Origin of the sequence: Streptomyces sp. NPDC056161, assembly GCF_042268025.1 — a bacterium.
Lineage (GTDB): Bacteria > Actinomycetota > Actinomycetes > Streptomycetales > Streptomycetaceae > Streptomyces.
Window position 1 is genome coordinate 56,623 of record NZ_JBHJUV010000016.1, and the last position, 57,671, is coordinate 114,293.

General features: G+C 71.4%; 34 protein-coding genes and 2 pseudogenes (2 of these 36 only partly in view). 22 read left to right on the plus strand and 14 right to left on the minus strand.

All coding sequences use genetic code 11. The annotated features are described in order from the left end of the window. The 3 genes from ACFC09_RS17035 to ACFC09_RS17045 all read left to right on the plus strand — a co-directional run. On the plus strand, positions 1-422 hold the 3' portion of the coding sequence (locus ACFC09_RS17035; protein ID WP_376528570.1) for an SDR family oxidoreductase. Its footprint begins 322 nt before the window's first position; the window shows 422 of its 744 coding nt (coding positions 323-744); its start codon lies off the left edge, out of view; the stop codon is at positions 420-422. A gap of 44 nt (positions 423-466) precedes the next feature. Further along, positions 467-1,450: an RNA polymerase subunit sigma-70 gene (locus ACFC09_RS17040; protein WP_376528572.1), complete on the plus strand. Its 984-nt coding sequence runs from the start codon at positions 467-469 to the stop codon at positions 1,448-1,450. A 1,076-nt stretch (positions 1,451-2,526) separates the two neighbouring features. Next, on the plus strand, positions 2,527-3,222 hold the full coding sequence (locus tag ACFC09_RS17045) for a class I SAM-dependent methyltransferase (RefSeq protein WP_376528574.1): 696 nt from the start codon (positions 2,527-2,529) through the stop codon (positions 3,220-3,222). Between the two features lie 328 nt (positions 3,223-3,550). On the opposite strand, the gene ACFC09_RS17050 is transcribed toward ACFC09_RS17045, so the two are convergent. The 3 genes and pseudogenes from ACFC09_RS17050 to ACFC09_RS17060 all read right to left on the minus strand — a co-directional run. Next, complete coding sequence (locus ACFC09_RS17050) at positions 3,551-5,812, minus strand: NEW3 domain-containing protein (RefSeq protein ID WP_376528576.1); 2,262 nt, start codon at positions 5,810-5,812, stop codon at positions 3,551-3,553. A gap of 929 nt (positions 5,813-6,741) precedes the next feature. After that, positions 6,742-9,003, minus strand: a complete 2,262-nt coding sequence (locus ACFC09_RS17055) for a SpoIIE family protein phosphatase (protein ID WP_376528578.1) — start codon at positions 9,001-9,003, stop codon at positions 6,742-6,744. Between the two features lie 467 nt (positions 9,004-9,470). Further along, positions 9,471-9,680, minus strand: a pseudogene (locus ACFC09_RS17060) (MarR family transcriptional regulator); the annotation flags it as partial. Between the two features lie 671 nt (positions 9,681-10,351). Here ACFC09_RS17060 and ACFC09_RS17065 point away from each other — a divergent pair. Together ACFC09_RS17065 and ACFC09_RS17070 are read left to right on the plus strand one after the other, a co-directional pair. Further along, the gene (locus ACFC09_RS17065; protein ID WP_376528580.1) at positions 10,352-12,523 is read left to right on the plus strand and encodes a hypothetical protein; all 2,172 of its coding nucleotides are present in this window, start codon (positions 10,352-10,354) and stop codon (positions 12,521-12,523) included. Between the two features lie 306 nt (positions 12,524-12,829). After that, positions 12,830-13,708 (plus strand): phosphotransferase, encoded by an 879-nt coding sequence (locus tag ACFC09_RS17070; RefSeq protein ID WP_376528582.1) that lies wholly within the window; start codon positions 12,830-12,832, stop codon positions 13,706-13,708. Here ACFC09_RS17070 and ACFC09_RS17075 read toward each other — a convergent pair. Then, positions 13,706-13,807, minus strand: a pseudogene (locus ACFC09_RS17075) (IS5/IS1182 family transposase); the annotation flags it as partial. The gene ACFC09_RS17070 and the pseudogene ACFC09_RS17075 overlap by 3 nt on opposite strands. 44 nt (positions 13,808-13,851) lie before the next feature. Next, on the minus strand, positions 13,852-14,100 hold the full coding sequence (locus tag ACFC09_RS17080) for a hypothetical protein (protein WP_376528584.1): 249 nt from the start codon (positions 14,098-14,100) through the stop codon (positions 13,852-13,854). 203 nt (positions 14,101-14,303) lie between these two features. Between ACFC09_RS17080 and ACFC09_RS17085 the strand changes: the two genes are divergently transcribed. After that, entirely contained in the window at positions 14,304-15,785 is a 1,482-nt protein-coding gene (locus ACFC09_RS17085) for an amidase (protein ID WP_376528586.1), read from the plus strand. Positions 15,786-15,871: 86 nt separating this feature from the next. Here the strand turns inward: ACFC09_RS17085 and ACFC09_RS17090 are convergent, their stop codons facing one another. Next, positions 15,872-17,101 carry an MFS transporter gene (locus tag ACFC09_RS17090; protein WP_376528589.1) on the minus strand — a complete coding sequence of 410 codons (1,230 nt, stop codon included), beginning with the start codon at positions 17,099-17,101 and terminating at the stop codon, positions 15,872-15,874. Then, positions 17,101-18,465: a peptide ligase PGM1-related protein gene (locus tag ACFC09_RS17095; RefSeq protein ID WP_376528591.1), complete on the minus strand. Its 1,365-nt coding sequence runs from the start codon at positions 18,463-18,465 to the stop codon at positions 17,101-17,103. The genes ACFC09_RS17090 and ACFC09_RS17095 overlap by 1 nt, the downstream gene beginning before the upstream one ends. A gap of 223 nt (positions 18,466-18,688) precedes the next feature. Here ACFC09_RS17095 and ACFC09_RS17100 point away from each other — a divergent pair, with 223 nt between their 5' ends. Both ACFC09_RS17100 and ACFC09_RS17105 read left to right on the plus strand, forming a co-directional pair. Then, positions 18,689-19,876 carry an NADP-dependent malic enzyme gene (locus ACFC09_RS17100; protein WP_376528593.1) on the plus strand — a complete coding sequence of 396 codons (1,188 nt, stop codon included), beginning with the start codon at positions 18,689-18,691 and terminating at the stop codon, positions 19,874-19,876. A gap of 226 nt (positions 19,877-20,102) precedes the next feature. After that, positions 20,103-22,652 (plus strand): LuxR C-terminal-related transcriptional regulator, encoded by a 2,550-nt coding sequence (locus ACFC09_RS17105; RefSeq protein ID WP_376528595.1) that lies wholly within the window; start codon positions 20,103-20,105, stop codon positions 22,650-22,652. A 56-nt stretch (positions 22,653-22,708) separates the two neighbouring features. On the opposite strand, the gene ACFC09_RS17110 is transcribed toward ACFC09_RS17105, so the two are convergent. The 4 genes from ACFC09_RS17110 to ACFC09_RS17125 are packed head-to-tail and all read right to left on the minus strand — an operon-like array spanning position 22,709 to position 26,462. Beyond that, positions 22,709-23,377 carry a response regulator gene (locus ACFC09_RS17110; protein WP_376528597.1) on the minus strand — a complete coding sequence of 223 codons (669 nt, stop codon included), beginning with the start codon at positions 23,375-23,377 and terminating at the stop codon, positions 22,709-22,711. Next, positions 23,374-24,669, minus strand: coding sequence for a sensor histidine kinase (locus ACFC09_RS17115; protein WP_376528599.1), 1,296 nt, complete (start codon positions 24,667-24,669; stop codon positions 23,374-23,376). The genes ACFC09_RS17110 and ACFC09_RS17115 overlap by 4 nt, the downstream gene beginning before the upstream one ends. 18 nt (positions 24,670-24,687) lie before the next feature. Continuing rightward, a complete protein-coding gene (locus tag ACFC09_RS17120) occupies positions 24,688-25,527 on the minus strand; it encodes an ABC transporter permease (RefSeq protein WP_376528601.1) in 840 nt (279 codons plus the stop codon). After that, positions 25,524-26,462, minus strand: a complete 939-nt coding sequence (locus tag ACFC09_RS17125; RefSeq protein ID WP_376528603.1) for an ATP-binding cassette domain-containing protein — start codon at positions 26,460-26,462, stop codon at positions 25,524-25,526. The genes ACFC09_RS17120 and ACFC09_RS17125 overlap by 4 nt, the downstream gene beginning before the upstream one ends. Positions 26,463-26,914: 452 nt before the next feature. Here ACFC09_RS17125 and ACFC09_RS17130 point away from each other — a divergent pair, with 452 nt between their 5' ends. The 3 genes from ACFC09_RS17130 to ACFC09_RS17140 are packed head-to-tail and all read left to right on the plus strand — an operon-like array spanning position 26,915 to position 29,790. Further along, positions 26,915-27,958, plus strand: a complete 1,044-nt coding sequence (locus ACFC09_RS17130; RefSeq protein WP_376528605.1) for an ABC transporter substrate-binding protein — start codon at positions 26,915-26,917, stop codon at positions 27,956-27,958. A 56-nt stretch (positions 27,959-28,014) separates the two neighbouring features. After that, positions 28,015-28,980 carry a FecCD family ABC transporter permease gene (locus tag ACFC09_RS17135; protein WP_376528607.1) on the plus strand — a complete coding sequence of 322 codons (966 nt, stop codon included), beginning with the start codon at positions 28,015-28,017 and terminating at the stop codon, positions 28,978-28,980. A 3-nt stretch (positions 28,981-28,983) separates the two neighbouring features. Continuing rightward, on the plus strand, positions 28,984-29,790 hold the full coding sequence (locus tag ACFC09_RS17140) for an ABC transporter ATP-binding protein (RefSeq protein ID WP_376528610.1): 807 nt from the start codon (positions 28,984-28,986) through the stop codon (positions 29,788-29,790). 268 nt (positions 29,791-30,058) lie between these two features. Here the strand turns inward: ACFC09_RS17140 and ACFC09_RS17145 are convergent, their stop codons facing one another. Together ACFC09_RS17145 and ACFC09_RS17150 are read right to left on the minus strand one after the other, a co-directional pair. Next, entirely contained in the window at positions 30,059-31,861 is a 1,803-nt protein-coding gene (locus tag ACFC09_RS17145) for a CocE/NonD family hydrolase C-terminal non-catalytic domain-containing protein (protein ID WP_376528612.1), read from the minus strand. Positions 31,862-32,283: 422 nt separating this feature from the next. Then, positions 32,284-32,952, minus strand: coding sequence for a hypothetical protein (locus tag ACFC09_RS17150; RefSeq protein WP_376528614.1), 669 nt, complete (start codon positions 32,950-32,952; stop codon positions 32,284-32,286). 178 nt (positions 32,953-33,130) lie between these two features. Between ACFC09_RS17150 and ACFC09_RS17155 the strand changes: the two genes are divergently transcribed. The 6 genes from ACFC09_RS17155 to ACFC09_RS17180 all read left to right on the plus strand — a co-directional run bounded on the left by ACFC09_RS17155 (position 33,131) and on the right by ACFC09_RS17180 (position 39,589). Continuing rightward, positions 33,131-34,090 (plus strand): alpha/beta hydrolase family protein, encoded by a 960-nt coding sequence (locus ACFC09_RS17155; protein WP_376528616.1) that lies wholly within the window; start codon positions 33,131-33,133, stop codon positions 34,088-34,090. 128 nt (positions 34,091-34,218) lie between these two features. Beyond that, positions 34,219-34,449, plus strand: a complete 231-nt coding sequence (locus ACFC09_RS17160; protein ID WP_376528618.1) for a ferredoxin — start codon at positions 34,219-34,221, stop codon at positions 34,447-34,449. A 172-nt stretch (positions 34,450-34,621) separates the two neighbouring features. Continuing rightward, positions 34,622-36,208: an ABC transporter substrate-binding protein gene (locus ACFC09_RS17165; RefSeq protein ID WP_376528620.1), complete on the plus strand. Its 1,587-nt coding sequence runs from the start codon at positions 34,622-34,624 to the stop codon at positions 36,206-36,208. Next, positions 36,205-37,155, plus strand: a complete 951-nt coding sequence (locus tag ACFC09_RS17170; protein ID WP_376528622.1) for an ABC transporter permease — start codon at positions 36,205-36,207, stop codon at positions 37,153-37,155. Before ACFC09_RS17165 ends, ACFC09_RS17170 begins: the two co-directional genes overlap by 4 nt. Beyond that, positions 37,152-38,012 carry an ABC transporter permease subunit gene (locus ACFC09_RS17175; protein ID WP_376528624.1) on the plus strand — a complete coding sequence of 287 codons (861 nt, stop codon included), beginning with the start codon at positions 37,152-37,154 and terminating at the stop codon, positions 38,010-38,012. The genes ACFC09_RS17170 and ACFC09_RS17175 overlap by 4 nt, the downstream gene beginning before the upstream one ends. Continuing rightward, positions 38,009-39,589, plus strand: coding sequence for an ABC transporter ATP-binding protein (locus ACFC09_RS17180; protein WP_376528626.1), 1,581 nt, complete (start codon positions 38,009-38,011; stop codon positions 39,587-39,589). Before ACFC09_RS17175 ends, ACFC09_RS17180 begins: the two co-directional genes overlap by 4 nt. 68 nt (positions 39,590-39,657) lie before the next feature. Here the strand turns inward: ACFC09_RS17180 and ACFC09_RS17185 are convergent, their stop codons facing one another. Continuing rightward, positions 39,658-41,322 carry a (2,3-dihydroxybenzoyl)adenylate synthase gene (locus tag ACFC09_RS17185; protein ID WP_376528628.1) on the minus strand — a complete coding sequence of 555 codons (1,665 nt, stop codon included), beginning with the start codon at positions 41,320-41,322 and terminating at the stop codon, positions 39,658-39,660. 188 nt (positions 41,323-41,510) lie between these two features. Here ACFC09_RS17185 and ACFC09_RS17190 point away from each other — a divergent pair, with 188 nt between their 5' ends. The 5 genes in view from ACFC09_RS17190 to ACFC09_RS17210 are tightly spaced (at most 9 nt apart) and all read left to right on the plus strand, a layout consistent with a single transcriptional unit that may run on beyond the window. After that, the gene (locus ACFC09_RS17190) at positions 41,511-48,329 is read left to right on the plus strand and encodes an amino acid adenylation domain-containing protein (RefSeq protein ID WP_376528630.1); all 6,819 of its coding nucleotides are present in this window, start codon (positions 41,511-41,513) and stop codon (positions 48,327-48,329) included. Further along, entirely contained in the window at positions 48,326-53,917 is a 5,592-nt protein-coding gene (locus ACFC09_RS17195) for an amino acid adenylation domain-containing protein (protein ID WP_376528632.1), read from the plus strand. Before ACFC09_RS17190 ends, ACFC09_RS17195 begins: the two co-directional genes overlap by 4 nt. Further along, positions 53,914-55,155 carry a saccharopine dehydrogenase NADP-binding domain-containing protein gene (locus tag ACFC09_RS17200; RefSeq protein WP_376528634.1) on the plus strand — a complete coding sequence of 414 codons (1,242 nt, stop codon included), beginning with the start codon at positions 53,914-53,916 and terminating at the stop codon, positions 55,153-55,155. Before ACFC09_RS17195 ends, ACFC09_RS17200 begins: the two co-directional genes overlap by 4 nt. After that, positions 55,152-57,344, plus strand: coding sequence for a Gfo/Idh/MocA family oxidoreductase (locus ACFC09_RS17205; protein WP_376528636.1), 2,193 nt, complete (start codon positions 55,152-55,154; stop codon positions 57,342-57,344). The genes ACFC09_RS17200 and ACFC09_RS17205 overlap by 4 nt, the downstream gene beginning before the upstream one ends. 9 nt (positions 57,345-57,353) lie before the next feature. Next, positions 57,354-57,671: the 5' end (the start) of a cytochrome P450 gene (locus ACFC09_RS17210; protein WP_376528638.1), read on the plus strand. It continues 942 nt past the right edge of the window; only the first 318 of its 1,260 coding nucleotides appear in the window; the start codon lies at positions 57,354-57,356; its stop codon lies off the right edge, out of view.

The window sequence follows — 57,671 nt, forward strand, 5'->3', positions numbered from 1 at the left end:
GGCACGTCTTCACCTGGACCCGCCAGGCCCTGCTGGCACCCTTGGCGCCGGGCAGCGTTGTGGTGTCGATGTCCAGCGGAGCGGTACTGGCAGGCTCCCCGCTCAGCGGCGGATACGCCAGTGCCAAGGCCGCCGTCCGCTATCTGAGCGGGTACGCGGCACAGGAGTCGGCGCGGGCCGGGCTCGGCATTCGGTTCCACACGCTGCTGCCCAACATGAGCCCGTCCGGCGGCGTCGGTTCGCTCGCGATCGACGGCTACGCCGCGAGGCAGGGCGTCGACCGGGACACCTTCGTCATGAGCCGCGAGCAGCCGGTCCTGACCGCCGAACGAGCCGCACAGGCGGTCCTTGACGTCGTCCGGGACGCCGAGAGCGCCCTGGAGTACAAGGTCACCGGCGACGGTCTGGCCCCGGTGGGCTGAGCCGCACCTACAGCAGACGGACCGCACCCCAAGGAGCCGGCACGATGTCACCGTACGCCCAGGACGCGGAGCGGGCGGAGTTCGCCGCCCGCACCGAGCAGTACCGTCCCGAACTGCTCGCCCACTGCTATCGGATCCTCGGTTCGATCCACGACGCCGAGGACCTGGTGCAGGAGACGTACCTGCGGGCCTGGCGCGCTTTCGGTTCGTTCGAGGGCCGCGCCTCGGTGCGGCGATGGCTGTACAAGATCGCCACCAGGGTTTGCCTGACGGCTCTGGAGACGCGAGCCCGGCGGCCCCTGCCCTCGGGCCTCGGCGCGCCCTCGGACGATCACCGAGTGGCCATGAGCGGGCGCGAACCGTCGGTGGCCTGGCTCCAGCCCGCACCCGACACGCTGTTCGGCACCGGAGACCCGGCCGTGGCCGTGGCGGGCAGGACGGGGGTGCGGCTCGCCTTCATCGCCGCGCTGCAGTACCTGCCCGCCCGGCAACGGGCCGTGCTCACGCTCCGCGACGTGCTGGCGTTCCGGACGGGCGAGGTCGCCGAGATCCTGGGCTCCACGCCCGCGGCCGTCGACAGCGCACTCCGTCGTGCGCGGGCCCGTCTGGCCGAAGCCGGACCGGTCCAGGACTCCCTGACCGAACCCGACGAGGAGTCCCGGCGCGCCCTCCTTGAGCGCTACGTCGATGCCTTCACCCGCGCCGACGCCGATGCCCTGGTGGAACTCCTGCGCGTCGACGTCGAGATGGAGATGCCGCCGACCCCGACATGGTTCACCGGCCGTCGCGCCGTCATCGGCTTCCTGACCCACCGGGTACTGCGCAAGGACCGGTGGAGCCTGGTGCCCACCCTTGCCAACGGGCAGCCCGCCGCCGTGGCCCACCAGCACATCGGAGACGGCCGCTACGAGCCGTACGGCGTCCATGTCCTGACGCTCGTCGGAGCCCATGTCTCCCGCATCACCGCGTTCAACGACCCGAGCCTGGTGCCGACGTTCACCCTCGCACCCGCACCCACGCCCCGCTGACAGGGCAGCCGTGTCTTCGGGTCCGGACCCGCGACGGCCGCGCGCTGAGCAGGCCGCTCGGCCGCTCCCGGCCCATGGCCAGGGAGTGTGCCGACCTAGCGTGAGCGCAGTCTGGATCGTATGCCGCTGCTTCGTGTGTCTTGCCGGCGCGCACTCTGGTGCGCGGTGGTCACAGCCGGCTGCCGAGCCCCCGGGACGGGGCCGGACCGCCTTCCTTCGGTTCCCGCCGGAAGGAAGGAAGAGGCCGAAGGAGTCGGTGACGACGGCTGCCCTGTGGGCTCCGCCACCTGATCCGAGAGCAGCGGGACCCTCTCCCCGTCCACCTCCCGGCCTCGGCCCGCCAGCCATGTCATCGCGCGGCTGATGCCTTCGCCGACCTGATGCGACAAGCGGTCGCCACGCGCGGACTGCCTCACCTGACCGGAATCGGGACGGATCCCCCGCGCCGCGTTGTTCTGCTCCTCCTGGAACTCGGCACGGGTCATGGGCTGCCAGTACGCGTCTATTCTGCGCTGAATTGCTTTATTTGTACCGTACTTCCTTGTCGCGCCGTCGCCCGGCGCTCCCTCCCGGATCATCAACGGGCGGTCCGCCCGGTCGGTTCATGTCACGCCACGACCGGCATCAGGCCATGAGGGCTCGGGCCGTGGCGGGGGTGAGCGCGGCGTCCGGTCGGGAACTGTGGCCGGGCCGGGTCACGTCCTGTTCCGGGACCGTGGAAGGGACGCCCATGAGCCTCGACGCACCCCGCCCGTCCCGGCGGTCGCCGTACGGCGGGCCGCGGCCCGCGAACGACCCAGCGCGGCACCCGCCGCGTCCCCGGCTTGGCCGCGGGAGAAGGGCCCGTCCCCGGTGCGAGCGGGCACCTGGACTGCCCTTCTGCCGTGTCCGGCGGATCGATACCGGCGGCAGGTGTTCCCCGAGCGGTGATCCGCAGCGCGCGGCCGGGAACGGGGCCACCGGCCCCGGCGCGAGCACCAGTACAAGACCCCAAGTCGACTCACCCGTTGACGGTGACGCCTCCTCGGTTGCACAAACCGGTCGTGGTCGGCAGCCATCTGCGCGATGCTGTCACGATGCCTGCAAAGACCGCTTACCACGACGAAGTCGGCGACTACTTCGCGAAGAACGCCGACACCAGCCCCTACAACGCACACACCGACCGGCCGGCGATGCTCGCGCTGGCCGGGGATGTCGCCGGGCTGAGGATCTTCGATGTCGGCTGCGGGGCCGGGCACTACGCGGCCGAACTCCTGGCGGGTGGTGCCGAGGTAGTCGGAATCGACGGCAGCGCAACTCTGCTGAGTCATGCGCGGGAGCGATTGGGTGACCGGGCCGAACTGCGGTTGCACGACGCGGAGAAGCCGCTGGACTTCGTCGACGACGCGTCGTTCGACGGGGTCGTGTGCGCATTGGTGCTCCACCACATCGCCGACCGGCCACGTCTCCTCGGCGAGCTACGACGCGTCCTGCGTCCTGGAGGATGGCTGCTGGTCTCGACGACCCACCCGACGGCTGACTGGCGGAAATTCGGTGGTTCGTACTACGCCGAGGACTGGGTCGACCGCCCGCTCGCCGGGGGGCCGTTGGCAGTCCACTACCAGCGCATGCCGTTGGAAACGTTCCTGAACGAGCTGCTGGCCGCCGGATTCGTGCTCGAAAGACTCATCGAGCCGCGCCCGGCGCCCAGCCTGCGAGAACTCGACGAGACGGCCTACGCCAAGCTCCACCAGGCTCCGTGTTTCCTTGCTGTCAGGCTGCTGCGGCCCTGACAGCACGCAATCCCTGCCTCCCGGCGAACGTGCACGGTCACTGCCCCGTCTCCCGAGCGCCAGAACTGGTGACACCTGAATGCGCGGGCCCACCAGTACCGAGGGCCGTGAGCATCGGGGCGTTCACGTTCGGGCTCCTTCCTCGACCAGCAGGCCGGCGACAGCCTCAGGCTTGCTGATCATGAGATCGTGTCCACTGTCGATCTCCCAGAACCTTGAGCCCGCTTCTGTGGTGGCGACCAGCAGGTTGGGCCCCGGCCCGCAGGACGGACGGGCCGGCGTCCGGCAACCTTTCGGGCTGCCGGACGCCGAGGGAGAGAAGCAAGGATCAGCTGGTGGTGAAAGAGTCGAAGTCCGTTTCACCCGTCGTGCCCGCAGCGTGCGACGTCGCGGTCAGGCCCACGTCCTGGGTGGGGGCAGCGGTGGGGAGGGTGGTGGTGCCGACGAGATTCCAGGTGGAGTTGTCGGTGGAGTAGTAGCCGCTGTACGTGGTGCCCTTGCGGACCAGCTTCAACCACGACGGGTAGGTCGCGGTGCCGGTGGAGTCCTGCGAATCCAGCTGCCCGTCACCATTGCTGTCCCAGTCGAGGAGGTAGCCGTTGCCGGGGGTTTCGACCAGAGCCACGTAGCCCGGCGAGGCGCCGGCCTTGGTGATGTCGTTGCGGACCATGATCCCGGCCTTCGCCCAGACGTTCGTGTCCGCCTGGGAGTCGATCTTCACCGTGGTCGTGGAGCCGTCGTGCTCGGCTCCCGGCAGGTAGATCGTGCCGTATTCGTCGACGGGGGTGTAGAGGTCGGCTCCCTGCGCCTGGATGCCGAGCCGCGTGCCGGACTGGCTGAAGCTCGCCGTGGTGGAGGCGAACGTCTTGTACGGCGCCCCGACCTGGTGGTTGACGGTGATCGTGTCACCGACCGACAGGGGCGTCCTGGCCGGGCCGAAGCGGTACGAGCCGGTCCCGTGGAAGTCACTGGTGGCGAACAGCTCATCTGACGGTTCGAGGGCGACGGTGTACGTGGCCCGCAGGGTGCCGCCCGGCTTGAGGGTGCGCGCACTCGTCGGTGACTTCGTGCTGATGGTCGCGCCTTCCGGGCCGGTCAGGGCCAGTGTGGCGTTCGTGACCGGACGCGAGCCGTTGTCGGAGAGCACCGCGGTGACCGTACGGGTCGTGCTGTCGCTCTCGGCGGGCGCCCAGTTCAGGGCCAGCGTCACAGACGGGGCGGCGTCGCGGACGACCTGGTGGGTCGGGTGGACGCGGAGGAGCGCCACGCCGTGCGCCGGGACGTCGGCCGCGATCCGGCCGCTCGACTCGGTGGTGCCGTGGGTCCACAGGTCGGTCAGCGCGTAGTCGCGAGAGTCGGGCAGACCCAGCGCTTTCGCGGTGGTCGCGACCTCACGCGCCGCCGAGCCGGTGTTGAACAGGCCGACGATCGCGTCGCCGTTCTTCTCGGTCTTGGCGAACACCTGGCTGTTGGCGTCGTCCGCGATCCGCCGCGCGTCGATGCCGTCCTGGTCGACGCCGAGGACGTCGGTGTTCTTCAGCAGGGCAAGGTCGGTCGGGTCCAGGTGGGTCAGGTCGGTTCCGAGCATCAGCGGGGAGGCGGCGAGCGACCAGAGGCTCATCTGGGTCTTGCGCTCGTCGAGGGTGAGCCCGTTGTCGGTGCCGTTGCCGATCTCCAGCGAGTCGTAGTCGTTGTAGCCGGCGGGCCCGCCGTACGGGGCCCAGGCCGCGACCTGGTCGAAGCGGGAGGTGATGGAGGACCAGGTGGTCAGTGGGTAGCTGCTGCCGTTGGGGCCGCAGTAGCACTCGATGTCGCCGCCGGTCCGCCAGCCGTCGGAGAGCTGCTGCCAGGCAGCCGCGTTCTTGATGTCCAGGTTGTTGGACAGCTGGAAGTGGATCGGGCGCCCGGTCTGCTTCAGCGCCTGCGACCAGGCGCGGACGTCGCCGATGTCGGGGGTGCCGACACCGTCGATCTTCAGGTAGTCGATGCCCCAGCCGGCGAACTGGTCCGCCCAGGAGTTGACGAAGTCCTGCGCGCCGGGCTTGCCGTAGTCGATGCCGACCATGCCACCGCAGTTGTAGTTCGCCTCGTCGGTGGTCGTGGCGATGTCGTCGGCGTGGTACGGAGTGCCCTTGATCGCGGTGTTCTGGGCGACGGCCTGCTTGGAGATGCCGGGCGTGACGTACAGGCCGAACTTCAGGCCGAGGGAGTGCACGTAATCCGCGACGGCCTGGATGCCGTTCTCGCTGCCGTGCGGCGGGAAGGCGGTCTCGTCGGTGACCCAGCGGCCGTACTCGTCGACATCCGGGCCCTGGGAGCCAGGGCAGTGGTACCAGAAGTCATCGACGTTGGCGTAGACGAAGCCCTCCTTCGCCAGGCCGCTGTCTTTCAGGGCCTTCGCCTGTGCCTCGATGTTCTGCGCCGTCGGGGTACGCCGGATGAAGCTCCAACTGCTCCAGCCCAGCAGGGGTTTGGCGGACGGGGTGCTGCTCTCGGCCTGTGCGGCCGGTCCGTCGGCCACGGTGAGGCCGGTGGCGAGCAGTAGCGCTCCGGTGAATGCGGCGAGCGCGCCCCGGATCGGTTTCCTCATGGGTGGTGTCCTTCATCGCAGCGCCCTGACGGCGCGAGAGGGTCGAGAGGGTGGGGTGGCGGCGCCAGGGGTGCGGAGCGCGGAGAGGCAAGGGGCGTCGGCTCGGCGCACCACGCTCCCCGCGCCCGCCGTCCCGGCGGAGGGGACGCGGCGTACGGGTCTGCGGAACGGCCCGGAGCCCGCCCGGCTCACTGTCGTCCAGTTGCGCCCGACCGCACCAAGTGCACTCAACATCCACCGTGAGAGAGGGTGTAAGCGCACGCGATCAAACGCAGAGCAACAGATAGCACCAGGTGCTGTGTGCCTGTCAAGAGGTGCGGCACCTCGCCGTGGTGATGCGCCCGCAACTTCCGTCCGCAGGCCGGACGGTGGCCGGTCGCTGAAGAACGTGGCGCTCGACACGCGTCGCATCGGCTCACGCGCCGTGGAACGGGTCGGGCGGCTGCTGACCGGCGCCGATCCACTGCCCCGGAGGACCTGGAGGCCCGCGCCGAACTTCGGCCGACTGGTTCGGCGTTACCGGTCGGACGCTGGATCGACTCGTATGTCTTGACATTCATCTGGGGCGAAGCCAGACTTCCGAGCAATTCACGAGCCATCCGTGAACGTTCCCGTGAACGCTCCCGGAACGGGGTCCCCCAGCCCCTCCCCGTGCTCGGCGTCAGGTGCGGCGCCGCCCGTGTCCGCACCACCCAACGCCGAGGACGTACGAATTCCAACCAGCAGGTATGGCCGCGCCTTGAGGTGTCAACGTCGACTGTCCAGCACGGGAGTGGACGCCCTGGAAGGAACCCATGGGAAACCGAGAGAAGCACCGTCTCGCGCGTACGCCCTGCCGCCGCGCTCACTGCGGCGGCGAGCGTCCCGTGCTCACCGGCTGCTCGGCGGCCGGAGACCACCATCCGAGTTCTTTGCCGTGTCGCAGCAGATCACAGGCTCTCTGACGGAGTGAGGTCCTGCTCGGTCCAGATGGTCTTGCCCTCCTCGCTGTGGCGGGTGCCCCACCGGTGGGCCAGGGCTGCGGCGATGAGCAGTCCCCTGCCGCTCTCGTCCTGGGCACGGGCGTGCCGGAGGTGCGGGGAGGTGCTGGAGTCGTCGGAGACCTCCACGGTCAGGCGGTCGTCCCGGATCATGCGGATCCGTGGGTTGCCCCTGGCGTGGGTGAGGACGTTCGTCACCAGTTCGCTGACGACGACCTCGGTGGCGAACACCAGGTCGTCCAGGTCCCAGGCTTCCAACTGCGCGCGGGCCCGCGCCCGGCAGTCCGCGACTGCCGCGTGGTCCCGGGGGGCGGTCCAGGACACGTGGTTGCTGTCGGCGAGGCGGTTGACGACGGCGGTCAGGACCGCGCCGCCCCTGCGGCGGCGGGAGGGGTCGCCCATCAGGGCGTAGACGATGTTGTCGCAAGCTGCTTGGGCGTCGCCCGCCGACTGGCCGGCGGCGCGTTGTAGCTGGGCGAAGGGGTCGTCGCCGCGGGCCGTATGAAGCATGGAGACCGAGTAGAAGGTCAGGAGTGTCCGCGGTGCCAGCGTGGCGCGCACGGTTTCGTAACTGGAGTGTTGGCCGAGGGCGGGGCCGACGGGCATGTCCAGGGGGCGGGTGGCGCCGTCGGGTGTGGTCACCAAAGGCGCGGGCCAGTGGGCGGAGGCGATTGCGCACTGTCCGGTGATGGAGTCGTAGATGGCGTAGAGGCAGCGGGCACCGTCCGCTTCAGGGTCTGTCTCGTCGGCCTGCGGGTCGTCCTGCTGCATCTCGTGGGTGATGTCGTCCAGATGGACCAGGAGTTCGTCCGGTGCGAGGTCCATCCTGGCCAGGGTGGCGAAAGCTGTCCGGAAGCGGCCCATGTTCACCGACGCGCGCAGCCCCTGCTGCGGAATCTGCCCGATGGCCAGGCCTACGCGGGCACCGGACAGGGCGATCACGTCGAACCAGTGCGTCCTCTGGCCGCCGGGCTTCCAGAAATGTGCCGTGCTCATGGCAGGCACCTGGGCGATGTTGTGTGGCAGCAGTTGCCGCTGGAGCGTCGTTGCCGTCGTGCGCTCGCGGACGTATCTGCGGGCGTTCTCGATGTTGACGGCCCCCCGGGCGGCGACCTGCTCGGCAAGGGTCAGGTCGCGTTGGTCGAACCGTGTGGTGTTCCGCCGGTTTCGGTAGAGGCTGAGCAACCCAAGGACGTGGCCGTGCTGCACGATGGGAGTCAGGATCATGGAGTGCACGCCGGACTGGCGCAGGATCTCCGCACGGGCGGAGTCATGCATGTGCCAGTCCGACGGACTGCCATGGGGGTCGACCAGGCGTGGTTTCAGGTCGGTGAGGACCTGGGTGTAGGGCGTGGGGAAGACGAAGCGGCTCGCCTCGCCCACCTCATACAGGCCGGTGAACTCCGTTGCTGTTTCGAACGCCGCTCTGCGCAGGGGGATTGAGCTCCGCAACGGTGGGAACGGCGCATCGTCACCGTGGAAGACCGCCTCCACCAGATCCACGATGGCGACGTCAGCGAAGTCCGCCACGACAACCGAGGCCAGCTCCTGGGCTGTTCGCATGACCCCGAGCGTCGTTCCCACCCTCTCGTGGGTTGCGGCGAGCAACTTCTGGGCCTTGCGGGAACGTTCGCTCTCGGTGACATTGTGAATGATGGTTGCCGCGCCGATCACCGTGGTGCCGTCCAACAGCGGTAGCGCCAGTACGGAGTAGACGTGCGATCCTTTCTGGACATTGCGCTTGATGACCGGGTGCGCGCCGGCGGCCCGATCGGGATCCATCACCTCGACGAGCAGGGCGCTCAGCGGAAGCGTCGAATCGAGTTCGTCCGCGCCGCGATCGAGAACGTCACCAGGTTCGGCGTCACGGATGGCGAGTGCGGCGGGGTTGCTGCGCAGAATCCTCAACTCGCTGTCGTACAACTCAAGTCCCGCAGCGGCCTTGTCGAACGTCGAGGGGACGAAGGCACTCTGTGCTCGGGCGGCGCCAGGACTGGTCGCCGTGCCGATCACCGAGACCTCGGTCCCGTCGTCGTTACGCCAGGCGTCGAACTGGATGACCGGCCAGCCGGCGGCCTCGCTTGCCTCCAGCAGCAGCCTGATCGCGTCGGCGGCCGGTCGCCCGACAGCGTCGACGAGGTTTCCCGCGGCGCCCCGGACGGCCGTAACCTCTCCGCGCCGGTCGATCCTGAACGAATTGCCCTCGGCCACCTCGGCACCTCCACATGTGCGTGATGGGCCCGCTGCCGGTGCCGCCCGCACCACGCAACAGGGGATGTGGCTCCGCGCAGCGAAAACGCCACCCTGCGTATGGAGGTCATCTTCCTGTACCTCACGCCATTGTCCGACGGCGGATGCAGGTCTGCATGTTTCGGGTCGGCCTGCGATGCGCCACACCCCACCCAAGGCGGGCGGGCACGCATCGGTATTGCTCGCCGCCGGGCTGTGCGCGGGGGTCGGTCGGCGCGAGCGGAGAGCGCCGGGAGCGGCGAGTCGGTGAGGTGGCCGCAGGCGTCGGGGCCGAGTGTGCTGTGCGGGCTCGCGGCGGCCGCGGCGTACGCGTCCTGGTCGGCGGCCGGCAGTCGCAGGCCGCCTTCGGTGATGTGGAGCTCGACGGTACGGCCGCGGCCTGCTTCGGTGCGCCGCTCGACGGCTCCCCGTTCCTCAAGCTGGCGGGCGGTGGCCTGGGTGCCCTGCGCGGCGATCACCGTCCGACGCCCCAACTCGCCGCCGGACAGCCTGGGTTCGCGGCACAGATGTCCGAGAGCGGCGAGGTGGTGCCGGGTGTGGCCGATCGGTTTCAGCGTCTGCTCGACGTCGTCGCGCACGCGTCTGCCGAGGGCTGCGAGCAGGAAGGCGGTACTGGTGGGCTGGGGAGGGACGGTCACGGGACCTTACTCGGCCACGACAGTTTCAGCTCGCCTGTAAGTTGCGGGTGAGTCTCCACTTCCGTCGGTGAACGCCGTGGTGGATCCCGTCTCGCGGTGCCGTCGCCAGAAATAGTACAAGCGTTTGAATTTCTGGGGTTCTGGGAGCAGGTCCCTTCGCCTGCCCCATCTCCAGCTGCGCGAACTGTGCCTCGCTCAGTCCAGGCAGCTTCACCGGCCCCCGCGGCGGCAGAGCCCGCGAACCGCCCTCGTTCCACGCCCGCCGCCACCCGGCAAGAGGTCCTCGCCCTGGGGCAGGATCTGATCCGCACCGGGCGGGCTGACGCGGTCGTCGCAGGTTCGGTTTCGGCGGACACAACGTCAGTCTCGTCCTCACCGAGTGACAACGAGACCTTGACTGCCACGCCGGGCGGCATCGGCCCCGCAGGCCCGGTCGGCGGCTGCTCGTGTTGTCGTGTTGTGCTCAGACCGGCCTGACCATCAGGCGCGTCACGACAGCACGAGTACAACCTCAGTCCGTCGAGGATGATCGCGCGGACTGAATGACGCAGGTTCGCAGTCGACAGGCGGACACGCTGGGATGCTCCTGCTGTGGCGGGTGTGATCACAGCGTCGGAGCCCGTGCAAAAACCCCTGTGCACCGGCGCGCCCACCTCTGCGATCATCCCCGAATGGCGCACAGTCTCGAATCGCTGGTCATCCGGCACACCCACCGCCTTTCCTCCCCCAAGGGTTCCGCCGGGGAAGGAGCTGTCGCCGCACGGCAGTTCGACGCGGCGCTGACATCCGTGGGCTTCAAGCTCTCGGCGGAGCTGCTGGAGCGGCTGTCGGGGCTGTCCGGGGCCGCGGTCGTGCACACCGCCCAGCGGACGCTGCGCACCGTAGCTGAGATGGTGGGTGACCACGTCCGGCACAATTCGTACTTCATCGACTTCCCGGCGAACGTGCCGGACACCGAAGAGTTCTGGATGCAGTGCGTGGCGAAAGCGCTCGGCGACGAGAAGTCGCGCGAGCACGTGCTGACGCAGTTGGGGCACGGGGCGTTGGACCTGCTCAGCCTCCCCACGTACGGCCGGTACCAGCACACCTACGAGGAGATGCGCGCGGCGCAGGACGAACTGATCGCCTCCGCGGGCGACCGGGTCACCGTCCTGCATCTCGGCCGGGACCTGGACGACGAACTCACCGACCTGTACCTGGCCCTGGCCGGCAGCACGACCCCGCTGGGCGAGGACGACCTGCGCGACCTCAAGGCCCTCGCCGAGCGGTGTGCGCTCGGCCCCCAGCCGGAGGCGATCCCGGTCCGGGAGAACCGGGCGGTCATCAACGAGGCCCGGCTCGGCGTCGGGGCGGACCTCCACCTCGACACCGTCACCGATGTGCTGCGGCTGGCCTGCGCGCTGTCGGGCGGCGACGTGACGCTGCGGGAGCCGACCCGGTTTCGGGCGCTGCCGCGGCCACTGCGCCGGGGACTGCTCGCGGGTCTCGACGCCGTGGTCGCGGCGAACCCCGCGAAGCTCGCCGATGTGCACGCGCACCGGGAGCCCTTCAAGCGGCTCGGTGAGCGCCTCCACCCGCACGAATACCCGCGCTGGCCGCACGCCGCCGATGTGTTCGCGGTCGCGCGCGGCGAGATGGAGGCACGGTCCTTCGACAGCCGGATCGAGGAGCTGCTCGACGCGCTTGACGTCCTCGGTGCGGTGCAGTTGCTGAAGTCCGCCCCCGGCAAACTGTTCCGCGCCCTGGACCTCCTGCTGCGCATCGCCGCCGACCAGGAAGAACGGGACGCGGTGGTGGCCGCCGCGGTACAGGTCGCTCCCGACGTGTCCGGCCGGGTCGTGCTCTCGGTGCGCGAGCATCTCCACAACCGGGCACGTGAGAGCGGCGAACCCCGGGTCTTCGTCAACCGCCGGGGCCGTGCCTGGGTGACTCCCGACCTCCGACCGCCGCTTCCGGCCGCCGACCGCGATCGTCTGATCGCCGCCCTCGACGACGAGATGCGTCGTCGGCTCCCGGCGCCGGGCCGGCTGCTGCTCGATCCCGATGTCCTCGACGTGGCGCTTCCGCTCAGCGGCCGGGCCACCGCGGCCGGGCTCGGCGTACTGCCACGAGGATCGGTCTCCACGGTCGACGGCGAACAACTGCGCTTCTTCGTGTACTGGAAGGAGACCAAGGACCGGACCGACTACGACCTGTCGGCGCTGCTTCTCCACGCCGACTACAGCACCGATTCCTGGCTCTCCTACACGTCCCTCAAGGCCGTAGGGGGCAGGCATTCGGGCGACATCACCGAGGCGCCCGACGGGGCCTCGGAGTTCATCAGCCTGTCCCTGGACCGAGTGCGCAGCACGTTCATCGTTCCACAGGTCAACATCTACGCCGGCGAAAGCTTCGAGGAGGTCGAGGAGTCGTTCTTCGGCTTCATGCTGCGCGACGGCGAGCGGAAAGGCCGGCCGTTCGAGCCGCGCACGGTGCGGATGAAGTCGGAGCTGCGTGGGGTGGGCCGGGTGGCGCTGCCGCTGGTGTTCCGGCGCGGGGACGACGGCCGGTGGCGCGCGAAGTGGCTGCACCTGTATCTGAGGGGCATCGCGTCGGCCAACCGGGTCGAGGAGAACCAGGTATCCGTGTCGAAGCTGGTGCGTGCCGTCGTGGAGCGCGAGCAGTTGACGGTGGGGTATCTGATCGACCTGATGTCCGGTGGCACCACGACCGTGGACCTGTGGGACGGCGAGCCGGTCCCGGACGAGCCCGTGATGTACATCGGCCTCGAACGTCCCGAGGGGCTGCACCCGGGCTCACGGATCATCACCCTCGAAAATCTGCGCGACTTGATCCCGGGCTGAGTGCTAGCGTTGCCCACGGCGAGGCCATGAAGGGGCTTCCTTCTCAACTCCTCACCTGAAACGAGTCCTTTCGCTTTCCTCGCCGTCGACTTCGGCTGGGAGGCGCCCGCTCGGCGCCTCCCAGTTTTCGTGTACGCCGGTACCCCAACACCCGGAAAAACGCGGATGATGGCGTACCGGGTCGACCGCCCCGCGTCGATGCCTGCCGCAACGAGCACCGCCGCCGACAGCAGCAACTGGACCAGCCCGCCGAACAGACCCCGCCCACGGGTAGAAGCCACGAGGCCGGCAGCGATAATCGCTCAAGTGACCTCTCCACGGCAGAGCTGGGCGCGTGCTGAGCGGCTCGACGCCGCCCGGCTGATCGACGCCCTTCACCTGCAGACCGGTGTCCGTCTGACTCTCGACGGCCCCTGTCCAGGCGGGCAGGTCGGCGCAGCCTATGTGCGCTGGCCCGACGATCACCGATCCGTCCTGAAATGGCGGCCGCACAGCCAGGCTGAAGGCATGCAAGCGGGACCACTCGCTGTCGCGGAGGTGCTTCGGCTGGCAGGTTATCCGGCCCCGGCTACCGAGCTGGTCGCCCAAATCGGCCACGCGGTAGTCATGGTGCAGGAACTCCTGCCGGGCACGAAGGCCGACCACCTCGACCACCGCGGCCTGGACCAAGCGCTCGAACTCAACCGGATGCAGGCCGATCGGCTTGCCGACCGCCCCGACATTCCGACGGTGGCACTTCACCTGCGGCAAGACGGGTCCGGCTACTGCCTGCACGGGCCCTTGCGCCGACACAACCGCCGCAGTGCCGCACTCGAACGCCGGGTCGCTGCTGTCGGCAGCGACCACCCTCCCGAGTTGGCCGGACAGGACGCCGTGCATGTGGACTTCCAGCCCGGCAACATGCTGACCACCGACGGCTCGATCACCGGCGTCGTCGACTGGGACGGCGCTGCCCGCGGCGATCGCCGATTCGACCTCGTGACCCTGCGCTTCGGCATCCATGCGAAGGGAACCGACCCAGGCGTGACGCAACGTCTCGACGCTGTCCTCGACTCTCTTCCCGTAGACGTCCTTCGGCCGGTATGGGCTCACATGAGCCTCCGCATGGTCGACTGGGCCATCAGGCACTTCACCCCGGCCGATGTGGAGCACTGGCTGGACCTGGCCGAACAACGCGTGAGCTGACGTCCCCACGTGGCCCCCCTTGAGCGCCGGAACGTGTGAGCCGTCCACGGCGCCGTCGTCGAGGTCCAGCAGGCCAGCTCGGCGCAACTCATCGAGCAGGCCGGCGTTGGCGGGTGTCCGGCTCCGTCTCGGCGGGCAGTGGCTCACGGTGGTCGGCACGCAGCCCGGCAAGAGAGATGTGCAGCAGCCGGTTCCACCGGGTGCGGGCGGCACTCGTCGGTGACCTGCACGGCGTGTCCCAGGGAGACCAGCAGGAGCAGAAGGTCGTCGGTGGTCACGCCGGGGCGCAGCACGTCCGTGGCGCGGGCGCGCAGTTCCTCGATGACGAGGCGGAGCTGCTGGATGCCCTCCAGATCGGGGACCGACCAGGTCAGTGCGAAATTCTCCCTCAAGTTGCCGTCGCAGAGCGTCGACCGCCGCACCGTCAAGGCGGAGCAGCAGCTTCAACGAGTTCCGGGCGGAAGGGAGGTTCATGTCCGTCCCCCGAAGGCGACGACGCCTCCTCGCAGAGTCCCCCTGCCGGGATTCAGTCACCTATCCCGTTGTGCGAACCGGCATTTTATGACCTCTGCCAGAGGTCAGTACGGTCGGATTCATGGAGTGGAACCTTCAGACCGCGGAAGAACTCGCGGCCGCCATGCGTGCCGGTGAAGTGACCTCGGTGGAACTGACCGACGAGGCAATCGCTCGAATCGAGCGGGACGACAAGGTGATCAACGCGATCTGCGTGCGGGACTTCGACCGTGCGCGGACCGCCGCGTGCGGTGCCGACCAGGCGCGCGCCCGCGGCGAGGACCGGCCACTGCTCGGTGTTCCGGTGACGGTCAAGGAGTCCTACAACATCGCCGGGCTGCCCACGACCTGGGGCATGCCGATGTACCGGGACTTTGTGCCGGCCGAGGACGCGGTACAGGTGTCGCGGCTCCGGGCCGCCGGCGCGGTGGTGCTCGGTAAGACCAATGTGCCCTTGGGGCTGCAGGATCTACAGAGCTTCAACGAGATCTATGGCACCACCAACAACCCGTGGGATCTCGCTCGCACGTCGGGCGGATCGTCCGGTGGATCGGCGGCGGCCCTCGCGGCTGGATTCGGCGCGTTGTCCATCGGCTCCGACATCGGCGGTTCGTTGCGCACCCCCGCGCATTTCTGCGGTGTCTACGCGCACAAGCCGACGCTCGGGCTGGTGGCGAACCGCGGTATGGTCCCGCCAACCACGCCGGCGTTGCCGGTCGACCTCGACCTCGCCGTCGTCGGCCCGATGGCGCGCACCGCCCGCGACCTCACGCTCCTGCTCGACGTCATGGCCGGGCCGGACCCGCTGACGCTCGGCGTGGCGCACGACCTGACGCTGCCGCTCGCACGCCACCAGCGGCTCGGCGACTTCCGGGTCCTGGTCCTCGACGAGCATCCGTGCATTCCGACCGGGTCTGCTGTGCGGGCCGGCGTGAACCGGGTGGCCGACGCACTTGTCGACGGCGGCGCCCACGTCGAACGGCACACCCCGCTGCTGCCCGACCTGGCCGAAGCCGCCACGCTCTACACGCAGTTGCTGTTCTCGGGCTCCGTTGCGCGTTTTCCCGTCGATGCGTACGAGCAGCTTCGGACCCGCGCCGCCGGACTGAGCGCGGACGACCGGAGCCTCGACGCGGCGCGGCTGCGCGGGATGGTGTTCAGCCACCGCGACTGGATCGAGGCGAACAACCATCGCGAGCTTCACCGTCACGGCTGGCGGCAGCTGTTCGCCGAGTTCGACGCCGTGGTGTGCCCGATCACACCCACTCCCGCATTCCCGCACGACCACGACCCCGATCTGTTGGAACGCCGGATCGACATCGACGGCGTCGAGTGCCCGTACTTCGACCAGCTCGTCTGGGCCGGTCTGGCCACCATGCCCGGCCTGCCCGCCACCGCCGTGCCAGCGGGCCAGTCCCCCGACGGCCTGCCGGTGGGAGTGCAACTCATCGGCCCGATGTTCGAGGACCGCACTCCGCTGCGGCTGGCCGAACTGCTCGAACAGCGGATCGGCGGCTTCCAGGCACCGAAGCAGGGCGTACTACCGGGTGTCCGTCGAGGATGAGGTGTGGATGGCCACCACCGCCTCCACGACGACGGCCGGTGCTTCGCTTCGCGAAGGCGCTGTGACCGTGCGCGGGGCCACCGGTGTCAGGGCCCGTCGTCCGCGTCCGCGAGAGTGAGGGGCTCGGCGGTGGTGGGCGGGGGCACGGAGCCGCGTTCGGCGATGGCGCTGACGACGGTGATGAGGAGGGTGATGGTGACACCACCGAGGATCGCCGCCGACGGGCTGGCCAGGTCCAGGGCCACCGCGGTCAGGGACGCGGTCAGGCTGTAGCCCAGACCCTGGACGGCGTACATGACGGAGTACGCGGCGGCGTGGGCGGGCTCGGGGAGGCGTTCCCGGAGGCTGAGGTTGCGGGTGACCATGACGCCGGACTGGAAGACACCCGCGAGGAGCAGGGCGACGGCGATGCCCGGCAGACCCGGCAGGAGCGTGATCAGGCTGACGCATGCGGCGGTCACGGCGAGGAACACCAGGCTCTGGGTCCGTACCGAGCCGGGCCAGGTCCGCAGGCCGTAGCAGAACGCGCCGACCGCGCTGGTCAGTGCGAAGCCGGCGAGCAGCGGCCCCGACCAGCTGACGGAGAGCTGCTGGTCCTCCAGGACCGCCGGGAGCACGAGTTCCGCGGTGGCCAGCATCGCCATGGCGGCCGCGCTGGTGAGATAGACGGGCCAGCCCGACAGCAGGGTGCGTGTCGTGGGCGCCGCCGTACGCTCGGCGGGTTCGCGGGGCTGTGGTTCCGGGAGCCTGAGCACCAGGATCGAGGCGGTGGCGGCGAGCAACGCGCCCAGCACCAACGGGGCTCCGGGGTGGACCTGGAGGGCCAGGAGGACCACCAGGCCGGGTGCCGCGGCCCAGACGATCTGGGTGAGGGTGGCCTCGGCGCTCAGCGCGCGGGGCACCATGTCGTCGGCCACCATGCGGGTCAGGACGGAGCGGATGCCGCCGGGGCAGGCGGCCGGGGCGGCGCCCGCCACGAAGGCGAGGACGATCAGTACGGGCGCCGGGGCCGAGTGGGCGACGGGCAGGGCGCCGAAGGCGAGCGCACCCACCAGTAGCCCGGCGGACAGTTGGCCCCGCAGCCGACCGCGGCTCAGACGGGTGCCGAGGAGGGGGGCACCCACCACCTCCCCCAGGACGTACACGGAGGCCAGGGTCGCGCCCAGCGTGTAGCCTCCCGGACTCTCCCGGCTGAGGAACACCAGGGCGAGCGGTGTCATGGCGACCGGGGCCTTGCTGGCCGGCGAGACCACGGCCCACACCAGGAATTCACGGGTCAGCAGCCCCCGGTAACCACTCTTGGTGGACGACACCATCAGCTCTCCGTGCTCAGGGGCGCGAGCAGTTCCGCGACGGCCCGCTCCAGTTCCCGGGCGTGCGCGGCGTCGCGTGCCACCACGCAGTACTCGCCGAAGCCGCCCGCGGCGCTGTTGTCGTCCACGGTGATCAGTACGCCGGTGCGGGATTCGGGGTCGTAGGCCAGGCCGTGGCCGGCGAGGGCCTGGACGGTGGCGGCGAATGGCGGGAAGGTGCAGCGGCGCAGCTCGACCAGGACCCGCTGTTCGAAGTAGTCGTCGCCGACGACGCGTTCACCGATCCGGTGGATGTGGGTGGAGCCGCCGGTGCGGCAGTTGAACTCGTTGATGAGGATGTTCCGGTCGGGGGTGACGATCGCGTCGATGCTGACGATGCCGCGGTAGCCCATCGCGTGGATCGGTCCGCACAGTCGCCGCACCGCCTCCAGGAAGCCGGGGAAGGCGGGCAGTTCCGCCGACGGTGCGGGCACGATGAGTCCGTTGAGCACGGGCTTCATCCGCATTTCCCCGTGACCGGTGAACTCCACGCCGTGTTCCTCGATCCGCACCTCTGCGTAGATCGGCGCGGATTCCGGTACGTACTGCTCGATCACCACCTGGTTGCGCCCGCCGTCGGTGAGCCAGGACCAGCGCTCCGTCAGATAGCTGCCGAGGTCGGCGCGGCTTCCGGCGACCACGGCGCGCTGGGCTCCCAGCGGATCGATGCCGGCGTACGGGCTGACGATCTCGTTGCCGAACCCCGCGACGTGGAAGTCCTGCTTGAGGATGGCGGGTTGGCCCTGGGACAGCAGCCGCTCCCAGAGGAACGCCTCCGCCTCCTGCTGGGCGGAGAACACTCCGCCGGGCGGGACGGGTGCGCCGGTCCCGCCGGCCAGGGCGCGGAAGGTGCTCTTGCTGTTCAGCAGCCGGCCGCCGCCCTGGTCGAGGAAGCCGAAGCCGGGGGTCACCTTGTCCAGGCCGAGTGTGCGGGTGAGTTCGGCCAGTGAGCTGTCGAAGTGGAAGGGCAGGACGTCGTCGACGCCATGCGCCTGTACGGCCGCCCGCAGGGACTCGATGAATCCCTCGTCGGTGAGCCGGTCCTGGGACAGCACGCCTTCCCCCAGGCGGCCGGTCGGCGGTACCAGTACCCGAACCGAGTCACGGGGAATTCCCAGAACGGCGGTGACATAACGCAGGTATTCCTCGTGCACGGGCACGGGAAGGACGAGTACATCGCCTTCCCGTAGGCACCAGGCCATTCGCCGCGCCTGATTTCCCACATAAAGCCGGTATTCCGGGTCCAGTAGTTCGAGGTCACCCACCATTTCCTCGGTCCGCTGATTACTGATGATCAGTGTTGCCATTCCGACGCTCGCTTTCCGCATGGTGTGACCCCGGCCCGCAGACTTGCCAACCGCACCGCACGGACGACCGAACCTGGACCGTCCTTCTTGGCGCGGCAGTTGGCAATTGTGTTTCCGTTCCTACGGAAAGGCCACTGCCTGTCCGAGTAGAAACGGAGGCACGGGGGACTACTCGGTCGAGTGGTGCGGCCGGTCCGCGGGTTCGGATAGCGTCGTGCCGACTGCCTAGGAAAGGGATTCGGCCATGACAGCTGTCGGGGTCAACAGCCCTGCGACGGAAGCCGAGGTGTTCGCCGCTCATGAAGGCGGAAAACTGAGCGTCGGGGTCACCACCGCATTCCATGATTCCCGAGCACTGTCCATCGCCTATACCCCGGGCGTGGCCGTGGTCAGCAAGGCCATAGCGAAGGAGCCGGCCCTGGCCCAGCGCTACACCTGGGCCGGTCGGCTGGTCGTCGTCGTCACCGACGGCACCGCGGTGCTCGGCCTCGGGGACGTGGGGCCGACCGCGTCCCTGCCCGTCATGGAGGGCAAGGCCGCGCTGCTCAAGCAGTTCGGCGGACTGGACGCGATACCGCTGGCACTGGACACCACGGACGTGGACGAGATCGTCGAGACCCTGGTGCGGTTGAGGCCGTCGTTCGGCGCGGTGAGTCTGGAGGATGTCGCCGCGCCACGGTGCTTCGAGCTGGAGGACCGGCTGGTTCGGGCGCTGGACTGTCCGGTCATGCACGACGACCAGCACGGCACAGCCATCGCGGTGCTGGCGGCGCTGCGCGGCGCGTGCGCGGTGGTCGGCCGTCCCATGACACGGCAGCGTGCCGTCGTCCACGGCGCCGGAGCGGCCGGTGTCGCCTGCGCCCGCATTCTGCTCGCGGCGGGCCTCACCGACGTCATCGTGCTCGACTCACGTGGCATTCTCGTCCCGGGCCGCGCCGGAATGAACCCGGCGAAGGCCGCACTGGCCGCGATCACCAATCCGCGCGGGCTGCACGGCGGACTCGCCCAGGCGCTGCCGGGCGCCGACGTCTTCGTCGGGGTGTCCAGCGCTACGGTGCCGGAGGAACTGATCGCCTCCATGGCGCCCGAAGCGATCGTCTTCGCGCTCTCCAATCCGGTACCGGAGATCCATCCGGAGACCGCCGCACGGTACGCCGCGGTGGTGGGCACCGGAGGCAGCGACTTCCCCAACCAGGTCATCAACACCCTGGCCTCGCCGGGTATCTACCGTGGCGCACTCGACGCGGGCGCCACGCGGATCACCGAGGGGATGAAGCTCGCCGCCGCCGAGGCGATCGCCGAGGTGGCCGCCGCCGACCTGGCCCCGGACCGGGTCGTGCCGCACTCGCTGGATCCGAGGGTGATGCCCGCGGTCGCCGCCGCCGTGGCCCGAGCGGCACTCGGGGACGTCGGCCCCCGGAGGACGGCCTGAGCCATGCCGGCGGACTCCTGACGGAGGTGCCGGCCACATGTGTGAGCTGACGGCGAGGCAGTGCCCCCAGGGCCGACCACCGTAGCGCTTCAAGACAATCTGTCAGGGATGTGACGGGCATCACCGTGCCGAGCCGCCGTATGAGGAATGTTGATTCCTGGTTCAACGGCCTGGCCGAACCCGGGGCCGACGGCTCATGGGTCATGGACGTCACAACGGGGGAAACATGCCCGAGGTCAGACTGCACGGACGCGAGGACGAACAACGGCACCTCGCGGGCTTCCTCGGCCGGGCCGGGCACGGCACGCCCGGCACCCTGATCGTCAGTGGCCAGACCGGCATCGGCAAGACCAGGCTGTTGCGCGAAGCGGCACAGCACGCCCGGCAGCGCGGCCTGACGGTCCATCACCACTCCGCGGCGAATCTCAGAGCCCTGGTATCGGCGGGCCCGGCGCGGGGGTCGCGTACACCCGACGACCGCTCGCTGCTGGTCCTGGACGATGTGGAGGCGGTGACCGCCGCGGAGATCCACCACCTCGTCCACACGGCCCGGCAGGTCTCCGCCCCGGCATCGGCACTGCTGCTCGCCCGCGCTGCCAAGGTCCCGGGCACACCGTTCGAACAGCCGGTCAGGGCGGCCCCCGGCACTCCGGTGGACCGGCTGGAGCTGGCGCCGCTGACGAGCGCGGCGGTGCGCGACCTCGTCCGTGATCTGATCGGCGCACCGCCGAAGGCCGGGCTGCTGGACGTGGTGCACTGCGCCAACGGCAACCCCCGGCTGATCGTGGAGCTGGTCGAGGGCCTGGCCGAGGAGGGACGCATCGGGCCCGCCGGAGATCTGATCCGTCTCACGCCACGACAACTCCCGTTGCGCGTAAGGCGTTTGATCGACGACCATCTGCGGCAGCTGTCCAAGGAGTCGGTCCAGTTGCTGCGTGTGGGCACGATCCTGGGCCGCACCTTCCCGCTGTCACAGGCCGCGGCCATGCTGAGCACCAGCACCGCCGTGCTGTTGACAGCCCTCGACGAAACCATGGCGACCGGGCTGCTGACCCTCGCCGACGACGAGGTGAGCTTTCAGCATCCGCTGATCTGGCGCGCCGTGTACGAGTCGATTCCCCAGGGTGTACGCGCCGCCCTGCACCACGAGGCGCGGCAGCACGCGCGCCGGGCCGCGACTCCCGCCCATGATCCTGTCGCACCGGGACGCCCGACGAGGACGCAAGAGCCGTACCCCGGGACGCCGCGTGGAGCGAGCACGACCGGAGCGCTCCGCACGCTGCTGCGCACCGGCCATGTCGAGTCGGCCGTCCTCCTCATCCGCGGCGCCCTCGACCGGCCGCGCCCGGCCCGCGAGGAACTGATGCTCCGGCGCCTGCTGACCGACATCCTCCTGGCCGGCGGACACGCGGACGCCGTGTTCTCGGGTTCCGTGTTCGCGGCCGGCGGGAAGACCGAGCCCCTCCTGCCGGCCGACTCGGTCCCGCTCACGGACGCCTGGGCCGACACCGTGATCGACCAGTTGGCGCGGACCGGCCCCGAGTCCGCGCGGACAGCCGCGGTGGCCCTGTCCGGCCTGGAATGGGCCGAAGGCCGGCCGGCACAGGCCATCCACTGGGGCCGCAGGGCCGTCGACCACCCCGAGACCCCCGACGCGCCGGCCGACCGCGCACACCCGCGGCTGGCCCTGGCGGCCAAACTCGTCGCGCTGGGCGACCTCCAGGAGGCGATAGACCTCCTCCGGCAGGCCCTGCCGGACCAGCCGACCGAGGACGACGCCGTCCTGCGGTCCGCCGTGGCCCTCGTCCACGCCACGGCACACCTGCGGGCGGGAGACACCGACGCCGCCCGGCAGCGGGCGCGGAGCGTGCTCTCGGCCGCGACGGGCGCCGCACTGCCCGTCCTCGCGGCCTGGGCAGCCGCCATCCTGTGCCGTACGGACATACTCGCGGGCGACCTCGACGCGGCGGCCGGGCACCTGGCCCGCTGCCGGGAACACGCGGGCACGCTTCGGACGGTTCCGTATCCGGCCCCCTGCCACCACTGGCTCGACCTGGTGCTGCACGTCGCCCGGAACGACATCCCCGAGGCCGCCGCCCTGCTCGCCTCCTCTCCCGTTCCGCTGCCGTCGCTGCCACCGCTGCTGCTGGCCGAGCCGGGCGCGGCGGCCTGGTTCGTACGCCTCTCCCGCCGTATCACCGACACCACGCTCGCCGACACGGCCCTCAGGACCGTGGAGCGACTGGCCGCCGACAACCCGGACGTCCCCGCTGTCCGACTGGCCGCCCAGCACGCCCGCAGCCTCTACGAATGCGACCCGGACGGAATCGCACGGGCCGCGACGGAACACCAGGACGCATGGGCGCGGGCCTGCGCGGCCGAGGACCTGAGGTCACTGCTGGACCAGCGGCAGGTGACCTCGCAGACCGCACCCAGGACACCCGCACCCAGGACACCCGCATCCCGGCACCGCACCTGGCCGACCCGGGACCACGTGGGCTGGATGGCTCTCGTCGACGCCGTACCCCAGCACGGGCAGCCCACCCCCGAGCCGGCCACGGACCCGCTCAGGGACATCGAACGCACCATCGCCGCCCTCGTCGCAGCGGGTCTGACCAACCGTCAGGTCGCCCAGCGCGTCCACCTGTCCCCGCACACCGTGAACTACTACCTCCGGCGCATCTACCGAAAGCTCGGCATCCGCTCCCGCATCGAACTCGCCCGCCGCATCCCGGACCAGGAACCCGGGTTCTGGTCCGGGCCGGTGGCGGAGTAGGCCACGGACCGCGGTCGTCGGGCAGCCGGATCACGCCGCGGCGGCCGCGCGCCGGCTCAGTCCGCGTTGGGGCGGGCGAGACCGTGGTCGTAGGCGAAGATCACGGCCTGGACGCGGTCACGGGCGCCGATCTTGGCCAGGACGCGGCCGACGTGGGTCTTGACGGTGGACTCGGACACGACGAATCGGGCGGCGATCTCACCGTTGCTCCAGCCCTTTCCGATGGCGACGAGGATCTCGCGCTCGCGGTCGGTGAGGGAGCCGAGTCTCGGGTCCTCGGCACGGTCCGAGCGGTGGGCGGGGACGTAGCGGGTGAACTCTTCCAGGATGCGGCGGGTGGGAGCCGGAGCGATGACGGCGTCCCCGGCGGCGACGGCCCGGATGCCCGCGAGGAGTTCCTCGGCACGTACGTCCTTGAGGAGGAAGCCGCTGGCGCCGGCGCGCAGAGCGGCGTGGACGTACTCGTCGAGGTCGAAGGTGGTGAGCACGAGGACACGCGAACGCTCGCCCGAGGCGACGATGCGGCGGGTGGCCTCGATGCCGTCCATGCCGGGCATGCGGACGTCCATCAGGACGACGTCCGGGCGTAGTTCGGCGGCCTTGCGGACGGCCTCGGCGCCGTGCGCGGCCTCGCCCACGACCTCGGTCTCCGGCACGGAGTCCAGCAGCATGCGGAAGCCGTAGCGCTGCAACGGCTGGTCGTCCGCGATGAGCACGGTGGTCATCCGGCACCGCCCTGGGACGCGAGGTCGAGAACGGCCTCGACGCTCCATCCTCCGCCGCGCGCCGGACCCGCGCTGACCGTGCCGCCGTACAGAGCCGCTCGTTCCCTCATGCCCACCAGTCCGTGTCCTTCCTCGTTCGCCACTCCCGCCGGTGTCGCCCGGCCCGTGTCCTGGACCCGGATGGTCAGCCGGCCGTCCTCGACGAGGATCGCCAGGTGGACCCGGGTGTCGGCGTCCGTGCCTGCGTGCTTCAGCGTGTTGGTGAGGGCTTCCTGGACGATGCGGTACACGGTCAGCTGCACCCCGCCGTCCAGGGAGTCCACGTCACCGGAGGTGCGGTAGACGACGTCCAAGCCGGCGGCCTGCACTTTCGCGCACAGCGCGTCGAGGTCCGCGATGCCGGGCTGTGGGCTGAGCTCGGGCCCGCCCGCGGGACCGTCCGCCGTCTCCCGCAGCACGCCGAGCACGCGCCGCAGCTCGCCCAGGGCCTGCCGACCCGTGTCGCCGATGAGCCGCAGGGCCTCCTTGCCCCGTTCGGGGGCGATGTCGGTGGCGTAGGCGCCGGCGTCGGCGAGCGTGATGATCACGGAGAGGTTGTGGCCGACGATGTCGTGCATCTCGCGGGCGACCCGGGTGCGTTCGGTGACTGCGGCCAGCCGGCTGCGCTGGTCGCGCTCGATCTCCAACTGGGCGGTCCTCTCCCGCAGCCCGGCGAGCTGGGCCCGGCGGATCCGTACCATCAGGCCGAGCGCGAGGGCCGCCGTGGCCGTGCTCAGCAGGAAGAACAGCGCGTCCCAGACCGACACGACCGCGGAGACGCGCACCGCCACCAGTGCCATGGCGCCCGCCATGACCCCGCACGCCCACGGCAGCTTCCGCAACCGTCCGTGCAGGGTCAGGCTGTACAGGGTGACGAAGAGCGCGACGTCCGCACGCAGCGCCGCGCCCAGGGCCCACTGGACGACGAACACCGCGGCCACGACGCCGAAGGCCGCCTCGGGCCTGCGCCGCCGCCACAGCAGGGGCAGCACGAGGCCGGCCTGTACCGCCAGCATTCCCGCCACGGACAGCTGGGTGAAGGCGAACCGGAAACGGAGCGGGCCGTCGCCGTCGCCGCCACCGTGGTGGAACAGGTCGGGCAGGCAGAACATCAGGAAGACCAGGACCACGACGGCGGCGTCCAGCACCCATGGATGCCGCCGGTCGGCCTGCCGCAACCGCTGGCCGCCCCGGGAGAGCCGGGCGACCAGCGGTCCCGTCCCGCTGATGTCGTCTATGGTCACGAACGCCACACTGCCATGGTGCGGGTATCAGACGTCGCTGCGCACGAGCCGGTACGCCGCGCCGGCCAGCGCCAGCGCCGTCCAGCAGAGGAAGACCAGCAGTCCGGCGCCCGGCGACAGGGTCGTGGAGTCGTGGGTCAGGGCGAATATCGACTGGCCCGCATTGGACGGCAAGTAGGGGCTGATGTTGTCCTGCCAGGAGCTGGGCAGCAGGGAGATCAGGCCCGGGATCAGCATCAGGGCCGCCACCAGGACCGAGATCCCGCCGGCCACCGACCGCAGCAGCGCGCCCAGGGCGACGCCGATCACCCCGACCAGGCCGAGGTAGAGCCCGGCGCCCAGCAGGCCGCGCAGGACGCCCGGGTGGGAGAGGCCCATGGCCGCGGGCGTGCCCGAGACGATTCCGCTGCCGAACAGGAAGGCGACGAACGCGCCCAGCGTTCCCACCGCCAGCGCGACCAGCCCGAACACCGCCGCCTTGGACCACAGCACGGGCAGCCTGCGGGGCACCGCGGCGAGTGTCGAGCGGATCATGCCGGTCGAGTATTCCCCCGCCATGACCAGCACGCCGAGCACGCCCAGAGCCAGTTGGGCGAAGTTCGTGCCGAAGAGGGACAGGCTGACGGCCGTGGACGTGGCGAAGTCACGGTCCAGGTGTCCGGAGTCGATCCCCGACTTGTAGCGGCTCGCGGCAATCAGCCCGAAGGCCACCAGGAAGAGCAGCCCGAGGCCCAGGGTGATCCAGGTCGAGCGCAGGGACCACAGCTTGGCCCACTCCGAGGACAGCACCCGCCGCCAGGTCACCCGGTAGCCGGGGCGGGCGGGGGAGGTCCGGGGTTCCTCGGCGGTTGCGGTGAGGGTGCTCATGCCGGCCTCCCGAGGGTCTCGATCCCGGTCGTGGAGCCGTGGTACTCCACGGCATCCCTGGTCAGGTCCATGAACGCCTCCTCCAGCGACACGGTCCGCGACGTCAGCTCGAACAGGGCGATGCCGTGCTCGGCCGCCTTCAGCCCGATCTCGCGTGCGGTGAGCCCGGTCACTTGCAGTTCCTCCGAGCCGATCCGGCCGGTGACGTCGACACCCGGCCCGGCCAGTACGTCCCGCAGCCGCGCCGGATCCTGTGTGACCACCGTCACCGTGTCACCGCCCGCCTCGCGGGTCAGGTCACCCACGGTGGTGTCGGCCAGCAGCCGCCCGCGGCCCACGATGATCAGGTGGTCTGCGACCAGGGCCATCTCGCTCATCAGGTGCGAGGACACGAACACGGTCCGGCCCTCGCCGGCGAGCGCCTTGAGCAGGTTGCGGATCCAGAGCACGCCCTCCGGGTCCAGACCATTGACCGGCTCGTCCAGCATCACCGTCTGCGGATCACCCAGCAGCGCCGCCGCGATGCCCAGCCGCTGTCCCATTCCGAGGGAGAAGGCGCCGGCCCGCTTCCTCGCCACGCTCCCCAGCCCGGCCAGCTCGATGACCTCCTCGACTCGGCGGCGCGGAATGCCGTGGGTCAGCGCGAGGGCCCTGAGGTGGTTGTACGCCGAGCGGCCCGGGTGGATCGACTTCGCCTCCAGGAGAGCGCCGACCTCCTGGAGGGGTGCCCGGTGGCTGGCGTAGTGGCGGCCGTTCACGGTGACGGCGCCGCTCGTCGGGGCGTCAAGCCCGACGATCATGCGCATGGTCGTGGACTTCCCCGCGCCGTTGGGCCCCAGAAAACCGGTCACGGTGCCCGGCTTGACAACGAAGTCCAGGCCGTCGACGGCCGTCTTCTCGCCGTACCTCTTGGTCAACTGCCGTGCGTCGATCATGCGTGTGTCTTTCTGTCGACCTTCGGCGCCATTCGTGTCCGACGCCCCACAGCAACGCTAGGTACCGGATCACCCCGATCCCGTGGTACCGGGAGCTTGATCTCCGCCGGGCGCGTGGTACCCCGGTACTACGCGCCCGCCTGCGGCTCCTTCCGTGTCCGTCCGCTCCACAGCCGCAGCGGGCATCCGGCAGCCGCAGGGCATCCGGGCGGCATCCGGGCGGCGCGGAGGACGCGACGGTCGCGGGGCCCGTCTTCACCCACGCCACCCTGCCCCGTGTACGGCTCGCGGACGTCTGTCGGCGTGCCGCCCGCCCCACCCGTCAGTCCGGGCCCCGCCTCCGGCTGCCCGCGAAACAGTCGGCAACTTCCGGGAACTCACCACGTCCTCGCCCCGACTACTTGCACCAGAGCCTTCATTCCGTCAGTACATCCCGCACGCAAGGAGCCCGCATGCCGATGAATCGGCCGACCGCTGCCGCCGCCCTGGCCGCAGCCCTCTGTCTGCTCACGGCTGCCTGCGGCGGCTCCTCGTCGGACGGCGGGGCCGGCACGACATCCACCGGCGACGCAGCCGCCGGGCGCGACTACCCGGTGACCCTCGACAACTGCGGCCAGAAGCAGACCTTCGAGAAGGCCCCCAGCCGGGTCGTCGTCATGAACGGCGCGTCCGTCGCCGAGGTCTCCACGCTGCTCGCCCTCGGCCTGGGCGACAAGATCGTCGCCAACCAGCAGAGCTACGGCATGTCCGAGGTCCCGGGCCGCGCCGAGGCCATCAAGAAGCTGCCCACCGGTGACGTCAAACTCAACGAGGCTTACGACATCCCGCGCGAGGCGATGTTCGGCCTGCGCCCCGATCTCGTCCTGTCCGTCACCACGTACGGCTTCGACCAGAAGAACGGCTTCGCCACCCGCGACCAGCTCAAGGAGGTCGGCGCCAACACCTACGTCTCTCCGCAGGGCTGCGACGACGACCCTGCCAGGATGACCATCGCCGACAGCTACCGGCTGCTGCGCGACATGGGAAAGATCTTCGACGTCAGTGACAGGGCCGAGAAGCTGATCGCCGCCTCCGAGAAGAACATCGCGGCGGTCTCCAAGAAGGTCGAGGGGGAGAAGAAGCCGAAGGTCATGGTGCTCTTCTCCAACATGTCCATGGGCAGCGGCGACTTCAGCTCGGTCTTCGCCCACGGCATCGTCAACGACATCCTCGCCCGGGCCGGCGGCTCCAACGCTTTCGAGAACACGGCCAGGACCACCTTCGCCGACCTGAGCAAGGAGAAGGTGGCCGCCACCGACGTCGACGCCCTCGTCGTCATCTCCTACAACGACCCGAACCCGGCGGCCTACGCCAGGAAACTACTCAAGGAGTTCCCCCAGTGGCCGGCCGCCAAGAACAACGCGTACGTGACGGTGTCCGACTCGATGTACCTCGGCCCCAGCAACGACCTGGCCGTGGAGAAGGTCGCGAAGATGCTGCACCCCGACGCGTTCTGAGCCGGATCAGGTTCCCGCTGGCGTTCACGCTCCTGAGCGTTGCGCTGGTCGTCACCATGATCGTGGCGATCGGCATCGGCTCCGTCGACATCCCGGTCGGTGACGTGTGGGAAGTGGTCCTCCACCATGTCACCGGAGCGGGGACGGCGCCCGCCGACCCCGCGCTCGACCAGATCGTCTGGAACTTCCGCACCCCGCGGGTGGTCCTGGCGGCCCTGGTCGGCGCGGGCCTGGGCGTGACCGGCGCCGTCCTGCAGACCGTGGTGTCCAACCCACTGGCCGACCCCACCGTGCTGGGCTTCTCCTACGGCGCCACACTCGGCGCGGTCCTCGTCATCACGCTGGGCGGCGGCGCCGCGCTCGCCGGCCTCGGAGTGTCCGCCGCGGCCTTCCTCGGGGCGGTCGCCGCGGGCGCGCTGGTCTTCGCACTCGGTCAGCGACGGGGGCGGCTGGCCCCGGTACGGCTGGTGCTGGCAGGCGTCGCCATCGGCTACGTCTTCCTCTCGGCGACCAGCTACGTCCAGCTCCAGGCGACGCCGAACGAGTTGCGTACCGTCATGTTCTGGATGCTGGGCAGCGTCGCAGGCGCCGACTGGGGCCAGATTCCCGCGGTCACCGTGGTCGTCCTGCTCACCACCACGCTGCTCACCCTGTTCGGCCGACGCCTCAACGTCCTGCTGGCCGGTGACGAGTCCGCCACCGCGCTCGGCGTCGACGTCAACCGGCTGCGCGCCGTCCTGCTGGTCCTCAGCGCGTTGCTGACCGGCACCGTCATCGCGGTCGCGGGCAGCATCGGCTTCGTCGGCCTGATGATCCCGCACCTGGTGCGGCTGACCATCGGCGCCGACCACCGCCGGCTGCTGCCTCTGACGGCACTGCTGGGCGCCGTCTACCTGGTCCTCGTCGACCTGCTCTCCCGCACCCTCGACCGCCCCAACGAACTGCCCCTGGGCATCCTCACCGCCCTCCTCGGCGCTCCCTTCTTCCTGTGGCTGCTGCGCCGCAACAAGGGCCTGGACTGAAACATGAGACTCGTAGTCGACCGGCTCCACGTCGTTCTCGACCGCAGCCCGATCCTGCGCGACGTGAGCCTTGAGGCCCGCAAGGGCGACATCGTCGGCCTCGTCGGCCCCAACGGCAGCGGCAAGTCCACCCTGCTGCGCACCGTCTACCGCTCCCTGCGTCCGGCGGACGGGGCGATCCGGGTCGGTGACGACAACGTGTGGGACCTGTCCCCCCGGTCGGCGGCCCGCCGGACCGCGGCCGTCGTGCAGGACGCCGGCGGCAACACCACCGGCCTGACCGTCAGCGAGATCGTGGCCCTCGGCCGCACCCCGCACCACGGTCTGCTCGGCCGTGACGGCGCCGAGGACCACGTGGCCGTGTCCGACGCCATCGACCGCTGCGGCGTACGACCCTTCGCGAACCGCAATTACGCCTCACTCTCCGGCGGCGAACGCCAACGCGTCCTGCTCGCCCGAGCGCTGGCCCAGAATCCCAGCCTCCTCGTGCTGGACGAACTCACCAACCACCTGGACATCCGGGCCCGGTTCGAGCTCCTGGACCTGATCCGCGCCACCGGCGTCACCACGCTCGCCGTCCTCCACGACCTCGACCTCGCGGCCCGCCTCTGCGACCACCTGGTCGTCCTGCGCGAGGGAGCCGTGGCTGCGGCGGGACCGGTCCTTGAGGTGCTCACCCCGGACCTCCTCGCCGAGGTCTTCGGTGTCCGCGCGAGCACCGGACGGCACGCCGACGGTGTCATCCGCATCACCTACGCGTCCCGGCCGCTCGCGAACGGGGACGTCGTTGGCCCGCCACCGGGCCGGTGAGGCTCAGGACGGTCCCCCGCTACGGGCCGAGGGCGTGTGCCAGTGCCTCGTCGAGCGGTTCCCGCAGGGCGGAGGACGTCGGTGCGACGGCGGTGGCGAGCAGTGCCGGGCCGCGCAGGTGGCCTCCACCTGAATGTTCTTGACCCTCTCCGGGACGCCATCCGTCAGCCGGTCGGAAACGGCTGTACCGACGTGTCCCCGACACGACGAAGGGCCGTACCTCCGCGAAGCGCTGCGGGGGAACGGCCCTTCGTTCATGGGACTTCGTTCAGCCGAGTGGCAGTTCCAGGACGGCTTCTTCCTCGATCAGGGAGGTGATGGTGGTGGTGCTGTCCTTCTTGCCGGTGAACGCGTACAGCTTGTCGTGGCTGTTGACGACCAGGGCGAGGCGGTGGCCGTCGGGCAGGTCGTAGGCGGTGGGCTGGAGCGTCCAGCTGACGGTGCGGTCCGTGCCGGGGCGCAGGCCGGTGGCGGTGAAGGGTTCGTGGGTGATGATCCGGGTGCTGTTGTCCGGGGCGATGTCGAAGAGGTAGGCGACCAGGGTCGCGGCGTCGGCCTCGTCGGATCGGACCGCGAGCCGGACCGTGGCGGCGCCGCGGATCCGGCGGCCGCCTGTCAGTGCCTCGGTGGACCAGAGCAGCAGCCGGGTCCGCTCGAAATCGGCCGGCTTGTAGTTCTTGGGGTTGCCGAACCACTCCTTCTGCCCGGTGGTCATGATCTCGTCCATGGCGGTGGCGGCGGTCTCGTGTCCGGCGGCGAAGGCGCGACTCCAGCCCGTGGAGGGCTTGTCGGACAGGGTGCCGTCACCGTTGCCGCCGTTGCCGCTCAGGTACCAGGCTTCGCTGTCGGTGGTGGCCTCGGACCAGGAGGGGAGCGGTTCGCGCCGGGCAGGGACGGTGATCCGCCGGCCGATGACGGCCGGGACGGTCTTGTAGGTGAACATGACCTGGCTGTTGACCACCGGCCAGTCCGGGACCTCGTTGGCCCTCCCGAGCAGGTAGTGGTCCAGCCAGGCGTATGCCTCCTGCATCGGTGTCAGCAGGCCGGGGAAGGGCGTGCCGGTCGCCAGGCCGGTGATGCCGGCGCCTTCCGGGGCGCCGTGGTCGCCGATCCACAGGTTCAGGTGCTTGGGGGCGGTGATCTGCTCGAAGGCGGCGATCGCCTCACCGACCGGGAACAGGCTCTCGTGCCAGGTGTTCGAGTAGAAGGTCGGGATGCCCCGCGCGTTGGTGCAGCCGACGTAGGTCTCGGGGGAGCGTTCGGTGCCCCAGGCCACCACGTCCTCCAGGTTCCGGCCGTCCCGGAAGTCCTGGAGGATCCGCCGCGTCTCCTCGTCGAACTTCTCCTCTTCCGTTCCGCCGGTGAAGTCGATCAGCGTCTGCACGGCCTCCAGGTGCCGGGTGCCGTTGTCGTAGAGGCTGGTGGCCAGGTTGCCCCAGGTGCTCAGAGCGGCCACCGCGGCGACCCGGTTGTCCTGGTCGTGCGCGGCGACCAACTGGCTGATCCCGGAACCGTAGGACAGGCCCATGAACCCGACCTTGCTCGGCGCGAACAGCTCCTGCGCGTGGTCGATCACGCGCGATCCGTCCGCCCAGTCGTCCGACCCGGCGACGTTGATGAACCCCTCGGAGGTGTACGGCAGGTCCGGCTTGCCGATTCCCCGCGGGGTGTACGCCAGCACGTGGTAGCCGCGTGCCGCCAGCGAGAGGTAGCCGACCATGAACGGCAGCCAGCCGTACGGGTTCCAGCCGGCGGGCACGATCACCACGGGGCGCCGCTCCGAGGCATTCTGCTTGATCGCGAACGCGGAGAGGCCGATCTCCTCCGTCACAGAAACGCGCGGGAAGGTGATCCCGGCCTGCCGCAGGACACGGGCCACCAGCTCCTGTAGCTCCTCGGGGAGCGTACCGGCCGGCGCGGTGCCCTGAACCGCCGCGAGCAGGGCCCTGGCGACGGCGAGAACCGACGGGTTGATGTCCAGGCCGCCGTCGCGCCAGATGCCGTTGGCGGCGATGTCGGCGAGTGTCGCGTCGGTGACCGACGCGATCGGCTCTCCATCTTCTGTGGTCATGCGAACCGCCCTTTCCTGGCAGGCCGGGACGTCCGAGGGGACGTCATCCAGGCGGATCATGGTCCCCAGCGGCAGCGTCAAAACGAATGGACAGCCAGCTGAACCCGAATGAATGAACGGGTCGGCGTTCGGCCGGATGACGCCGACGCCGACGCCGACGCCGACGCCGACGCCGTCCCGGCCTACGGCGGTCCGGCGGTCCGGGGTCCGGCTGACGACGGCCCGCGGTGTGGAGACCCGCCAGGACGTGGTGACGCTGTCCACCGCCGTGCGGGACCACCTCTACCGGCTCGCCCGGATCGTGCCGCCGGCGGACGGCACGATCGGCGACCACACCCCGCCCGGTACAACGTGTGCTCACCCGTCAGTGCACCGTCGGGTTGGCAAAGGTGCAGCTTGACCTTGTCGTAACGACAACGTTTCTACTGGTCCCATGCGAATCGCCGTGGAAGAACCGGCTGAACGTGTGGGTGAGCAGCGTCGACGGCGACCCGGACGCACGGTGCGTCACCTCTGACGAGGTCCGCAGTGTGAGCACGTACTACTGGACCGACGACCCGCGCTGGCTGCTCTACACCCAGGACACCGGCGGTGACGAGAACCGGCACGTCCACCGGGTCGATCTCGACGATCCGGACGCCCCCGTGGTTGACCTCACCCCCTTCCCCGGGGTGAAGGTCCTGGATGTGCATCTGCCCATCGAATGTCCGGGCAAGGCGATCGTGCAGCTCAACGCCAGGAAGCTCGAAGAGTTCGACCTGGCGGAGACCGACGTCGCGACCGGCGAACTCACCGTTCTCGCCGAGAACCCGGGCCATGTGTACGACTGGATGTGGGGTGCCGGCGGCGAGCTGTTCGCCCGCAACCTCACCGCGGAAGGCGACATCGATCTGTCGCGCTGGAACGCGGTGGCGGGCGAACTCGACCTGATCACCACCTTCAACGGCGCCGACTACCCGATGGGTATCCAGCCGTTCGAGATGGCCGCCGACGGAGGAGGTGTCTGGATCGGATCCATGCAGGGCACCGACCTCACTCGCCTGGTCCGGGTCGACCTGACCACCGGAGTCGAGACCGAGGTCGACAGCCATCCGACCCTGGACATCGACGGGGCCCGCCGCGCCGTCGCCGCTCTGTCGTCGCCGCTGATCCGCAACCGGCGTACCGGCGCACTGCTCGGCGTGCGCTACCTCGGAGAACGACAAGAGATCCGCCCGGTGGACCCGGAATTCGCCGCGGTGCTGCAGAACCTGCGGGCACTCTCCGACGGTGACGTCGACGAGTTGTCGTCCGACGACAGCGGGCAGCGGTGGGTCGCGAGCTTCGTCGACGACCGCAACCCCGAGGTCACCTACTTTCTACGACCACACCACCGGCGAGAGCAGGCTGCTGTTCCGCTCCCGTCCGCGCCTGGACCCGGACGCGATGGCCCCGATGAAGCCGGTGACGATCACCGCGCGGGACGGGCTGGCCCTGCCGTCGTACCTGACGCTGCCGGTGGGGATCGAGCCGTCCGCGCTGCCGATGGTGCTGCTGGTCCACGGTGGCCCGTGGTTCCGGAACAGCTGGGGATTCGACCCCGAGGCACAGCTGCTGGCCAACCGCGGCTATGCGGTGCTCCAGGTCAACTTCCGCGGCTCCACCGGCTACGGCAAGGCCCATATGCAGGCCGCGATCGGGGAGTTCGCCGGCGCGATGCAGGACGACCTGCTCGACGCCGTCGACTGGGCGGTCGCCCAGGGCTGTGCCGACCCCGACCGGATCGGGATCTTCGGCGGTTCCTACGGCGGTTATGCCGCGCTCGTCGGCGTCGCGTTCACCCCGGACCGCTTCGCCGCCGCCATCGACTACGTCGGCGTCTCGAACCTGGCGAACGTCATGCGCTCGATGCCCCCGTTCCTCCAGTCCGGGCTGGTCGCCAACTGGTACCGCTACGTCGGCGACCCCGCCGATCCCGAGCAGGAGGCCGACATGCTGGCCCGCTCACCGATCAGCCGGGTGGACCACATCAAGGCACCGTTGATGGTGGTGCAGGGCGCCAACGACCCCCGTGTCGTGAAGGCCGAGTCGGACAGCATAGTCGCCGCCCTGCGGGACCGTGGGATCGATGTCGAGTACATGGTCAAGGATGACGAAGGGCACGGATTCCTGAACCCGGACAACCAGATCGACATGTACCGAGCCGCCGATCGATTCCTGCACCGGCACCTGGGCGGGCGAAACCGCTGACGGCCGCTCCGGCGACCTCGCCTCCGGACGCCTCCTTGTCCGCATTGTTGAATATGATAGTCATTATCGAGTAGTCTCTGGCTGCTGCCGTTGGCGGCCCAGTACGCGGCGACAGGGGAGGGGACCTCGTGACCTCGGCAGGGCGGGCGTCCGGTATCGGGGAGATCGGCGTGGAGCGGGATCGGTGCGTGGGGGCGGGGCAGTGTGTGCTCGCCGCGTCGGCCCTCTTCGACCAGGACGAGGAGGGGCTTGTGCTCGTCCTCGACGAGAGGCCGTCGGTGTCCCAAGCGGACGCTGTGCACGAGGCCGTACGGGCGTGTCCGTCCGGCGCCCTGGTCCTGAGGCGGCCCGAGTCCTGAGGAAGCCCGAGTCCTGAGGCGGCCCAGGCAGGTGCCGCATCACGGTGGAGTCACTGCGGCCGTGGCTGTGCCCACCGTCGTCGATCACCGGCGGCCTGTCATGGCGTCGGCCGCACCTCACGCGCCGCGGAGCCGTCCGGGCGCCCAGTTCAGCAGAACGTCAAGGAGAAGCATGTCCAGACAGATCGATCGCCGTGCCTTCCTCCGCCGCGGCGTGGTCGGAGCCGCGGCTCTGGCGGTGGGCCCCGGCCTGCTGGCGGCGTGCTCCACTGACGGGCCCGGCTCCGGGAGGGGTTCGGGATCGGGTTCCTCGCCGCGTTCGGGCGGCACGCTCCGGGCCGCTTTCGTCGGAGGCGGCGCTTCCGAGACGCTCGACTTCTTCAACGGCCCGTCCGCCCTGGACCTGGTGCGCGCCCGTGCCTGGCACGGCACCCTGGGCAACCTGGACCCCAGCGGGCCCGACGGGGTGCGCTACGGCGTGCTCAAGGGCATCGACATCTCCGACGACCTGTCGACCTACACGCTGCATGTACGGCCCGGAGTCCGCTTCACCGACGGCTCCGAACTGACCTCCGCCGACATCCTGCACTCGCTCAGCGCCCTCGCGGCGCGGAGCAAACTGCCCGTGTACCGTCTCGCCGCCGCCAACTTCGACCTCGCGCACGCCAAGGCCGACGGTGACATGAAGGTCGTACTGCACACCCTGCGGCCCATCGCCGACGGCCGGATGATCCTCTGCCAGGGCAACTTCCTCGTCGTCAAGGACGGAACCAGGACCTTCCGGAAGGGCATGCCCAGTTGTGGTCCCTTCCGGCTGACGGAGTTCACGGCCGGCCAGGGATCGGCGTTCGAGCGCTACGACGACCACTACGGCCACGTGCCCCGTCTGGACGGTCTGGAGCTGCGGTCGATCGCGGACTCGACCGCCAGGGCGGGCGCGCTCACCAGCGGTCAGATCGACTTCGCCCACGACCTCTCACCCGTCACCGCGCGCACGCTGGACGACAACGGGAAGGTCGAACTCGTCCCCACGAGGAGCCCCGGTCTCGTCGGCCTCTCCTTCCAGATGAACATGACCGTCAAGCCCTTCGGCGACCCGCGGGTGAGGGAGGCGTTCAAGCTCGCGGTCGACCGCGAGGCCATGGTGAAGACGGTGTTCTACGGCAACGCCGTAGTCGGCAACGACTTGCCCTCCATGGGCTTTCCCGACTACGCGGAGAGCCTGCCGCAGCGCGCCCACGACCCGGAGCGGGCCCGTGCACTCCTCAAGGAGGCCGGGGCCGACGGGATGAAGGTGACGCTGACCACCGGCCCCGAGACGCCGGGCATGGTGGAGATGGCCACCCTCTTCGTCGAGGACCTGCGGAAGGTCGGCGTCCAGGCTTCGGTCCGCGAACTGCCCGCGGGACAGCTTTACGCCGACTTCCCCGCGTACGCGGCGCTGCCGCTGGCCGGTTCGTACCAGATGCCCATTCCCGCGCTGTCGACCTACCAGATGAGTACGGCGGGCGGATCGCCGTCGGCGTTCGGCTGGAAGGAGGCCGGGACCGACACCCTTGTCGCCAAGGCCCGCGCCGAGAGCGACAAGGCCGAGGCCAGAAAGCTGGGCACGCGGGCGCAGCGCACGCGCTGGGAGGACGGCAACCAGGTGCTGCCGGTCTTCAAGCCGAACCTGAACGCCCAGGCCAAGGGGGTCAGCGGAATACGCGACGACCTCTTCGAGCAGTTCCCCGGCTTCTCCCAGGCGTCGCTGGCGTGAGCCTGGTCGCGTTCATCGGCCGTCGCCTCGCGGGGGCGGCCGTCCTGCTGGTGCTGCTGTCGGCCGCGATCTTCGCGGCCACGGCGGTCCTCCCGGGAGACGCCGTCAGCGCGGTCGCCGGGATGGACGCGTCCGAGGCACAACGCGCCGAGATCCGAACCGAACTCGGGCTGGACCGGCCGCCCGCCGAGAGGTACGCGGACTGGGCGGCCCGCGCGGTCCGGGGGGACCTGGGCCACGGCTTCGTGGGGGAGCGGCCGGTCACCGAGGTCCTCGCCACCCGCCTGCCCAACAGCCTGCTGCTTGCCGGACTGACCCTCGCGGTCACCGCGCCGCTCGCCGCGCTGCTGGGCCTGTGGACCGGGCTGCGCGGGGGCAGGGCCGACCGGCTGGTCTCGACATCGGCCCAGATCCTCGCCGCCGTACCCGAGTTCGTCATCGCCGCGCTGCTCGTCGCCCTACTGGCGGTGTGGCTGGAGGTCCTCCCACGCGTCTCCGTCATCCCCCTGGGCGGTACGCCGCTCGACACCCCGCGTGCGCTGATACTGCCCGTCCTGACGCTCAGCGCGGTCGGTCTCGCGGTGGCCACCAGGCTGCTGCGGGTGTCCGTCGCGGACACGGCGGCCACCCCCTACTGCGAAGCCGCACGGCTCAACGGTGTACGCGGCGTACGGCTCGCGGTCCGCCACATCCTGCCCAACGCCGCCGGACCCGCTGTCCAGGCGCTCACCCTCACCACAGGGGCGCTGGTCGGCTCGGCGGTGGTGGTGGAGAACGTCTTCGACTACCCGGGCATCGGCCGGGAGCTGCAACTGGCCGTCGCGGCACGGGACGTACCGATGGTGCAGGGCATCGCCACCGCTCTCGTCGCGGTGATGCTCACGGTGCTGCTCCTGGGCGACATCTGCGCGCGTCTGCTGGGCGCACGGGAGGAGAACGACCGATGACGACTGCCCTGACCCCACCGCGGAGGCGGACCCGCACGGCCCGTCCCGGCGCGCCCGGTCGCCGCCGACCACCGCTCCTCACCGGGGCGGGCACACTGCTCGTCCTCCTGCTCGCCCTGCTGGGACCGCTGGCCGCGCCGCACAGCCCCACCGCGCAACTCGCGGCGCCCTTCCAGCAGCCGGACGGTCGGTTCCTGCTCGGCACCGACGTGCTGGGCCGGGACGTGGCGAGCCGGGTGCTCAGCGGCGGCCGCACCATTGTGCTCACCGCGCTGGCGGGGACGGCGGCGGCCGGAGCCGTCGGGATGACCGTCGGTGTCCTGGCGGCCATGGTGTCCCGCAGGCTGGGCGACCTGCTGATCCGCTGCGTGGATGCCCTGGCCGTCCTCCCCGCCCTCCTGGTCGTGCTCGTCCTGGCCGCCGGATTCCCCGGCAGCGACGCGGCCCTCCTGGCAGCCGTCGCCCTGGCCACCGCGCCCTTCTCCACCCGGGTGCTGCGTGCCGCGGCGGACCCGGTGCTGCACAGCGGATACGTCGAGGCCGCCCTGGCCCGGGGCGACACCCGGCGGGCCGTACTGCGCCACGACGTGCTGCCCAACATCGCCGGACCGGCCCTGACGGACACCGCGCTGCGGTTGGTCGCCTCCCTGCACCTCACCGCAACCGCGGGCTTCCTCGGTCTAGGGCCGGGAGGGGCGGCGCCGGACTGGGGCCGCATGGTGAGCGAGAACGTTCCTGGGGCGACACTGGCCGCCACGCCGTTCCTCGCCCCGGCGCTGCTGCTGGTGCTGCTGTCCGTCTGTGCCGGCCTGCTGGCCGGACGGCTGGCGGACGCGGTGGGGCGGGGTGCCGCATGACCGGCCGGGTGACCGCCCGTCCGGCGGGCGGCGGTCCGCTCGCCGAGATCAGCGGGCTGACGCTCGGCCCGGCGACCGGAGGGCCGCCCGTCCTGCACGACGCCTGCCTCTCGGTGCCGCGCGGGCAGGTGCTGGGGGTCGTGGGCAGGTCGGGATCGGGCAAGAGCAGCCTGGCGTACAGCCTCCTCGGACATGTCCGCCCTGGCCTGGAGGTCCGTGCCGGAACCGTCCGGGTGGCCGGCCTCGATCCGTTCGACGGCGCGGACGCCCGTCGCCTGCGCGGCCGGGTGGTGTCCTTCCTGGGGCAGGACCCCGCCTCGTCGCTCAACCCCGCGCTCCGGATCGGCACGCAGATCGCCGAGGCGGTGCGCCTGCGCTCGCCCGTGCAAGGGGGAGACGACGTCCGTGCTCGGGTCGGGGAACTCCTGATGTCCGTGCGACTGCCGGACGACAGGGCGTTCCGGAGACGGCTGCCCCGGCAGCTGTCGGGCGGACAGGCCCAACGCGTCGCCCTCGCCCTCGCGTTGGCGGGCCGCCCCGGCCTGCTGGTCCTCGACGAGCCCACCAGTGGCCTGGACCCGGTCCTCGCGGACGGGATGCGTGGTCTGCTGGCCGAGGTCCTGTCCGCGGGGGACCGCGCCGCGTTGCTGGTCAGCCACGCCCCGGCGTGGCTCGCGTCCGTGGCGGACGACGTGATCCGCCTGGACGGAGGCCGGATCGTCGCGGGCGGGGTGCCGGGGGCGCCGTCGCCCGCCTTGCCGTCCGGGAGATCCCCGACCGGTGGCCGCCGCTCCGAGGCCCCACCCGTCACCGCCGCCGACCCCGCCGTCGAAGGCCGGCTGTTCGTGCGGAGCCTGTGCGCCGCCCATGGGCGGGCTGCCGCGTTGCACGACGTCTCCCTCACCGTATCGGCGGGCTCCTGCACCGCCGTCGTGGGTCCGTCGGGGTCGGGGAAGACCACCCTCGCCCGATGTCTCGCGGGGCTTCACCCGCCCGTACGGGGCAGTGTCGAGTGGCGGGACGACAGTGCGCGGCGGGGGCGCGGGGCGCCCGTGCAACTCGTCGCGCAAGACGCCCGCGGCGCTCTCAACCCACGGGAATCCGTGGGTGACGCCCTCATGCGCCCCCTCCGGGGGGTGCGCGGCCGGTCAGCCCAGGAGGCGTCTTGCGAAACCCTGCGACTGGTCGGACTGGTCGGACTGGGCGCGGATGTACTGACGCGCCGGCCCGGGGAGTTGTCGGGCGGCCAGCGCCAACGCGTCGCACTGGCAAGGGCACTGGCCGCAGAGCCGCGCGTCCTGGTCTGTGACGAGATCACCTCGGCGCTGGACCCGGAGACGGCGAGCGCGGTCCTGGACGTGCTGGACTCGCTGCGACGGACGGCGGGCCTGACGGTCGTGATGGTGACGCACGACCTGGCGGCCGCGGCCGCTCACGCGGAGCAGGTCGTCGTCCTGGACGCGGGACGGGTGGTCGAAGCCGGGCCGGCCGACCGCGTGCTGGTGACCCCGCAGCACCCCGTCACCCGGGAACTGCTCGCCCGTGAGGACGGTCCCGCCCCCGCCGTGCCGGAATAGCGGCGGGTGAGGGCCTGTGGCCGCCAGCAGGAGCGCCCCGCCCACAGGGCGCTCCTGCGCGCCACACCTCACGCCCGGCGCAACTCCCGTGCCAGCGCCGCCTTGTCGACCTTCCCGACGGCGGTGAGCGGGAGGCGGGGCACCTGGACGACCTCGTCCGGCGTCTTGTATCCGGCCAGCCCGCGCTCTTCGAGATGGGCGGCGACCTCCCGCGCGCCGGGGGCCGCGCCCGCGCAGACGACGAAGGCGACGGTCCGCTCACCCCGCCGTTCGTCCGGCACACCGACCAGCGCCGCCGCCGTGATCGCCGGATGCGTCAGCAACTGCTCCTCCACCTCGACCGCGGCGATCTTCTCGCCGCCACGGTTGATCTGGTCCTTGATCCGCCCCACCACCACGAGGTGCCCGGTCGGCAGACGCCGCACCACGTCACCGGTCCGGTAGTAGCCGTCCGGGGTGAACGCCGTGCGGTTGTGCTCCTCGGCGCGGTAGTAGCCCCGCAGCGTGTACGGGCCCCGAGTGAGCAGCTCACCGGCCGTACCGTCCGGCACGGGCCTGCCGTCGGTGTCCACCACGCGGACCTCGTCGTCCGGCGAGACGGGCCGGCCCTGAGTGGCGCAGACGAGGTCTTCGCGGTCGTCGAGGCGCGTGAGGTTGACCAGTCCCTCCGCCATGCCGAAGACCTGCTGCACGGTCACCCCGAGTGCCGGTCCGAGCTTTCGCGCGTGGTCCTCCGGCAGCCGCGCCCCGCCGACCTGCACCACCGCGAGACTGCCCAGGTCCCAGGAACCGGAGGCGGCCTCGTCCGTCCAGTGGGTGACGAGCGGCGGAGTCAAGGAGGTCAGGGTCACGCCCTCCCGCTCGACGAGGGCGAACGCCGTCTGCGGGCTGGGGTCCGGTGCGACCACGACGGTCCCTCCGGCCATGAGGGTACCCAGCACACCGGGGCAGGCAAAGGTGAAGTTGAACCCGATGGGCAGCACGGCCAGGTAGACGGTCCCCGCGTCGAGCGCGCAGACCTCGGCGCAGGCGCGCGCGTTGTAGGCGTAGTCGTCGTGGGTCCGCGGGATGAGCTTGGGCAGCCCTGTGGTGCCGCCGGACAGCAGCAGGAGGGCGACATCCGCGGGGTCCGCCCCGCCGTCGTCGGCGCCGGGCACGGACAGGACGTCCGTCGTGGCGGGGCCGGACGCGGACGGTGGGTCCACCCGCAGCGACTCGAACGGGACGAAGCCGTCGTCCGGGCCGGGATCCCCGACCACGACGACGTGCCGCAGCGAGCCGCCCGGCCCCTGCTCCGCCCGCACCTCGCGCACCAGCTCCCGGTGGTCGAACCGGGCGTGCCGGTCCGGCACCACGCAGGCCACGGCATCCGTCACGCGCACCAGATGGCCGATCTCCCGGCGCCGGTGGCCGGGCATGGCGTGCACCGGAACCGCGCCGAGCCGCTGCAACCCGAACCAGACGAGCACGAACTCGGCGCAGTTGGGCAGTTGGAGCACGACGCGATCACCCCGCCCGATCCCGAGCCGGCGCAGTCCGCGGGCCACACGGTCGGCCTCGGCGTCCAGATCCGCGTAGGTCCACCGCCGGTCCCCGTCGACCAGCGCGACACGCCCTCCATGGCGGGCTGCTCCTTGGCGCAGGCGGGTGCCGAAGGTCACTCCCTGCCAGTGCCCGGCGGCCCGGTAACGCGCCGATTCCGCCTCGGGCCGCGTCTGTTGAGTCTCGGTCATGGGGCTCCGCCTCTCATTGCCGGGCATCGGGCTCTGGCACCGAGGCCCGTTGTGTGACTACGATGCGGAGTATAGAAATGATAATCATTTCAATCTAGAGTGGGTTCGGCCGGCCCGAGAGAGATGCGATCCCGTGCGCCGCCCCTCGGCCCGACCACCCCACCCCATCCGACCGGAAGGCCCCCTCAGTGAGCGATGAAGCAGTCGTCCAGGCACGGACAGCGGAAGGCGACACCGGCAGCCGTGACCCGCACGCGCCGGCGGCGGTGCGTGAAGCGGTCGCGCGTGCGCTGGAGATCGCGCCACAGGAGCTGGACGACGACCGGGACCTCTTCGAACTCGGCCTCGACTCACTGATGTTGATGTCCCTGGTCGGCGCCTGGCGGCGGCAGGGCAGCGCGGTCACCTTCCAGGACCTCACGAGCGGCCCGACCCTGGGGGCGTGGACGGCCCTGCTCGGGCGGGAGCGTCACGGCGATGCGCCTGCCACCGCGTGGCCCGCCCCGCTTGCACCGCTCGACGCGCCTGCCACCGCGTGGCCGGCCCCACTCGACGCGCCCGCCACCGTGCGGCCCGCCCCGCCCGACGCGGCGGCGACCGAGGCGCGGACGGATACGTTCCCGCTGGCCACGATGCAGCACGCCTACTGGATCGGACGCCAGGACGGTCAGCCCCTCGGTGGCGTCGCCGCGCACTTCTACGTCGAACTCGACGGCCACGAGGTCGATCCGGTCCGGCTCGACACCGCCCTGCGGTCCCTCGTGCGGCGGCACGGCATGCTGCGGGCCGTCTTCGACGAGGAGGGCCGCCAGCACTTCGGCGCTCCGGGCGCCCCGCTCACCGTGCACGATCTGCGTGAACGCACCCCCGTCGAGGCCGAGGCCGAGCTGGAACTGCTGCGCGAGCGCAACACCCATGCCCGTCCGGACATCGCCGCCGGTGACGTCTTCCGCACGGCCCTGTGTCAGCTCCCCGATGGCAGGACCCGCCTGCAGATCGACCTGGACATGATGGCCGGCGACGCGCTGAGCCTGCGGGTCCTCCTGTCCGACCTGCGCCGCTTCTACGACTGTCCCGACGACCCGCCGCGCGAACTCGGCCTGGACTACCACCGGTACCTCGCCGAGCACGCCGTCCGGCGAAGCGCGGAGCGCGAGCAGCACGCCGTCTGGTGGCGGGAACGCCTGCCGGACCTGCCGCGCGGTCCACGGCTGCCGACGGCCGTCGACCCGCTCACCCCGGTCCGCGCGGACGACACCGCGCTGACCCGCTCCCGCCGCCTGCACCACTGGCTCGGCCCCGCCGACAAGGCGGCACTGATCAGCGCCGCCCGACGGCACGGCATCACCCCCGCCGCCGCCCTCGCCACCGCCTTCGCCGAGGTCATCGCCGCCTGGAGCGACAGCCGGCGCTTCCTCCTCAACCTGCCGCTGTTCGACCGGGAGATGTTCACCCCCGAAGTCGCCCAGCTGGTCGGGGACTTCAGCAGCTCGGTCCTGCTCGACGCGGACATGAGCGCGCCCCTGCCGTTCACCCGTCAGGCCCGCGGTCTCCAGGAGCGCCTTCAGGAAGGCATCTCCCACGGCGCGTACGGCGGCGTCGAGGTGCTGCGCGACCTCGCCCGCGCCGAGGGCACCCCGGTGCTGGCCCCGGTCGTCTACACCAGCGCCATCGGGCTGGGCGAGATCTTCGAGCAGGACGTCCAGAAGTCCTTCGGCCGCCCCTCCTGGATCATCTCCCAGGGCCCCCAGGTCCACCTGGACGCCCAGGTCACCGAACTCGACGGCGGCCTCCTCCTCAACTGGGACATACGGGACGGCGTGTTCGAGGCCGGTGTGCCCGACGCCGCGTTCGACGCCTACCGCGGCCTCATCACCCGCCTCCTGACGGACCCCGATGCCTGGGCGCAGCCGGTGGACGGCCTGCTCGCCCCCGACGTCCTGCCCCGGCGCGCGGTGGCGGCACTGCCTGCCGCACCCGTCCCGGACCGTGCCCTGCACACCCGCTTCTTCCGACTTGCCGAGACCGAGCCGGACCGGCCCGCGGTCGTCCGCACCACCGGCGACACGCTCACCTACGGCGAACTCGCCCACGCGGCACGCCGGATCGCCACGACGCTGCGCGACCACGGCGTACGGGAGGGCGATACCGTCGCGGTGACCCTGCCCAAGGGCGCCGACCAGATCACCGCGGTCCTCGGAGTCCTGGCCGCGGGCGCGGCCTACGCCCCCGTCGGAGTGGAACAGCCCGCCGTACGCCGGGCACGCATCCACTCCGTGGCCGACGCCCGCGTCGTGCTCACCGACCGGGACCACGCCCATCTCTGCGCGAACGCCTCCCCGGCCCCGGTACTGCTCCTGGAGGACGCGTCGCAGGCCCCGCCCGCACCGGTCGTCCAGCCGGACCCCGGCCGGCCCGCCTATGTGCTGTTCACGTCCGGCTCGACGGGGCTGCCCAAGGGTGTCGAGGTGTCGCACCGGGCGGTCGTCAACACCATCGAGGCGATGGAGGAGCAGCTCGGCCTCGGTCCCTCGGACCGTGCTCTCGCGATCTCCGCGCTGGACTTCGACCTCGCCACCTGGGACATCTTCACCCCGCTGTCCCTCGGCGGACAGGTGGTCGCCGTAGGACAGGAGCACCGCCGGGACGCCCACCACTGGGCGCGGCTGGTGCGTACGCACGGGGTGACGCTGGTGCAGTGCGTGCCCGCGCTGCTGGACCTGCTGATGGCCGCCGGAGAGGACGAAGGGCTGGGGAACTCCCTGCGCATGGTGCTGCTCGGCGGGGACTGGGTCGGGCTCGACCAGCCGCGCAGGCTGCGCTCCCTCGTGCCCGGCTGCCGTTTCGTGGCACTCGGCGGTATGACGGAGGCCGCCGTCCACTCCACGGTGTTCGAGGTGGCGGAGACCGACCCGGCCTGGAAGTCCGTCCCCTACGGCGTTCCCCTGCGCAACATGCGGGCCCGCGTCGTGGACGGACGGGGACGCGACTGCCCCGATCTCGTTCCCGGAGAGCTGTGGATCGGCGGGCCCGGTGTGGCCAACGGCTACCGTGCGGACCCCGAGCGCACGGCGGAACGCTTCGTCGAGTACGACGGTGAACGCTGGTACCGCAGCGGTGACCTGGCCCGTTACCGGCCCGACGGTGTGCTGGAGTTCCTCGGCCGCGCCGACCACCAGGTGAAGATCGGCGGCCACCGCATCGAACTGGGCGAGGTGGAGGCCGCGCTGGAGGACGGTCCTGGCGTCCTGCACGCCGTCGCCACCGTCCTCGACACACCGGCGCGACACCTCGCCGCGGCCGTGTCCGACCGCAGCGGGGCGACCGACCCGGACGAGGTCCGCCTGCGGGCGGCACGACGACTCCCCGCCCACATGGTCCCCGAGCGCGTCCTCGTCCTGCCCGAGCTGCCGTTGACCGCCAACGGCAAGCTCGACCGGGCGGCCGTCCGCCAGGCGCTGACCGAGACGGCGGGCCAGGACGGATCTCGCACGTCGGCACCGGTCGGACCGGTGGAGACCGCTGTGGCGGCCGAGTGGGCCGACCTGCTCGCCACCGGCGACGTGGGACGCGAGAGCAGCTTCTTCCTGCTGGGCGGCGACTCGCTCGTAGCGACACGCCTGATCGGCCGGCTGCGCGCCGCCGGTTTCCCCGGCGCCCGCGTGGCCGACCTCTTCGCCCGCCCCGAACTCCAGCGCTTCTGCGAGACGCTGCATCCTGCGACGACCGGTGACGACGAGCAGGCACCGCCCACCGCTCCCGTCCTCGTGCCCGACCCGGACCACGCCCACGAGCCCTTCCCGCTGACGGACGTCCAGGCCGCCTACCACACCGGCCGCGACCCCCGTTTCACCCTCGGCGGCGTCGGCACCTGGCACTACACGGAGTTCGACGGCACGGACGTCGACCTGGACCGGCTGGAGCGCGCCTGGAACACCCTGGTCCGGCGGCACGGCATGCTCCGCGCGGTCGTCGAGGACGGACACCAGCGCGTCCTGCCCGACGTACCGCCGGTGCGCGTACCGGTGCAGGACGCCTCCCCCGAAGGCGCCGCCGAGGCCCTGGCGGGCCTGCGCGCCCGCCTGTCCCAGCAGGTCCGCGACCCCGCCCGGTGGCCGCTCTTCGCCATCGAGGCGGTGCGCTACCACGAGGACGAAGGCGCCGCGGACGGCGCGGTACGGACCCGCGTCGGCGTCGGCCTGGACTACCTCGTGCTCGACGCGCTCTCCATCACCACGCTCTACGCCGAACTCAACGCGCTCTACGCCGACCCGGACCACGAACTGCCGCCCGTGGACGTGTCGTTCCGCGACTGCCTGACCCGCCTCCCGGCGGACCCGGAGTCCGCCGCGCGGGCCCGCGCCCACTGGCAGGCCCGCCTGTCCGAGCTGCCGCCGCCTCCCGCCCTGCCCCTCGACCGGGATCCGGCGACGCTCGACGCGCCCGTCTTCACGCGGCGCCGGCTGAGCCTGCCCGCCGAGGACTGGCAGGCCGTCAAGCGGGACGCGGCCCGGCACGGACTGACCCCCTCCACCGTGCTGCTGGCCCTGTACGCGGAGGTCTTGGCGGCCTGGAGCGGGACCGACGCCCTGACCGTCACGCTCACGCTCTTCAACCGGCGGGACGTCCACCCCCACATCCACCGGGTGCTGGGCGACTTCACCTCCCTGTCCCTCGCGGGTCACCGGCGCGACGGCGCGTCCTGGCTCCCGGCGGCCGCCGCGCTGCAACGCCGTCAGGCGGAGGACCTCGACCACGCCGACGTGCCGATCGACTGGCTGCTGCGGGAGTTCGGCCGTCGCACGGGCGCGGTGGACGCCGCCGCGCCCGTGGTGTTCACCAGCGCCATCGGCGTCGGTGACGCGACGCTGGCGGCACCGGGCTCCGGCTTCCCCGCGAAGGTCTGGGGCATCTCCCAGTCCCCGCAGGTGTGCCTGGACAACCAGGTCACCGAGGAGTCCGGGAACCTGATCGTCACCTGGGACGCCGTCGAGGAACTGTTCGCCGAGGGTGTCCTCGACGCGATGTTCGCCGCCTACGAACGGCTGCTGCGGCACATCGTCGCGAGTAACTGGGAGGCACCCCTTCCCGACCTGCTGCCCGCCGCCCAGTACGAACGGCGGGCCGCCGCCGCACGGGAGGCCGCCCTGGAACCGGTGACGACGCGCCCGCTGCACGAGGCGTTCTTCACCCACGCGACGGCCACACCCGACCGAGCCGCCCTCGTGACGACGGCAGGAGAGGAGGTGACGTACTCAACCCTCGCGGACCGGGCGCTGCGCGTCGCCGCCGCACTCGGCGACGCGGGCCTGCGTCCGGGCGAGCCGGTCGCGGTCACCCTGCCCAAGGGCCCGGAGCAGATCGCGGCGGTCCTCGGCGTCCTCGCGGCCGGCGCCGCCTATGTTCCGCTGAGCCTCGAACAGCCCCCGGCGAGGCTGGAGCGGGTGCACGCAACCACCGGATTCAAGGTGGTTCTGGGGAGTTGGCCCGCCCCGGAAGGTACCGGCCCCCACCCCCTGTCCTTCGCGGACACGCAGGGCCGCGAGCCGCTGCCCGCGCCGTGTGAAACATCCCCCCGGTCGCTCGCCTACGTGATCTTCACGTCGGGTTCCACGGGTGAGCCCAAGGGAGTCGAGATCACCCACGCCGCCGCCTGGAACACGATCGCCGACATCAACGCCCGCCACGGCATCACGGGTGACGACCGCGTCTTCGCCCTGTCGGCCCTGGACTTCGACCTGTCCGTGTACGACGTCTTCGGCCTGCTCGCCGAGGGCGGCTCCCTCCTGCTGCCCACCGAGGAGCAGCGCCGTGAACCGGCCCGCTGGCCGAGTCTGCTGGAGCAGTACGACGTGACCGTCTGGAACACCGTCCCCGCTCTGCTCGACCTGCTGCTCGACGCCGATGAACAGGGGGGACGGGCAGACGGCCGGATCGGGAAGCTGCGGACCGCACTGGTCTCGGGCGACTGGATCGGCCTCGACCTGCCCGCCCGGCTGCGGGCCCGGACCGCGCGGCCCTGCTCCTTCGTCGCCATGGGCGGAGCCACGGAAGCCGCCATCTGGTCCAACACCCTCACCGTCACCGAGTTGGATCCACGATGGGTGTCCATACCCTACGGACGCCCCCTGACCGGACAGCACTACCGCGTGGCCGACCGCGACGGGCGGGACTGTCCCGACTGGGTGCCCGGCGAACTGTGGATCGGCGGCGCGGGACTGGCCCGCGGCTACCTGGCCGACCCGGTCCGCACCGCCGAGAAGTTCGTCGACCAAGGCGGGCGACGCTGGTACCGGACGGGTGACCTGGGCCGGTTCCGGGGCGACGGACTGCTGGAGTTCCTCGGCCGGCTCGACAGCCAGCTGAAGATCGCCGGCCACCGTATCGAGGCGGGAGAGATCGAGGCCGCGCTGGAGGCACACCCGGACATCGCGCGGGCCGCCGTCATGGCCGTGGGGGAGCGCACCGCGAAGCGCCTGGTCGCCTTCGCCGTACCGCAGGACCCCACCCCGGGCGGGGCCCCCGCCGACGAGCCGGTGCTCACCGAGTCCGGCACACCCGTCGAGCACCCCGAACTCACCGAGGGCCTCTTCCGCCTGCTCGCGGAGCGGGTGCCGGTCTACGCCGTCCCCTCCCGCATCCTGCTCCTGCCCGCCCTGCCCCTCACCCCGAACGGCAAGGTCGACCGGGGAGCCCTGGCCGGCCTGGCGGGGCCCGAAAAGGTGTCCGCGGGCGCCGAGCCACCACAGGACGGGACCGAGACGGCCCTCGCCGCGCTCTGGCACGAGTACCTGCCGCAGTGGGTGCCGGACCGCAACGCCAACTTCTTCACCGTCGGTGGCGACAGCCTCACCGCGCTGCGCCTGCTCACCGCGATCGAGCGCCGGCTGGGGGCCACCGTGCCCGTCCACCGCTTCTTCGCCGCACCGACCATCGCCGCGCTCGCCGCGGACGTCACCCGAACGCTCGCGGCCCACGAGACCGCCTACGAGACCGGAGAGCTGTGAACATCGCTGAACTGCTGGCCCGTTACGCCGACGAGGGCGTGGTGCTGTGGGCCCAGGACGGACAACTGCGTTTCCGGGCGCCCGCGGGCCGGCTCACCGACACCCACCGGGCCGAACTGCGCACCCACAAGGAAGCCCTCCTCCGCCACCTGGCGGCCGAGGAGCCGACGCTGCACGGTGACCCGGAGCACCGCCACGAACCCTTCCCGCTGACGGACATCCAGGCCGCCTACCTCATCGGCCGCACCGACGCCTACGCCTACGGGGGCGTCGGCTGCCACGCCTATGTCGAACTGGAATACCCCGACCTGGACGTGGACCGCGTCACCGCCGTCTGGCGAGAGCTGGTCCAGCGACACGACATGCTCCGCGCCGTCATCCAGCACGACGGCTACCAGCAGATCCTGCCCGATGTCCCCGCCCTCGACGTCGGAGCCGACGACTTGACCGCGCTCCCGGCCGCCACCGCCGAGGCGGCGGTCGGGCGCACCCGAGCACGCCTGTCCGCACGCGAGGCACCCACCGACCAGTGGCCCCTCTTCGACGTGCACGTGACCCGGACCGCCGAGCGGGCCGTACTCCACCTCGCCTTCGACATGCTCGTCGTCGACCACGCCAGCCTGCGCATCCTGCTCGCCGAGTTCCAGCGGTGCTACAGCGGCGCCGTCCTCTCCCGGCCGCCTCGGATCACCTTCCGCGACTACGTCCTGGCCCGCCGCGCCCTCGCCGACACCGACGGCCACGCCCGCGACCGCGCCTACTGGACCGAACGGCTCGACATCCTCCCGCCGGCCCCCGAACTGCCCCTCGCCGAAGCCTGGGAGGCCGCCGTGCGCGACCCGCGGGAAACGAGCGACCCCCCGGTTCCCGGGGACGCGGTGACATTCCGCCGACGGGAGATCCTGCTGCCCGCGGCCGACCGGGACCGCCTCGTCGAACGGGCCGCGCGACGCGGGCTGACCGTGTCGACGGCCCTGCTCACCGCGTACGCCGAAACGGTCGGTACCTGGTCGCGGACCAGCCGGTTCACGCTCAACGTGCCCACGGTCGACCGGCCCGATCTCCACGAGGACATCGACCGGCTCATCGGTGACTTCACCTCGCTCGAACTGCTCGCCGTCGACCTGGACGCCCCGGCCACCTTCGCCGAGCGGACCAGGTCGGTGGGGCAGCAGCTTCTCGAAGACCTGGCACACCCGCTGTTCACCGGCTCGGAGGTGCTCGCCGAACTCTCCCGCAGGGCCCAAGCCCCGGTGCTGATGCCGGTCGTCTTCACCAGCGCCCTCGGCAGCGGTGCCACCTCCGAGGGCGTACCCCCCGAGGTGACGTACGCCGTGACCCGGACGCCGCAGGTGTGGCTCGACTGCCAGGTCATGCACCGCGGCGACACCCTGAGCCTGTCCTGGGACATCCGGGAGGGCGTGCTCAGCGCGGGTGTCGCCGACGCCATGTTCGAGGCGTACACGGCGCTCGTGCGGTCCCTGTCGGCCGAGGGCGCGGCCGGTGAGGCCGTCTGGGACGCACCGGCCGGCATCCCCCTGCCCAAGGCGCAGGCAGCGCGCCGGAGCAGGGTCAACGCGACCGAGGGACCTCTGCCTAACGCCCTGCTCCACGAACCCGTACTGGCCCAGGCGCAGGCCACACCGGACGCGATCGCGGTCCGCACACCCGAACTGGCCCTCTCCTACCGGCAGCTCCTCTCCCGTGCGAGCGCACTCGCCGGGGCGCTGACGGCGTCCGGACTGCGCCCCGGGGAACCGGTGGCCATCTGGATGGACAAGGGCTGGGAGCAGGTCGTCGCCGTCCTCGGCGCCCTCCTGGCGGGCGGCGCCTACCTGCCCGTCGACACGGCCCAGCCGCCGGCCCGCCGGGACACGATCATCGCGGACGCGGGCGTCCGCACGGTCCTCACCCAGTCCTGGCTCGCCGAACTCGAAGACCTCCCGGCGAGGGTGTCGGCCGTCGCCGTGGACCTCGTCGAGGAAACCACCGTGGACAGCACGAGCGCCGACGCCCGCCGGAACCCGGACGACCTCGCCTACATCATCTACACCTCGGGCTCCACCGGTACGCCCAAGGGCGTGATGATCAGCCACCGGGCCGCCCTCAACACCGTCGAGGACATCAACCGCCGCTTCGCCGTCACCGGGCGCGACCGCGTCCTCGGCATCGCGGGACTCGGCTTCGACCTGTCCGTCTACGACCTGTTCGGACCGCTCGCCGTGGGCGCCACCCTGGTCCTGCCCCAGGCCGACCGGCGCGGAGACCCCTCCCACTGGGCCGAACTCGTCCGCGACTTCGGCGTCACGGTGTGGAACTCCGTGCCCGGCCAGCTCCACATGCTGTGCGACTGGCTCCGCTCCGAGCCCACCGAAGGCGGCTCGCTGCGGCTCGCGCTGATATCCGGCGACTGGATACCGGTCGCCCTGCCCGACCAGGCCCGTGAACTCCTGCCGGGGCTGGAGATCGTCTCGCTCGGCGGTGCCACCGAGGGCTCCATCTGGTCCATCGCCCACCCGATCGGTGAGGTGGACACCGCTCGCCCGAGCATCCCGTACGGCAAGCCCCTGACCAATCAGACGTTCGCCGTGCTCGACCGGCATGCGCGGCCACGGCCCGAATGGGTTCCGGGCGAGCTGTACATCGGCGGCGCGGGCGTCGCCCTGGGCTACTTCGGCGACGAGGACCGCACGGCACAGCGGTTCCGCACCGACCCCGTCACCGGCCGGCGGCTCTACCGCACGGGCGACCTCGGGCGCTACCTCCCCGACGGGACCATCGAGTTCCTGGGCCGGGAGGACGCCCAGGTCAAAATCCGCGGGTACCGCGTCGAACTCGCCGAGGTGGAGGCCGCCGTACAGGCCCACCCGGCGGTGGCGGCGGGCGCTGTCGTCGTCGACGACTCGGCGGCGGGCGGACGCCGCCTGGCCGCGTTCGTGGAGACGGCACGCAAGGACGGCGAGACGGCACGCAAGGACGGCGAGACGGCGCGCGCCGTAGGAGGGGCGGCGCGCAAGGACGGCGGCGAGCCTGCCGCGGCGAGCAGGGAACGGGCGCGCGCCGCGGCCGCCGACGCCGTACGCGAAGCCGCCGCGGCCGTCGACGCCGCACGGCTGGGGGACTTCCTGGGCGCCCTCGACGAGGTGGCGCTCGCCGAGATGACCGGCGTCCTCGCGGCCTCCGGGGTGTTCGCCGAGGGCGCGGCACGCACGGCGGACGAGGTGGGCACGGCCCTCCGCGCCACCCCCCGCCACCGGCACATCGTGCGGCGCTGGCTGCGCGCCCTGGCCGCCCGGGGCCGGCTCACCCACCAGGACGCGGACGACACCTACGCCGGGCTCGTACCCGTCCCCGAGCCCGAGGCGGAACACGGCCGGCGCAGGGCCGCCGAGCTGGAGCACGAGATCGGGTGGAGCACCGAACTGCTCACCGTCATGCGCACCTGCGCCGAGCGGCTGCCCGCACTGGTCTCCGGGGAGGCGGACATCAGGGAACTGCTCTTCCCCGGCGCCGCGACGGAGGCCGCGGACGCCGCCTACCGCGACAACCTCGCCATCCGGCACCTCAACCGTGCCGTGGTCGCCGCGGTGCGCGAGATCGCCGCGAGCCACACCGGCGAGGAGCGGCTGCGCGTGCTGGAGGTCGGCGGCGGTGTCGGCGGCACCACCGGCGAACTGGTGCCCGTCCTCGCCGAGTACGGGGTCGACTACCTGTTCACCGATGCCTCGGCGTTCTTCCTCAACGAGGCCCGCGAACGCTTCGCCGACCACGCGTGGGTCCGTCACCGGCGCTTCGACGTCGACGAGGACCCACGCTCCCAGCACCTGCTGCCCAACACCTTCGACGTCGTGGTCTGCGCCAACACGCTGCACGCCGCCACCGACGCCGACGCGGCCGTGGGCCGGCTGCGGGAACTGCTCGTGCCGGGCGGACAGCTCGTGTTCGTGGAGAACACCCGCGACGAGAACCTGCCGCTGCTGGTCTCCATGGAGTTCCTGGAGGTCGCCGGCCGGGCGTGGACCGACGTGCGCGAGCACACCGGCCAGTCCTTCCTCACCCACGCGCAGTGGTGCGACCTCCTCGACGGGCACGCCGCGACCGAGGTCACCTCGCTGCCCGACGCCCAGCACCCCCTGGCGCTCACCGGCCAGGAGGTGTTCATCGCCACGATGAAGGACGACCGGCACCACGTGCCGGTGGGGGAGCTGGCCCGCACGGCGGCCACCCGGCTCCCGGAGTACATGCTCCCCTCGGTATGGCAGGTCGTCGACACCTTGCCCCGCACGGCCAACGGCAAGACCGACCGCGCGCGCCTGCGGACCTGGCTGCCCCAGGAGAACGCACCGGCCGTCGTGGACGAGCGACCGAAGGACGAGCTGGAGAACAGCCTGGCCGACCTGTGGCGGGAACTCCTCGCGGTCGAACGCGTCACCCGCAACGACGACTTCTTCGACCTCGGCGGCGACTCGCTCCTGGTGGCCCGGATGGTGGGCCGGCTGCGTGAACGCGTACCGCAGGCCGCGGACCTGGAGTGGGAGGTCGTGCTGCGCCATATGCTGCGCCGCCCCACGGTCGCCGGTCTCGCCGGGTTCCTGCGCGGCCTGTCCGGCCCGCAGGACGCGGCCGCCTCCGGTGCCGTGCGCACGGACCCGGTGATCCACCTGCACGGCACCCGTACGGATGAGGAGCCGACGACCGTACTGGTGCACGCCGGGACCGCGACGATCATGCCGTACCGGGCCCTGATCACCGAGATCAGACGCCGCTCGCCGGGCCTCGCCGAGGTCGTCGGCGTGGAGGTCCCGGACCTGGACGGATTCCTCGCCGCCCCGCCGGAGGGGCTCGTCGAGCAGTTGGCGGCCGACTACGCCCGAGCCCTGACGGCGGAGGGGAGAAGCCGCTTCCACGTCGTGGGCTACTGCCTGGGCGGCCTGATCGCCACCGAGGTCGCCCGCAACCTGGCCGAGTCCGGGGCCGAGGTGGAGAGCCTCACCGTCATCAGCAGCCACAGCCCCCGCTTCCGGCTGGACGACGAACTGCTCGCCGAGTACTCCTTCGCCGTCATGATGGGCATCGACCCGGCGGACCTCGGTTTCCCGGACGACCAGTACCGGGTCGCCGCTGCGGCCGACGCGGTCCTGGCCGCCGACCCCGGCGTCCTGCCGGACGGCGGGCTCGCGGCGCTGCCCGAGGAGTTCGGTGATGTCGCGAGCCGCTTCCGGGCGCTGGCCGACGTCCCCCGCGCCACCCGTATCGCGCGGATGTGCGAGGCGGTCCCCGCGTCGGCCGGCACCTACCAGCCCGACCACATGGCGCGGCTCTTCCTCGCCTTCCGCCAGAGCGTGTTCGCCATCACCCGGTACGACGCGGAACCCTACGCGGGCGACATCACCTTCCTGCGACACGACGGCGCCTACCCCTTCCCCGGAAGCAAGGACGCCGTCACCGCCTACTGGGAGGAACTCACCCTGGGCGACCTGGACATCGTCGACATCGGTGGCGACCACTACAGCTGCCTGTCCGTCGAGCACGCGCCCGGCATCCTCAAGACACTCGGTGAGCTGACCCAGGGGGCGATCGTCCGATGACCGATCAGCCGATGCCCCGAAACACGACAGCGGCGGACCCGACGGCGGCGGACACGACAGCGTCGAGCGCGACGTCGGGGAAGAAGCCCCTCATCGGAGTCCTGGGCGCCTCCGGGGCGGTCGGCCGCGCCGCCGTACGCGAACTGCGCGCTCTCGGCCACACCGGGCTGCGCCTCGGCGGCCGGACCGCGTCGGCCCTGTGCGCGGTCGCCCAGGCGGACCCCACCGGCCATGACGAGACCGTGTGGGCGGACGCCCTCGCCCCGGACGGTCTGCGAGCCTTCACCGAAGGCTGCGACATCGTTCTCAACTGCGTCGGTCCCACCTACCGGCTCCGCGCCACGGTGGCCTCGGCGGCACTGGCCGCCGGAGCGCACTGCGTCGATGTGGCGGGGGACGACCCGGCCGCCGAGGACCTCCTCAAGGACGGCGATCCGGCCGACGACGGCCGCACCGTCGTCCTGTCGGCGGGAGCCCTCCCCGGGCTGTCGAGCCTCCTGCCCCGCTGGCTCGCCAGGCAGGGCCTGGACAGCGCCTCCGCGCTGACCGCGTACTGCGGCGGCCTGGAGACCTGCTCGCCGACGGTGGCGCGCGACCTCATGCTCTCCCTCACCTCCGGAGGCGCGGACGGCGCGGCCTACGGCGAAGCGCTGGCGGCCGTCCGCGGCGGTCGGCGCGTCCCGCGCGCCCTGCGCACCGCCGAGGACGCCGAACACGCGGCCTTTCCGGGCCGGGTGGCACTACAGCCCTACCTCAGCGGGGAGAGCGAGCGCCTCGCCACCGCCCTGGGCCTCGACCGGCTCGACTGGTACAACGTCCACCCCGGGCCCGCGGTACGCGCGCTGCTCGGTCTCCTGCCGGGCCGACTCGCCGCCGGAGACGACCCGGAGGAGCTCGCGGACCGACTGATCCTCGCCGCCGACCTCGACCTGGCCGGCCGCAGGCCCTACTACGTCATGGACTTCGCGCTGTCGGGCACGGCATCCGCACGACCGGCGACGGCGGGGCTGACGCTGCGCGCCGCCAGCAGCTACCGGCTCACCGCGGCGGTGGGCGCGCTGTCGGTGGACGCGGTGCTGCGGGGCGAGGTCCCAGCGGGTGTGCACTTCGCCTGCGACGTCCTGGATTCGGACACCGCGATGCGGCACCTGCGGTTCCAGGGGGTCGCGGACCTCCGGCTCACCGGAGCGGCGGCCGGGCGCGAGCGAGCCGAGCAGGTGGAGGAGGGCGTGCTGTGAGCGCTTCGACCCCCTTCCGAGTGCTGGTCTGCGGCACCAACTTCGGCCGTTTCTACGCCGAGGCGGCGGCCCGGCGCCCCGGATACGCCCTGGCCGGCATCCTGAGCCGGGGATCGGCCGCCTCCCGGGCATACGCGCGGAGTCTGGGCGTCCCCTTCTTCCCGGACGTCGACGACCTCCCGGCCGACATCGACGCCGCGTGCGTGGCGGTGGGTTCCTCCATATCGGGCGGCCAGGGAACCGAGCTGGCCAAGGCACTCATGGACCGGGGCATCCATGTGCTCCAGGAGCACCCCGTCCACCTCACCGAGTTGACGGACAACCTCAAACACGCCCGTCTCCGGGGCGTGCAGTACCGCCTCAACACGCACTACCCGCACGTCGCTCCGGTCCGGGCCTTCATCGGCGCGGCCCGTCGGCTGGTCGCCCAGCAGAGACCGCTCTTCGTGGACGCCGCCACCCCGGTCCACCTGATGCATCCCCTGGTGGACATCCTCGGGCAGGCCATGGGCACCCTGCGGCCCTGGCGATTCGCGGACCCGGCACCACGGCCCGCCGAGATCGGGCCGCAGCCGTTCCGCTCCCTGCACGGTGTGTTCGCCGGCGTGCCTCTGACCCTGCGGGTGCACCACCAGCTCGACCCGTCCGACCGGGACAACCACGCACTCCACTGGCACCGGATCGCTCTGGGCACGGAAGGCGGAGTCCTCACCCTCGCCGACACTCACGGGCCGGTCCTGTGGAGCCCCCGTCTGCACATCGGACGCGACACCGACCGGCGCTTCGTCCTCGACGGTCCGGGTACCGGCCGCCTGGGGCTCGGAACCACGGCCGTCGTCGGAGACCCGGGAACCTTCCGTACGGTCTTCTCCGACCTGTGGCCGCAGGCCGTCGGCAGCGCCCTCGACGGTCTCCGCGAGGCCGTCGAACAAGGCGGCGACGCCCTGCGCACCGGGCAGTACGAGCTGGCCGTGTGCCGCATCTGGACCGACCTCGCGGCACGCCTCGGACCGCCCGAGATCGTCCGACCGGCCACCCCGCGGCCGCTGGCGGTCAGCGACGTCTTCCCCGTTTGGGAGCAGACCCGCCCTGACACGAACCGCCCCCGCCCTGACACGAACCGCCCCCGCGCCGACCGGAACGCGGCCGGAGCGCTTCCCGGGAACGGCCACTCCCGTTCGGACGCGCGCCCCGGCAGCGGTCCCGGTCCGGTTCGGGGCCGGGGAACCACCGTCCCCGGGCCGGCCACATACGGCTCTGCGGGCACCGCGTCCGATCCAGCCCCGCCCCGCCGCGCGGATACCGCGCCCGGCCAGGCTCCGTCCGGCCCCGAGAACCCCTCGCCCTACACCCCGTCGGCGGAATTCTTCGACCTCGTCGCGGCCGAGCACACCGTGACCGCGAGCGCGCCCGCGATCGCCGCGCTCCTCGCCGACGCCGACCTGAGCACCGGGCCGGTGATCGACATCGGCGCCGGCACCGGCCTGGTGACCGAGGCCGTCGCCCGGACAAGGCCGGACGCGGAGATCCTCGCCTGCGAACCGGCGGTCGGCATGCGCGCCGTCCTCACCAGCCGGGTCTTCAGCGATCCGGACCTGCGCTCCCGGGTCACCGTCACCGCGGACGCCGCTCCCGACCTGGACCTCCCCGACCAGGTCAGCGTCGTCCTGCTCTGCGGGGTCCTCGGCCACCTCGACGCGGACGGACGGGCCCGGCTGTGGCGGGAGCTGCTCCGACGGCTGGCCCCCGGAGGGTTCGTGGTCGTCGAACTCATGCAGTTCGAGGAGCCGTTGACCTTCCCCGAGACCAGGCTCGCCACGGCCACCGCCGGACGGCACCGCTACGAGTGGTCGTTCGGCGGTGCACCGGACGAGACGGAGACCGGCGTGATGCGCCTGCACTCCACCTGGCGCGTCTACCGGGACGGCGCCACCCAGGCGGAACGCGAGGTACACGACTCCTACCGCTGGGCGCCCTTCGGACTGAAGGACGTGGTGGCCGAGTCCGGCATGACCGCCCGCACCCTGCCCACCCGCCCCGGAGCACCTCCGCTGGCCGTACTCACCCGGGCACCGGACGCGTCGAACACGACGCCCGAACCGGGCCGGCCGGACGCGCGTACCGCGCCGGTCGCCGCGGACTCCCCGCGCACCGCCACTCCCCATGCCTCCTCCTCCACCGACAGCTGAGGACCATTCATGACAACCCCCGTGCCCCCGTCGCCGTCCGACACCCCCGACGGGCCCACCGCCGCTCCGGACCCCGTCGTCCCACCCCGGGACTTTCCGATCCGGCGCGGCTGCCCCTTCGCCGCACCGGCGGAGTACGACGTGATGCGCGCCGACGACCCGGTCGCCCGCGTCACCCTGCCGACCAAGCGGGAAGCCTGGGTGGTGACCCGCTACGACGACGTCCGCGAACTGCTCTCCGACCCGCGCGTCAGCGCCGACATCAGCCGCCCCGGCTTCCCCGCGCTCGGCGAGGGCGAGCAGGAGGCCGGGGCCAGGTTCCGGCCC

Bases quoted from the DNA above. Each gene is read 5' to 3' on its own strand.
- ACFC09_RS17040 (WP_376528572.1), top strand. From the start codon at position 467: ATGTCACCGTACGCCCAGGACGCGGAGCGGGCGGAGTTCGCCGCCCGC.
- ACFC09_RS17045 (WP_376528574.1), top strand. From the start codon at position 2,527: ATGCCTGCAAAGACCGCTTACCACGACGAAGTCGGCGACTACTTCGCG.
- ACFC09_RS17050 (WP_376528576.1), bottom strand. From the start codon at position 5,812: ATGAGGAAACCGATCCGGGGCGCGCTCGCCGCATTCACCGGAGCGCTA.
- ACFC09_RS17065 (WP_376528580.1), top strand. From the start codon at position 10,352: ATGGCGCACAGTCTCGAATCGCTGGTCATCCGGCACACCCACCGCCTT.
- ACFC09_RS17085 (WP_376528586.1), top strand. From the start codon at position 14,304: ATGGAGTGGAACCTTCAGACCGCGGAAGAACTCGCGGCCGCCATGCGT.
- ACFC09_RS17090 (WP_376528589.1), bottom strand. From the start codon at position 17,101: ATGGTGTCGTCCACCAAGAGTGGTTACCGGGGGCTGCTGACCCGTGAA.
- ACFC09_RS17095 (WP_376528591.1), bottom strand. From the start codon at position 18,465: ATGCGGAAAGCGAGCGTCGGAATGGCAACACTGATCATCAGTAATCAG.
- ACFC09_RS17100 (WP_376528593.1), top strand. From the start codon at position 18,689: ATGACAGCTGTCGGGGTCAACAGCCCTGCGACGGAAGCCGAGGTGTTC.
- ACFC09_RS17105 (WP_376528595.1), top strand. From the start codon at position 20,103: ATGCCCGAGGTCAGACTGCACGGACGCGAGGACGAACAACGGCACCTC.
- ACFC09_RS17110 (WP_376528597.1), bottom strand. From the start codon at position 23,377: ATGACCACCGTGCTCATCGCGGACGACCAGCCGTTGCAGCGCTACGGC.
- ACFC09_RS17120 (WP_376528601.1), bottom strand. From the start codon at position 25,527: ATGAGCACCCTCACCGCAACCGCCGAGGAACCCCGGACCTCCCCCGCC.
- ACFC09_RS17125 (WP_376528603.1), bottom strand. From the start codon at position 26,462: ATGATCGACGCACGGCAGTTGACCAAGAGGTACGGCGAGAAGACGGCC.
- ACFC09_RS17130 (WP_376528605.1), top strand. From the start codon at position 26,915: ATGCCGATGAATCGGCCGACCGCTGCCGCCGCCCTGGCCGCAGCCCTC.
- ACFC09_RS17135 (WP_376528607.1), top strand. From the start codon at position 28,015: ATGATCGTGGCGATCGGCATCGGCTCCGTCGACATCCCGGTCGGTGAC.
- ACFC09_RS17140 (WP_376528610.1), top strand. From the start codon at position 28,984: ATGAGACTCGTAGTCGACCGGCTCCACGTCGTTCTCGACCGCAGCCCG.
- ACFC09_RS17145 (WP_376528612.1), bottom strand. From the start codon at position 31,861: ATGACCACAGAAGATGGAGAGCCGATCGCGTCGGTCACCGACGCGACA.
- ACFC09_RS17150 (WP_376528614.1), bottom strand. From the start codon at position 32,952: ATGGCTGTCGACCTCGGTCTCGACTCCGGTGGTCAGGTCGACCCGGAC.
- ACFC09_RS17165 (WP_376528620.1), top strand. From the start codon at position 34,622: ATGTCCAGACAGATCGATCGCCGTGCCTTCCTCCGCCGCGGCGTGGTC.
- ACFC09_RS17175 (WP_376528624.1), top strand. From the start codon at position 37,152: ATGACGACTGCCCTGACCCCACCGCGGAGGCGGACCCGCACGGCCCGT.
- ACFC09_RS17180 (WP_376528626.1), top strand. From the start codon at position 38,009: ATGACCGGCCGGGTGACCGCCCGTCCGGCGGGCGGCGGTCCGCTCGCC.
- ACFC09_RS17185 (WP_376528628.1), bottom strand. From the start codon at position 41,322: ATGACCGAGACTCAACAGACGCGGCCCGAGGCGGAATCGGCGCGTTAC.
- ACFC09_RS17200 (WP_376528634.1), top strand. From the start codon at position 53,914: ATGACCGATCAGCCGATGCCCCGAAACACGACAGCGGCGGACCCGACG.